Here is a 55175-nt window from a genome sequence, read left to right on the forward strand (position 1 = left end):
CGCGCCACCATAATACCCTGATCGGAGAGCATGGTGGTGAGCTTGCTGTCGCTCAACGGCTTCGCGGGGTTCTCCGCGGCGATTAACTTCTTCACCAGCGCACGAATGGCGGTAGACGAGGCTTCGCCGCCGCCTTCGGTATTGACGTGGCTGGAGAAGAAATACTTCAACTCAAAAATACCGCGTGGACTGTGCAGATATTTTTGCGTGGTAACGCGTGAAATGGTTGATTCATGCATCTCGACGGCCTGGGCGATATCCGCCAGCACCATCGGTTTCATAAATTCTTCACCCTGCTCAAAGAAGGCCTGCTGCTGTTCGACGATGCAGCGGCTGACGCGCAGCAGGGTATCGTTACGGCTCTCAAGGCTCTTAATCAGCCAGCGGGCTTCTTGCAGGTTGCTGCGGATAAACTGGCTGTCGGCGTCGTTGCGCGCATTATTGCCCATCGCCGCGTATTGCTGATTAATCTTCAGCCGCGGAATGCTGTCGGAATTGAGCTCGACGACCCAGCGGCCGTTAACCTTGCGCACCAGTACATCCGGGATCACGTATTCCGGCTCGCTGGTTTGAATGGACTGACCCGGGCGCGGATCCAGCGACTGGATCAGGCAAACCGCCTCTTTCAGAACGTCTTCTTTCAAGCGAGTGACGCGCATCAGGCTACGGAAATCGTGGTTGGCCAGGAGATCAAGATGCTCGCTGATAATCAACCGGGCTTCTTCCAGCCACGGCGTCTCTTTGGCAAATTGTGAAAGCTGGATCAGCAGGCAGTCACGGAGATCCCTGGCGGCGACGCCGACCGGATCGAAACGCTGTACGCGCTTGAGTACCGCTTCAACTTCCTCAAGACCAATTTCATCATCTTCGATACTGTCGACAATGTCCTGAATGGAAATAGTGAGGTAGCCGGTCTCGTCAACGGCATCGACGATGGAGGTGGCTATCGCGCGGTCGGTATCGGTGAATGGCGTGAGCTCGACCTGCCACATCATATAATCCTGCAGGCTTTGGGTGGTCTCACCCTGATAGATCGGCAGTTCATCGTCCTGGTAGTCGACGCCATTACCCGACGGCGTGCCGGCGGTGTAGATTTCATCCCAGCTGGCGTCCAGCGGGAGCTCGTCCGGCATCTCTTTTTGTTCGAGCGCGTCGACGGTATCCAGAGACTCGCGGTCCTCGGCTTCTGTGGTTTCAACCTCTTCGTGAAGATCGGTTTGCTCAAGCAACGGGTTACTCTCCAGCGCCTGCTGGAGTTCTTGCTGGAGTTCTAACGTGGACAGCTGCAACAAGCGGATGGCCTGCTGCAGTTGGGGCGTCATGGCAAGCTGTTGGCTTAGCCTTAATTGCAAACCTTGCTTCATGTTCAGGGTCAATATCTCCGGCTAAAACGTCTATAACCTCTACCCTATCAGAGTCTGAAGTCTTCCCCAAGGTACACGCGTTTAACCTGCTCGTCTTCAAGGATTTGCTGCGGGGTGCCGTGGGCGATGAGATGGCCCTGGCTCACGATATAAGCTCGTTCACAGACCGCCAGCGTCTCCCTGACGTTATGGTCAGTAATGAGTACGCCCAGCCCGCTGTCGCGCAGGTGTTCGATGATGCGTTTAATATCGATAACAGAGATAGGGTCAACCCCGGCGAACGGTTCATCCAGCAGGATGAATTTCGGGTTCGCCGCCAGCGCGCGGGCGATTTCGACGCGGCGGCGTTCACCGCCGGAGAGCGCCTGGCCCAGGCTATCGCGCAGGTGTTCAATGTGGAACTCTTCCATCAGCTCTTTAGCGCGATCTTCACGCTGCTCGCTGCTGAGATCGTCGCGGATCTGTAGCACCGCCATCAGATTATCGTAGACGCTCAGGCGGCGGAAAATAGAGGCTTCCTGCGGCAGGTAACCGATGCCGCGCCGCGCGCGGGCATGTAGCGGCAGCAGGCTGATATCTTCATCGTCAATGATGATGTTGCCGGCGTCGCGCGGCACGATGCCCACCACCATATAAAAGGTGGTGGTCTTACCGGCGCCGTTCGGGCCCAGCAGGCCGACGATTTCACCGGAGTTGACGGTCAGGCTGACGTCTTCCACCACGCGGCGGCCTTTGTAGGCTTTGGCGAGATTTTTTGCAGTTAATGTTGCCATAACGGATTACTTACCTTTCTTCTGCTGATCGCCGCTTTTGTCCTGCAACTGCGAAGGTACCAGCACCGTAGTCACGCGACCGCCTTTGTTGCTGAAGGCCTGCATTTTCTGCTCTTTCACCAGATAGGTGATTTTGTCGCCCTGAATATTGCTATCCAGCTGTTCCAGATGCGCGTTGCCGGTCAGCACCACGAAATCGTTCTGCAGTTCATAATGCATTTTCGACGCGCGGCCTTTCACCGGCTTGCCGTTGTCCTGCATCTGATAGAAGGTGGCCGGATTGCCGAAACCGTCGATCACCTCTTTGCCTTTTTCACCGCCAGGGCGGGTAACCACGACTTTGTCGGCATTGATTTTAATGGTCCCCTGGGTGACGACCACGTTGCCGGTGAAGGTCACGACGTTGCCCTGCATATCCAACGACTGCTGATCGGACTCGATGTGAATCGGCTGATCGGTATCGCCGGTTTTTGCCAGAGCCGGCAGGCTGGCGGCCAGAAGCGCGCTTGCGAGCGCAATGTTAAGGCTGAGTTTGTTTGTTCTGAATTTCATAAGAGGTTCTAACCTTTTCAATCAGCTCGGCATTTTTGCTGCGTAGGTTCCCGCGCATTTTCAGGCCGCTGGAATTAAATGTTGTTCCGTACAACGTCACCATATCGTCAGAGGTTACATCCTGGGTCACCAGGTTTACCTGCGCGTTATCGGTGGTAATTTTGCGCAGTTGAGAGTCGGGGCTCAACGCGTCGACCTCAACATGGCCGTAAAGATACAGCATACGGTCGTTGGTTAACTTGGCTTTATCCGCTCTGATTGACCAGGTCGGAACCTTATTGGTATCAAAGGTGGTCATCACCGGATTGGTGAACCACGATACTTCTTGTTCGGAAAAGTATTCGACATGCTCGGCTATCAGACGATAGCTCAGCGCGCCTTCCGGGCTGTACACCACGGTATCGGTATGCTCGCTTTTATACGTCGGATCGTTAGGATTGACCGCGACGGTCGCGGTGTCGTCCGTACTTGCCAGGTTCAGGCCGATCAGGATCAACGCGACCAGCGATAGTAAGATGATAACCCAACGTCTGGTTTTACTCATATTGATTGCCCTTTGGCCTCATCAAGCTTGCCCTGCGCCAATAGTAACAAATCGCAGACTTCGCGTACCGCGCCGCGTCCGCCGTTAATTCGCGTGACGTAATTCGCCCGCGGGAGCAGCAGCGGATGCGCATCGGCGACGGCGACGCTTAAACCGACTTCCGCCATTACCGGCCAGTCGATCAGATCGTCGCCAATATAAGCGACTTCATCCGGGCGAACCGCCAGTTTGCTTAATAATTCACGAAACGCCAACAGCTTATCGGACTGACCTTGATACAGATGCGTAATGCCCAACGTCTGGCAGCGATCTTCTACCAGTTTAGCTTTTCGCCCGGTAATAATCGCGACTTCAATACCGGAAGTCAGCGCGCAGCGGATCCCGTAGCCATCGCGGACGTTAAACGCTTTCAGCTCTTCGCCGTTGTTGCCCATATAGATAAGACCGTCGGAAAGCACGCCGTCGACGTCGAGGATCAGTAAACGGATCTTCGCCGCCCGGTCGATAAATTCCTGGCTTACCGGCCCGTAGCAGGTGTCGACCTGGGCATCAGCATTATTCATTATTTTATCCTTACTTACACTACGCCAGCGCGCAGCAGATCGTGCATATGTACCACACCTAGCAGCCGGTCGCCATCGGCAACCAGCACGCAGGTGATATGGCGGGACTGCATCAGGTTGAGCGCATCTACCGCCAGCATGCCTGGACGAATGCGGATCCCGCCTGGGGTCATGACTTCAGCGATGCTGGCGTTGCGCATATCGACGCCGGTATCGAAGACGCGGCGCAGGTCGCCATCGGTGAAGATGCCGATGATATTCATCTCGTCATCGCAGATGGCCGTCATGCCCAGATTTTTGCGGGTGATTTCCAGCAGCGCGTCGCGCAGGGTAGCCTGCAGGCCGACGTGGGGGATCTCGTCGCCAGTATGCATAATATCATTGACCCGCAGCAGCAGCTTACGACCGAGTGCGCCGCCGGGGTGCGACAGGGCGAAATCTTCGGCGGTAAAGCCGCGCGCTTCGAGCAGCGCCACGGCGAGGGCGTCACCCATCACCAGCGCGGCGGTGGTGCTGGAGGTCGGCGCCAGACCTAGTGGACAGGCCTCTTTCGGCACTTTCACACACAGATGAATATCGGCGGCGCGCGCCATGCTGCTATCCGGACGGCTGGTGACGCAGATAAGCGGCACCTGCTGGCGTTTAAGCACCGGAATCAACGCCAGGATTTCATTAGATTCACCGGAATTAGATAACGCGATGACCACATCCTGCGGCGTCACCATCCCCAAATCGCCGTGAGCGGCTTCACCGGGATGGACAAAAAAAGCCGAGGTGCCGGTACTGGCGAAGGTCGCCGCCATTTTGCGCCCGATATGCCCGGATTTGCCCATACCCATCACTACGACCTTACCGCCGCAGCGGAAAATCGTCTCACAGGCGCGGGTGAAATCTTCATTAATATACTGATCGAGCTGGGCCAGACCTTCACGTTCAATTTCCAGAACCTGACGTCCTGCCTGTTGAAAGTCAAAATCCGTTGGCAAATCTATTTGCGACATGATGTTACCCCAATTCATTCAACGAAGTACGGCGCTGAACAGAACAGCACCGCCAACCAAACCATAAAGCCGCCGACCAGCAAGGCGCCCGCTACGCGCCCCGGCTGCCGTTTACGCCGCCAGCACAGCAGCGCGAAGATCGCGCTGACCAGCAGCATCACGCTGTAGTCGCGCGTAAAAGCTTCAGCAGGGAAGGCGCCAGGGGCGATTAACGCCGGCAGCCCGAGCACCAGCACGAGATTAAGGATATTGGCGCCAATGATATTCCCGATGGCGATATCGTCTTCCCCTTTTCGTGCGCCGGCGATAGCGGTGGCCAGTTCCGGCAGGCTGGTGCCGATAGCAATGACCGTTAAGCCCACCGTCAGTTCGCTAATGGCGAAATAGTTCGCCAACACCGTGGCATTATCCACCACCATACGGGTGGCCATCGGCATGACGATCATCGCCACCCCAAGCCACAGCAGGGCGACGGGTAGCGAACCGCCGCGCGGTAGCTCCGCCAGCTGTTCCCGGGTCAGGCTATCGCTACCCTGACGTTCCGCCAGGCGCGCTATTTTTAGGGTAAACACCAGCCACAGTATGGCCAGCGCCAGTAAAAACAGCCCGTCCAGACGCGAGAGCTGGCCATCGTAGAGCACAAATCCCGCCAGTAAACTGACCAGCAACATTAGCGGCAATTCGCGGCGCAGGATATCAGAATGCACGGTAAATGGATGGAGCAGGGCGGCAAGACCGAGAATTAATAGAATATTCGTAATATTGGATCCCAACGCCGTACCGATCGCCAGATCGGTTTGCCCGTGAAGGGAGGCGGCGGTGGAAACGATGATCTCCGGCAGGCTGGTACCGATGCTCACGACCGTCATGCCGATGATGAGCGGCGGGATCCCCATCATGCGACACAGTATTGAAGCGGCGTATACCAGACGATCGGCGCTGTAAACTACCAGCAGTAAACCAATTATTAACAGAGCCGTTGCTAAGAGCATCTAAAGTCCTTTCTTCAGGTATAATCGTCGCCTCGCTGGCCGTCCGTACGCAGCGTAACGAATTCTTAATTTTGACTTTATGTGTGGCAAAAGTAAAACAAATGCCAGCTTTCGCTAACCCGGGCAGGTAAGATTCTGTAAAAATGTTGGGTTTGTGGTGAAAGAAAGCGCCATGCTTAGCCCGAAGGTTTAGTAAGGATGATTTTATGAGCCAAACTCTGGCGAATTTAGTCGAGGTTCGCGGTATTCGTTTCTCTCGGGGCGACCGCGTCATCTTCGATGATATCTCGCTATCGGTGCCTCGCGGCAAGATTACCGCCATTATGGGGCCATCGGGGATCGGCAAGACGACCCTGCTGCGTTTGATCGGCGGCCAGATCCCGCCCGACAGCGGCGAGATCCTGTTTGACGGCGAAAACGTGCCGCAAATGACGCGCTCGCGGCTGTATACCGTGCGTAAACGCATGAGCATGCTGTTTCAGTCCGGCGCGCTATTCACCGATATGAACGTGTTTGATAACGTAGCTTACCCGCTGCGCGAACATACTCAGTTGCCGGATGCGCTACTGCACACCACCGTCATGATGAAGCTGGAGGCGGTTGGGCTACGCGGCGCGGCGAAACTGATGCCTTCGGAACTCTCCGGCGGGATGGCGCGGCGCGCGGCGTTGGCGCGGGCGATTGCCCTTGAGCCGGATCTGATCATGTTTGATGAACCTTTCGTCGGACAGGATCCCATCACCATGGGCGTATTGGTTAAACTTATCTCAGAGCTGAATAGTACCCTGGGAGTGACCTGCATTGTGGTATCGCACGACGTACCGGAAGTGCTGAGCATTGCGGATTACGCCTACATCGTGGCGGATAAGAAAATCGTTGCCCACGGCAGCGCGCAATCGCTGCGTGAAAATAGCGATCCGCGCGTGCGCCAGTTCATTGATGGCATCGCTGACGGCCCGGTGCCGTTCCGCTATCCTGCGGGCGATTACCACCATGATTTATTAGGCAAAGGGAGCTAAACGACTCATGCTATTCAATGCGTTGGCAGCGCTCGGACACCGCGGCATCAAAACCACCGCGACCTTCGGGCGCGCCGGATTAATGCTGTTTAATGCCGTGGTGGGCAAGCCGGAATTTCGCAAACATGCTCCGCTGCTGGTGCGCCAGCTGTATAACGTCGGCGTGTTATCGATGCTGATTATTATCGTCTCGGGGCTGTTCATCGGTATGGTACTGGGGCTGCAGGGCTATCTGGTATTAACGACCTATAGCGCAGAGACCAGCCTGGGTATGCTGGTGGCGCTGTCGCTGCTGCGCGAGCTGGGGCCGGTGGTAGCCGCGCTGCTTTTCGCCGGGCGAGCCGGTTCGGCGTTAACCGCCGAGATTGGCCTGATGCGGGCGACCGAGCAGCTCTCCAGCATGGAAATGATGGCGGTGGATCCGCTGCGCCGGGTGATTTCGCCGCGCTTCTGGGCCGGGGTTATCTCGCTTCCGCTGTTGACGATCATATTCGTCGCCGTGGGCGTCTGGGGCGGTTCGCTGGTTGGCGTCAGCTGGAAAGGCATCGACGCGGGGTTCTTCTGGACCGCGATGCAAAATGCCGTCGACTGGCGAATGGATCTGGTTAACTGCCTGATTAAAAGTCTGGTTTTTGCCGTTACGGTAACCTGGATTGCGTTATTCAATGGTTATGACGCTATCCCCACTTCCGCTGGAATTAGCCGGGCAACGACGCGCACCGTGGTGCATTCGTCGCTGGCGGTTCTGGGGCTGGATTTTGTGCTGACTGCGCTGATGTTTGGGAATTAAGTTCATGCAAACGAAAAAAAATGAGATCTGGGTAGGTGTGTTCTTACTGGCGGCGCTGCTGGCGGCGCTGTTTGTCTGTCTGAAGGCGGCGAACGTCACCTCGTTGCGTACCGAACCGACTTACCGTCTTTATGCGACCTTCGATAACATCGGCGGCCTGAAAGCGCGTTCACCGGTGCGCATCGGCGGTGTGGTGGTTGGTCGCGTCGCGGATATCACCCTCGATCCAAAAACCTATCTGCCGCGCGTTGCCATCGATATCGACGAAAGCTACAACCACATTCCGGATACCAGCTCGCTGGCGATTCGTACTTCTGGTTTGCTCGGGGAGCAGTACCTGGCGCTGAACGTCGGTTTTGAAGACCCGGAACTGGGCACCGCGATTCTTAAAGACGGCGGTACGATTCAGGACACCAAGTCCGCCATGGTGTTGGAAGATCTGATAGGCCAGTTCCTCTATAACAGCAAGGGCAGCGATAATCAGAATTCTGACAATGATAAGGCGGCGGCTGAGGGTCATACTGACGCTACGCCGCAGGCCGGCATGACGCATTAATTTCAGGAGAGACAAGATATGTTTAAACGCTTACTCATGGTCGCCATGCTGGTGATTGCTCCACTAACAGCCGCGCATGCCGCGGATCAAACTAACCCGTATAAGTTGATGGACGAAGCGGCGCAGAAGACCTTCGATCGTCTGAAGAACGAACAGCCGAAGATCAAAGCCAACCCGAACTATCTGCGTGATATCGTCGATCAGGAACTGCTGCCTTACGTGCAGGTGAAATATGCCGGCGCGCTGGTGCTGGGCCGTTACTACAAAGAGGCGACGCCTGCACAGCGTGAAGCCTATTTCGCCGCCTTCCGCGAGTATCTGAAACAGGCTTACGGTCAGGCGCTGGCGATGTACCACGGCCAGACTTACCAAATTGCGCCTGAGCAGCCGCTGGGCAGCGCAACCATCGTGCCGATTCGCGTCACCATCCTCGACCCGAATGGCCGTCCTCCGGTACGTCTGGACTTCCAATGGCGTAAAAATACCCAGACCGGCAACTGGCAGGCTTATGACATGATCGCCGAAGGCGTCAGCATGATCACCACCAAACAAAACGAGTGGAGCGACCTGCTGCGCACGAAAGGTGTTGATGGTCTGACCGCGCAGCTGAAAGCTATTTCTGCCCAGCCTATCACTCTGGATCAGAAGAAATAATGAGCGAACAACTGAGCTGGAACCGCGACGGTGAACGCCTGGCGTTGCGCGGCGAACTGGATCAGGAATTTATACTGCCGCTGTGGAATGCACGCGCGCAGGCGACCGACGGCGTATCCACTATCGACCTCAGCGACGTTTCACGGGTCGATAGCGCCGGGGTAGCGTTGCTGGTTCATTTTGTCGCGCTGGTACGTCGGCAGGGCAAAACGGCGCAAGTGGTAGGGAAAAGCGAAAACCTGCAAACGCTGGTTAGTCTTTACAACCTTCCGGCGGACATGATCCCGTAAATTTTTCAGTAGGTTAATGCTGAAGCTATTCTGAAAGCCCCATCAATCTGTTCGATGGGGCTTTTTGCTTGTTTAAGACAGCGCCACTTTCCTCTAAGATGTTGGGCTGTTTTCACACTCAGAAAAATGTGATCCCATGGAAAATCATGAAATTCAGACCGTGCTGATGAACGCACTCTCCCTTCAGGAAGTCCACGTCTCTGGCGATGGCAGCCACTTTCAGGTTATCGCTGTGGGTGAGATGTTTGACGGCATGAGCCGGGTAAAAAAACAGCAGGCTATCTATGCGCCGCTGATGGAATATATTGCCGACAATCGCATTCATGCGCTGTCGATCAAAGCGTTTACCCCGCAAGAATGGGCACGCGATCGCAAACTTAATGGCTTTTAAGCTGTAGGGATGTTCCCTACAGCGTTGATGAATTTTTAACCGAGAACAGAATCAATGGATAAATTCCGTGTTCAGGGGCCGACTCGCCTGCAGGGCGAGGTCACCATTTCCGGCGCTAAAAACGCTGCCCTGCCAATCCTCTTTGCCGCGCTGTTAGCCGAAGAGCCGATTGAAATCCAGAACGTACCGAAGCTGAAAGATATCGATACCACCATGAAGCTGCTGAGCCAGCTGGGCGCGAAGGTCGAGCGTAACGGTTCCGTATGGATCGATGCTGGCCCGGTAAATGTTTTCTGTGCTCCGTACGATTTAGTGAAAACCATGCGCGCTTCCATCTGGGCGCTGGGGCCGCTGGTGGCGCGTTTCGGCCAGGGCCAGGTTTCTCTGCCGGGCGGCTGCGCTATCGGCGCGCGTCCGGTCGACCTGCACATTACCGGCCTGGAACAGCTGGGCGCGGAAATCAAACTGGAAGAAGGCTATGTGAAGGCGTCGGTTAACGGGCGTCTGAAAGGCGCGCATATCGTGATGGATAAGGTCAGCGTAGGCGCGACCGTGACTATCATGAGCGCGGCGACGCTGGCTGAAGGCACGACCGTGATTGAAAACGCCGCGCGCGAGCCGGAAATCGTCGATACCGCTAACTTCCTTAACGCGCTGGGCGCGAAGATTACGGGTCAGGGTTCCGACCGTATCACCATTGAGGGCGTTGCGCGTCTGGGCGGCGGCGTTTATCGCGTGCTGCCGGACCGTATCGAAACCGGTACCTTCCTGGTCGCTGCGGCGATCTCCGGCGGTAAAATTATGTGCCGTCATGCGCAGCCTGATACCCTGGATGCGGTACTGGCTAAGCTGCGTGAGGCTGGCGCGGACATTGAAGTCGGTGAAGACTGGATTAGCCTCGATATGCATGGCAACCGTCCGAAAGCGGTCAACGTGCGTACCGCGCCGCACCCGGGTTTCCCAACCGACATGCAGGCGCAGTTCACCTTGCTGAACCTGGTGGCTGAAGGAACGGGCGTTATCACTGAAACCATCTTCGAGAACCGCTTCATGCACATTCCGGAACTGATCCGTATGGGCGCGCACGCGGAAATCGAAAGTAATACCGCGATTTGCCATGGTGTCGCGAAGCTGTCCGGCGCACAGGTCATGGCGACCGACCTGCGTGCATCTGCAAGCCTGGTGCTGGCGGGTTGTATTGCGGAAGGGACGACCATCGTCGACCGTATCTATCATATCGATCGCGGCTATGAGCGCATCGAAGATAAACTGCAGGCTCTGGGCGCGAATATCGAACGCGTCAAAGGCGAGTAATTCTGCTGCGGTAGCAGCCCTCTGACGTCCGTCCGGGGGCTGCTATCGATCTCTCCCTCACGTTAGGTCTTATGTCTCTTCTGACGCATCATCTGCGTTCTGTCGATGAACTGATGGGTAATGGGGTCGTGGTAACGCGATGGCCAGATAACCCACGGATCGGTTCCCAGCGCGTTTGCGATAATCAATTCGCCTTTAGGCCACGGACGGGTTAGCGCGTTGGCAAGCGTAGAAGAGCTTAATCCGTGACGTCGTGACTCAGCTGCGAGGGACGTCCCCTTTTTGCGAAGGCCGGCAATAATATCCGCTGAATGCCAGTCGATGAACTTATCCATAAATTCTCCCGGTGATAACTGTCTGCGCGTCAATACGGACGGCCGAAATACTATACCCTGGTTCTTATATGGTTTTAACAAGTTCCAGTATTGTTCTTGTACATTCAGAATATATTAAGGTTTCTGGCATTATTTGAAGAATATTGGATTTTATTGGAACTCTCCCGCGCGGTGAGCACGGGAGAGAAGGAGAGGATTAGTGGTCGCGCTGAACGGCGATATGCGCAAGGCCGATGAGGGCATCGCGCCATGGCGTATTCGGCAGAACCTGCAGTGCGGCGATAGCTTTATCAGCTTCTTCTTCCGCACGTTTCTGCGTCCACTCCAGCGAACCGCAGGCCGCCATGGTTTCAAGTACCGCGTCAAGCAGATGACGCCCGTTACCCTGCTCGATAGCGCCGCGAATCATTGCCGCCTGATCCGGGGTACCGTGATGCATAGCGTGTAGCAGAGGCAGCGTTGGTTTGCCTTCGTTCAGGTCATCACCGACGTTTTTGCCAAGGCGTTCGCCATCGGAACTGTAATCCAGCAGATCGTCAATCAGCTGGAACGCGGTGCCGAGGTAACGGCCGTAATCCTGCAGCGCCTGTTCTTCTTCGGCGCTGCAACCAGCCAGGATACCGGAACACTGCGAAGCGGCTTCAAACAGACGGGCGGTCTTACTGTAGATGACCCGCATATAATTCTCTTCCGTGATATCCGGGTCGTTGACGTTCATCAACTGCAGGACTTCGCCTTCGGCAATGACGTTTACGGCTTCCGACATCACCTCCAGCACCTTCAGCGAACCGAGACGAGTCATCATCTGGAAGGCGCGGGTGTAGATAAAGTCGCCCACCAGTACGCTGGCGGCGTTACCGAACGCGGCGTTGGCCGTCGCTTTGCCGCGGCGCATATCGGACTCGTCGACGACGTCGTCATGCAGTAGGGTCGCGGTATGAATAAATTCGATCAGTGCGGCAATGTTGACGTGCGCATTCCCCTGATAGCCGACCGCGCGAGCTGCAAGCACGGCGATCATCGGACGAATACGTTTACCGCCTCCGCTGACGATGTAGTAGCCTAACTGATTGATAAGCTGTACATCTGAGTTGAGCTGCTCGAGGATTGCCGCATTGACACCCGCCATATCCTGCGCGGTTAACTCATTGATTTTTTCTAAATTCATCGCAAAAGCCGGGCCAAATGTCCTGTTACCGCGAATCCAGGTGGGATCACAGAAGGATTAAGATAGAATTAAAAGAAGATATGATTGTACTGAAAAATCAGCGCAGATAAACGTTAGCGTGAAAGTTGTGTTTTTTTTCTGCGTTGATCGATGATCGCTCTTGTCAAAGGGTCGCGTTTTGCGTAATATTCGCGCCCTATTGTGAATATTTATAGCGCACTCTGAATCACACGAAGAGGTGCGCGGAAGCGGAGTTTTATATGTACGCGGTTTTCCAAAGTGGTGGTAAACAACACCGAGTAAGCGAAGGTCAGACCGTTCGCCTGGAAAAGCTGGACATCGCAACTGGCGAAGCTGTTGAGTTCGCTGAAGTTCTGATGATCGCAAACGGTGAAGAAATCAAGATCGGCGTTCCTTTCGTTGAGGGCGGCGTAATCAAAGCTGAAGTTGTTGCTCACGGTCGTGGCGAGAAAGTTAAAATCGTTAAGTTTCGTCGTCGTAAACACTATCGTAAGCAAGCAGGCCACCGTCAGTGGTTCACTGATGTGAAAATCACTGGCATCAGCGCCTAAGACTTGAGGGAGTAGATTTAAATGGCACATAAAAAGGCTGGCGGCTCGACTCGTAACGGTCGCGATTCAGAAGCTAAACGTCTGGGCGTAAAACGTTTCGGCGGTGAAGCAGTTCTGGCAGGTAGCATCATCGTTCGTCAACGTGGTACTAAATTCCACGCTGGCACCAACGTTGGTTGCGGCCGTGACCACACTCTGTTCGCTTTGACTGACGGTAAAGTCAAGTTCGAAGTTAAAGGCCCGAAAAACCGTAAATTCATCAGCATCGTTGCTGAATAAGTTTTTCGCGTCCTGGTGACGGATGAAAGCCCCGCAACACGTTGCGGGGCTTTTTACATTAGAATCCCGGAAAAAATTTCTGCAGGGAAAACGGGCATCATGAAGCAGCAGGCCGGCATTGGCATTCTTTTGGCGCTAACCACCGCGATGTGTTGGGGAGCACTGCCAATTGCAATGAAGCAGGTTCTTGAAGTGATGGAGCCGCCAACGGTGGTCTTTTATCGCTTTTTGATGGCCAGTATTGGTCTTGGCGCGATCCTCGCCATCAAAGGCAAACTGCCGCCGCTGCGAATTTTTCGCAAGCCGCGCTGGTTGGTTTTATTAGCGATTGCTACCGGCGGTCTGTTCGGTAACTTCATTCTGTTCAGCTCTTCCCTGCAATATCTCAGTCCAACGGCCTCCCAGGTCATCGGCCAGCTATCGCCGGTCGGCATGATGGTGGCAAGCGTTGTGATTCTGAAAGAGCGCATGCGCGGTACCCAGGTTGTAGGGGCGCTGATGTTGCTCAGCGGGCTGGTGATGTTTTTCAACACCAGCCTGATTGAAATCTTTACCCGTCTCACGGACTACACGTGGGGGGTAATTTTTGGTGTCGCAGCGGCAACGGTGTGGGTAAGCTACGGGGTCGCGCAAAAGGTGTTATTGCGGCGCCTGGCATCACAGCAGATACTATTTTTGCTGTACACTTTATGTACTATCGCATTACTGCCACTCGCTAAACCGGGGGTAATATCCCAACTGAGCGACTGGCAACTGGCTTGCCTGATTTTTTGCGGGCTGAATACCCTGGTCGGCTACGGGGCGCTGGCGGAAGCCATGGCGCGCTGGCAGGCGGCGCAGGTCAGCGCGTTAATTACCTTAACGCCACTGTTTACGCTACTGTTTTCTGATTTATTATCAATGGCCTGGCCCGATGTTTTCGCCAGACCGATGTTAAACCTGATTGGTTATCTCGGTGCGTTTGTCGTGGTTGCGGGCGCGATGTATTCCGCCATTGGCCATCGTCTTTGGGGACGCTGGCGCAAGCGAGAAGCGGTTGTACCGCTGCCCCGCTCAGGCGAATGATTTACGGAGAGTAAAATGAAGTTTGTAGATGAAGCAACGATCCTGGTCGTAGCAGGTGACGGCGGCAATGGTTGCGTTAGCTTCCGCCGCGAAAAATATATTCCGCGAGGCGGCCCGGACGGCGGCGATGGCGGTGACGGCGGTGACGTTTGGCTGGAAGCTGACGAGAACCTCAACACCCTGATCGACTATCGATTCGAAAAATCTTTCCGCGCAGAACGCGGACAGAACGGTCAGAGCCGCGACTGCACCGGTAAACGCGGTAAAGATGTCACGGTGAAAGTGCCTGTAGGGACCCGCGTCATCGACCAGGGAACCGGCGAGACCATGGGCGATATGACCAAGCACGGTCAGCGTTTAATGGTCGCGAAAGGCGGATGGCACGGTCTTGGCAACACGCGCTTCAAATCATCCGTTAACCGTACCCCGCGTCAGAAAACTATGGGGACGCCGGGCGATAAGCGCGATCTGCAGCTCGAACTGATGCTGCTGGCCGACGTGGGGATGCTGGGGATGCCGAATGCCGGTAAATCCACCTTCATTCGCGCGGTCTCCGCGGCGAAGCCGAAAGTGGCCGACTATCCATTTACCACTCTGGTGCCGAGCCTGGGCGTGGTGCGTATGGATAACGAGAAGAGCTTTGTGGTCGCCGATATTCCGGGGCTGATTGAAGGCGCGGCCGAAGGCGCTGGCCTTGGTATTCGCTTCCTTAAGCACCTCGAGCGCTGCCGCGTGCTGCTGCACCTCATCGACATCGAGCCTATCGACGGTTCCGATCCGGTTGAGAATGCGCGCATTATCATCGGCGAACTGGAGAAATACAGCGAGAAGCTGGCCTCTAAACCGCGCTGGTTGGTCTTCAACAAGATTGACCTGATGGACAAAGCGGAGGCTGAAGCCAAAGCGAAGGCCATCGCCGAAGCGCTGGGTTGGGAAGATAAGTTCTATCTGATCTCCGCGGCCAGCCAGCAGGGCGTTAAAGAGCTGTGCTGGGACGTGATGACCTTTATCATCGAAAATCCAATCGTGCAGGCGGAAGAAGAGCAGAAGCCGGAGAAAGTCGAGTTCATGTGGGACGACTATCACCGTCAGCAGCTTGAAGAAGCCGAACTGGAAGAAGATGACGAAGACTGGGATGACGACTGGGACGAAGACGACGAAGAAGGCGTCGAATTCATCTACAAACGTTAATCCTGAGTAAAAAGGGCCGCATCATCTGATGCGGCCCTTTTGTTTTAGTTGTTCTGGTACAAATCTTTATACAGTCGACTTTCGAAGCGCACCAATGGTATGCGGCGGTTGCGCTGGTCGCCCGGCGGCACCGCATAGCCGGAGAGGTACTGTACGAAGGCCATCTTTTGGCCGCTGGCGGTGGTAATGAAACCTGCCAGGTTATATACCCCCTGCAGCGAACCGGTCTTCGCCGAAACCTTACCGTCAACGCCCGCCTGATGAAGACCGGCACGATACTGCAGCGAACCATCGTGCCCGGCAAGCGGCAACATCGAGATAAAGTTGAGTTCATTGTCGTGCTGAGCGATGTACTGCAATACCTGCATCATCGTTGCCGGCGCGATCAGGTTGTGCCGGGACAGGCCTGAGCCATCGGCGATAATCGTGTTACCGAGGTCAATACCCGCCTGCTGGCGCAGGATTTGCCGTACCGCGTCGGAGCCGGCGCGCCAGGTTCCCGGTACGCCCATTCGCGCGTGGCCGATAGTACGGAACACCGTATCAGCAATCATGTTGTCGGATTTCTTCAACATGATGCGCAGAAGATCGTGCAACGGCGCCGATTGAGTCGTCGCCAGCACGGTACCCGGATCGTTGGCCAGCGTCTGGCGCAGAAGAGTACCGCTGTAGGTGATCCCCGCATCGGCGAGCTCGGCTTTCAGGATCGCGCCTGCATAGCCTGCGCCATCCTGAATGGCGAACGCCAGCGGCAGCGGCTCGCTGCGCTGCGGCAGGCAGCCGGTGAGGGTATAGCGGTTGAGATCGCCCGGCACAACGTCCAGCTCGCAGTACTGCGCTTCTGCGGAGCCGCGCGCCAGCGTCCGCACCTGGCTGAACATGGTGACCGGATAGTAAGACGCCACGCGGATGAAGGCCAAATCGCCCGCTTTCTGTGCGCTATAGAGCGAGACGGAGAAACAGTTGCGATCAACGATCGCCGCCGCTGGCGGGGCGCTGAAGCACTGCGTCATATCGTTCCACGGCCAGCCGGGAGCCTTATCGTGGCTGGCGAAAACCGAGGTATCGATAAGCACATTGCCTTCAATACGCTGCACGCCGGCTTTTTTCAGCGACGCCACCATGTTGCGGATATCCTGACGCTTTAGCGTCGGATCGCCGCCGAAGCGGGCAATCAGGTCGCCTTTCAGCACACCGCCGTCAAGGGAGCCTTTGGTTTCCAGCGTCGTGGTGAAGCGGAAATCCGGCCCCAACTGCAGCAACGCGGCCAGCGCGGTGATCACCTTCTGGGTACTGGCAGGCAGCGCCATCTGCTGGCTGTGAAAGTCTATCTCCGGCGTCGGGGAGCCAACCTTCTGTGCCATAAAGGCAAGGTTCGCGCCGGCAGGAAGCTGGCTGATGTACTCGTCAATATTCGCGGCCTGAGCGCTAAGCGCTATACCGGCAGTCAATCCGATGATAAATCTGGGAAATCGCATAATCTCGCGCTAACAACCTGAAACCAAGCCGTCATACTACGGTGCATCACCCTGTAAAGTAAACGATGACCCATAGTGAACTTCAGGGTAAAATGCGTATCAAATTGAAAATTGCTGCTGACCTGGGGAGTGTTTCCCGGGTCGGTTTTCTTTTTGCTTCGGCCATGGCTAAGACGTGACCGATGGCGGAACGACTCCGTCCGTTCCATGAAGGAATGATAAAGAGGTATAACAAATGCAAGCTATTCCGATGACCTTACGTGGCGCAGAAAAACTGCGCGAAGAACTGGATTTCCTGAAGTCCGTACGTCGTCCAGAAATTATTGCTGCTATCGCTGAAGCGCGTGAGCACGGCGATCTGAAAGAGAACGCGGAATACCACGCGGCCCGCGAACAGCAGGGCTTCTGCGAAGGTCGTATCAAGGATATCGAAGCAAAACTGTCGAACGCGCAGGTTATCGATATCACTAAGATGCCGAATAATGGCCGCGTGATTTTTGGTGCCACGGTCAGCGTTCTGAACCTGGATAACGACGAAGAGCAGACTTACCGCATCGTGGGCGATGATGAAGCTGATTTTAAACAGAATCTCATCTCTGTGAATTCACCGATCGCCCGCGGCCTGATCGGCAAAGAGCAGGATGACGTCGTCACTATCCGTACCCCGGGTGGTGAAGTGGAATACGAAATTATCAAGGTTGAATACCTGTAAGGCGTATTTCCCGCTACGATGTTTATAGATTGTAAAGAAAGGAAAAAGGCCGCATAGCGGCCTTTTATCAACGTCAGGAGCATGGCATTTTGCTCGCCTGGCCACAGAAATCCCTCGTTTTACACAATGTTGTGTCGGGATTCAGGATATTCTTAGCGTGGCAGCGAGATTTTACGCTCTGGCGTTGGGCGGTACAGAACCAGCGTTTTACCGATGACCTGTACGTTACAGGCGCCGGTTTCACGCACGATGGCTTCCACGATCAAGGCTTTAGTTTCGCGATCTTCTGAGGCGATCTTCACCTTGATGAGCTCATGGTGCCCTAACGCTTGTTCGATCTCGGCCAGTACCCCTTCGGTCAAACCATTATTGCCAAGCATAACTACCGGCTTGAGCGGATGTGCCAGACCTTTCAGGTGCTGTTTTTGTTTAGTACTCAGATTCATCGTATTTTTTTGCTTACGTTGGGATTGAAAACGGGTCATTCTACCGCCATCTCCCATATATCGCCAAACTACCGCGTCGATTTTTACGCAGTAAAGTACGATGAACCCGAATGGGAATGTTAAATGACAGGTAAAAAGCGTTCTGCCAGCTCAAGCCGCTGGCTTCAGGAACACTTTAGCGATAAATATGTTCAACAGGCACAGAAAAAGGGGTTACGTTCCCGTGCCTGGTTTAAACTTGATGAAATACAGCAAAGTGACAAGATTTTTAAGCCGGGAATGACGATAGTCGATCTCGGCGCTGCTCCCGGTGGCTGGTCGCAGTACGCGGTTACGCAGATCGGAAACAGCGGCCGCATCATCGCTTGCGATCTTTTACCAATGGATCCAATCGTCGGTGTGGACTTCCTTCAGGGCGATTTTCGTGATGAATTAGTCCTGAAAGCGTTACTTGAGCGAGTAGGCGACAGTAAAGTACAAGTTGTCATGTCCGATATGGCGCCGAATATGTGCGGAACACCGGCGGTGGATATTCCCCGGGCCATGTATCTGGTAGAACTGGCGCTTGAAATGTCTCGTGATGTATTAGCGCCAGGTGGTAGTTTTGTAGTGAAGGTGTTCCAGGGCGAAGGCTTCGATGAGTATCTTAGAGAAATTCGCTCCCTGTTTACGAAGGTCAAAGTTCGTAAGCCGGACTCTTCCCGCGCTCGTTCGCGTGAAGTGTATATTGTAGCGACCGGGCGTAAACCATAACCGGTAGATTTCAAACGAAAGTTTGAAAGACGCTGGATATAGAGTATCCTGACGCTGTTTTTAACACAGTTGTAATAAGAGGTTAATCCCTTGAGTGACATGGCGAAAAACCTAATACTCTGGCTGGTCATTGCCGTTGTGCTGATGTCAGTATTCCAGAGCTTTGGGCCCAGCGAGTCGAATGGCCGCAAGGTGGATTATTCTACCTTCCTGCAAGAGGTCAATCAGGACCAGGTTCGCGAAGCGCGTATCAACGGACGTGAGATCAACGTTACCAAGAAAGATAGTAACCGTTACACGACTTACATTCCGGTTAACGATCCGAAGCTGCTCGACAACCTGTTGACTAAAAACGTCAAAGTGGTTGGCGAACCGCCGGAAGAACCGAGCCTGCTGGCTTCCATCTTCATTTCCTGGTTCCCGATGCTTCTACTGATCGGCGTCTGGATATTCTTTATGCGTCAGATGCAGGGCGGCGGCGGAAAGGGCGCGATGTCCTTCGGCAAGAGCAAGGCCCGAATGCTGACCGAAGACCAGATCAAAACCACCTTTGCTGACGTTGCCGGTTGCGACGAAGCGAAAGAGGAAGTGGGCGAGCTGGTTGAATATCTGCGCGAACCGAGCCGTTTCCAGAAGCTGGGCGGTAAAATCCCGAAAGGCGTCCTGATGGTCGGCCCTCCGGGTACCGGTAAAACGCTGCTGGCGAAAGCTATCGCCGGCGAAGCAAAAGTGCCGTTCTTTACTATTTCCGGTTCTGACTTCGTAGAAATGTTCGTCGGTGTCGGCGCGTCTCGTGTACGCGACATGTTCGAACAAGCTAAGAAAGCAGCGCCTTGCATCATCTTCATCGATGAAATCGACGCCGTCGGTCGTCAGCGTGGTGCCGGTCTTGGCGGTGGTCACGATGAGCGTGAGCAGACCCTGAACCAGATGCTGGTTGAGATGGATGGTTTCGAAGGTAACGAAGGTATCATCGTTATCGCCGCGACTAACCGTCCGGACGTTCTGGACCCGGCATTGCTGCGTCCAGGCCGCTTCGACCGTCAGGTTGTCGTTGGTCTGCCGGATGTTCGTGGTCGTGAGCAGATCCTGAAAGTTCATATGCGTCGCGTACCGCTGGCGCCGGATATTGATGCGGCAATCATTGCCCGTGGTACTCCTGGCTTCTCCGGTGCTGACCTCGCGAACCTGGTGAACGAAGCTGCCCTGTTTGCTGCCCGTGGTAACAAACGCGTCGTTTCGATGGTTGAGTTCGAAAAAGCGAAAGACAAAATCATGATGGGTGCGGAACGTCGCTCCATGGTGATGACGGAAGCGCAGAAAGAATCGACCGCGTACCACGAAGCGGGCCACGCGATTATCGGTCGTCTGGTTCCAGAACACGATCCGGTACACAAAGTGACGATTATCCCGCGCGGCCGTGCGCTGGGTGTGACCTTCTTCCTGCCGGAAGGCGATGCTATCAGCGCCAGCCGTCAGAAACTGGAAAGTCAGATCTCCACTCTGTACGGCGGTCGTCTAGCGGAAGAGATTATCTACGGTGCTGAACATGTTTCTACCGGCGCGTCCAACGATATTAAAGTTGCGACTAACCTGGCGCGTAACATGGTCACCCAGTGGGGCTTCTCCGACAAACTCGGCCCGCTGCTGTATGCCGAAGAAGAGGGCGAAGTGTTCCTCGGACGTAGCGTCGCGAAAGCGAAGCATATGTCTGATGAAACCGCGCGTATTATCGACCAGGAAGTGAAATCGCTGATTGAGCGTAACTACGGTCGTGCTCGCCAACTGCTGAACGACAACATGGATATTCTGCACGCGATGAAAGATGCGCTCATGAAATATGAGACCATCGATGCGCCGCAGATTGACGACCTGATGGCTCGTCGTGATGTTCGTCCGCCGGCGGGTTGGGAAGAACCAGGTTCTTCTAACAACTCAGGCAACAATGGCACCCCGACGGCGCCGCGTCCGGTTGATGAGCCGCGTACGCCTAACCCGGGCAATACCATGTCGGAACAGCTGGGCGACAAATAAGTCTCCACGCTTTGCTAAAGCGCTCTGACTAATAAGGGCCGCAGCCTAATCCGCTGCGGCCCTTTTGTTTTTATGCGTCCGTTTGCAGCGGTTGGCTATGAGATCCTCTTTCGGAACATAGCTATGACGATGGCGTGCTATCGTCCATCGCGTAAAATGTTTTCGGGATGGTGGCGGCTTCAACACGCGCGGATGCGCCGTCTGTCTGATAATATTCATTTTTTGAATATTTAAACGCCGGGGCTTCATTATCCTGTTGAGGAATTGAATGATGTCACCGCCAGAATCTCTAAGATGGTGCGGGCCGAGCCCTGTCCGTACTACAACTGTACAAAACCATAGCGGAAAGAAAACATGCAATTACACGCCCAGGGGTCAACGCTCGATCTCTCCCATCCGCATGTGATGGGGATCCTTAACGTCACGCCAGATTCCTTCTCCGATGGCGGCAGTCATAATTCGTTGATAGAGGCGGTTAAGCACGCCAATCTGATGATTAACGCCGGGGCGACTATTATTGATATCGGTGGTGAATCAACCCGTCCTGGGGCGGGGGATGTCAGCGTCGAGGAAGAGCTGGCGCGGGTGATCCCGGTGGTAGAAGCGATTGCACAGCGTTTTGAAGTCTGGATCTCGGTTGATACCTCGAAAGCCGAAGTCATCCGCGAGTCCGCGCGCGCTGGCGCGCATATCATTAACGATATTCGCTCATTAACCGAGCCCGGCGCCCTGCAGGCCGCCGCGCAAACCGGGCTACCGGTGTGCCTGATGCATATGCAGGGGCAGCCGAAAACAATGCAGGAAGCGCCGAAGTACGACGATGTTTTTGCCGAGGTTGACCGTTTTTTTGCTGAACACATTGTGCGCTGCGAACAGGCGGGGATCGCAAAAGAAAAATTGTTGCTCGACCCGGGATTCGGATTCGGTAAAAATCTTTCCCATAACTATGAACTGCTTGCCCGACTTGGGGGGTTCCATCATTTTGGCCTCCCGCTGCTGGTGGGGATGTCGCGTAAGTCGATGGTGGGTCAGCTGTTGAACGTGGGGCCGTCGGAACGGCTGAGCGGCAGCTTGTCCTGCGCAGTCATTGCTGCAATGCAGGGCGCGCAGATAATTCGCGTCCATGATGTCAAAGAAACGGTAGAAGCGCTGCGCGTGGTGGAAGCCACCCTGGCCGCTAAGGAAAATAAACGTTATGAGTAACCGCAAATATTTTGGCACCGATGGTATTCGTGGCCGCGTTGGCGACGCGCCTATTACGCCTGAGTTCGTGCTGAAGCTGGGTTGGGCGGCAGGTAAAGTGCTGGCGCGCCATGGTTCACGTAAAATCATTATCGGCAAAGACACGCGAATTTCTGGCTATATGCTGGAATCCGCGCTGGAAGCTGGCCTGGCGGCTGCGGGGTTGTCCGCCTCGTTTACCGGCCCTATGCCGACGCCGGCAATCGCCTATCTGACCCGCGCCTTCCGCGCTGAAGCGGGAATCGTCATCTCTGCCTCTCATAACCCTTTCTATGACAACGGTATTAAATTCTTCTCTATCGAAGGCACTAAGCTTCCGGATGACGTCGAAGAAGCGATTGAAGCAGAGATGGAAAAAGAGCTGACCTGCGTTGATTCCGCTGAGCTTGGGAAAGCCAGCCGTATCGTCGATGCCGCCGGCCGTTATATTGAGTTTTGCAAAGGCACCTTCCCGAATGAGCTGAGCCTCGGCTCGCTGAAGGTGGTGGTGGATTGCGCCCACGGCGCGACTTACCACATTGCGCCAAATGTATTCCGCGAATTGGGCGCGCAGGTTATCGCGATGGGCTGTGAACCTGATGGGCTGAACATTAACGAAGAGGTCGGCGCAACCGACGTACGCGCGCTGCAGGCTCGCGTGCTGGCGGAAAAAGCCGATCTGGGTATTGCCTATGACGGTGATGGCGATCGCGTCATTATGGTTGACCATGAAGGCAACAAAGTCGATGGCGATCAGATCCTCTATATTATCGCCCGTGAAGGCCTGCGCCAGGGCCAGCTGCGCGGCGGCGCAGTCGGCACGCTGATGAGCAACATGGGGCTTGAGCTGGCGCTGAAGCAGCTTGGCATTCCGTTTACCCGCGCGAAAGTGGGTGACCGTTACGTGCTGGAAAAACTGCAGGAAAAAGGCTGGCGCATTGGCGCGGAAAACTCCGGCCATGTGATTCTGCTGGACAAAACCACCACCGGCGATGGCATTGTCGCCAGCCTGCAGGTCGTGGCGGCGATGGTGCGCAATCATATGAGCCTGCACGATCTGTGCAGCGGAATGAAAATGTTCCCGCAGATTCTGGTCAACGTGCGCTTTACCGAAGGCAGCGGCAATCCGCTGGAGCATGAAAGTGTGAAAGCGGTGACTGCCGAAGTAGAAGCTGCGCTGGGGAATCGTGGACGCGTGTTGCTGCGTAAATCCGGTACTGAACCGCTGATCCGCGTGATGGTTGAAGGCGAGCATGAAGCGCAGGTGAAGGAATTTGCCCACCGTATCGCCGATGCGGTTAAAAGCGTATAACTATCGCAGCTAAGTGATTAAAAAGGCGGCTCTTGCTGCCTTTTTAAGCATATAAAAACGCTTTTTGCTGTTTTTTTCCGCAGTTGATACAATACGCCAAAATTGCCCTTGCGAAGGTTATTCGCTTTGGTTAGTATTCACACCCGCTTCAGTGGGAAATATTAAAACGTCCCGCTTTATTGGTGAAGCACTTGGTATGCGGCGAATCCGCAAGGAACAGGTTGATTATGTACGAAGCTCTTTTAGTAATTTTCCTTATTGTAGCGATTGCCCTTGTTGGCCTGATCATGCTGCAGCAAGGTAAAGGCGCTGACATGGGAGCCTCCTTCGGAGCAGGCGCTTCTGGCACGTTGTTTGGTTCTAGCGGTTCTGGTAACTTCATGACCCGTATGACCGGCATTCTGGCCGCGCTGTTCTTCATCATCAGTCTGGCGCTGGGTAATATCAACAGTAACAAGACCAATAAAGGAAGCGAGTGGGATAATCTGAGTGCGCCGAAGTCTGAGCAGACTCAGCCAACCGCACCGGCTCAGCCGGCCAGCGATATCCCGCACTAAGTATTCTGTACCGAGGTGGTGGAATTGGTAGACACGCTACCTTGAGGTGGTAGTGCCCTAACGGGCTTGTGGGTTCGAGTCCCATCCTCGGTACCAATTTTCCAGAGAAAAGACGCTGAAAAGCGTCTTTTTTTGTTTTTGTTCCCTCTATGCGTTGTTTATTTATAAACAACACTCCGCTGGTTTTGATCCCCGAGAAATCGCTAAAGTCGCCCTCATCAATTTTGACGAGGTTCAGTGACGCCATGCGTACTTTAAAAGTAGTTATCATTGCCGGTATATTGGGCCTGGCCGGATGCAGCAGTCATTCGTCGCCAGAAACAGTAGACACATTGAATACCCTGCAGGTGCCGGTTATAAATAATTCCGCGGCCGCGCCGGAATCATCAACGGTCGTTAACTATTTTCAGGATAACAGCCTGCTTATCAGCAAGTTAAGCCAGTCACTCAAAAGCAACTATTTACAGGATGTAGATAAACGGGATGTCTTTGATAAAGATAGCGAGGCGTATCAGGTTTACGGGGCGTTAACCAAACTTGAGCAAATGGCTTCGATGAACGACGTCTACCGTAAAGAGAACAATATTGCGGGCTTGCAGGAAATTAATAAACTGCTGAAAACCATACCATCTCTTGCATAAAAAGAGGGATTGCCGGCAGGCAATCCCGTTTGCCGCGCTTAGAAACGGAAATTGAAACCTGCATAGGCGCCATCCGCCAGGACGTTATCGCGGTGGTCATGTTTCCCCGCCATATCAATGTAGCGATAGCCCGCTTCGATGCTCATGGATTTGATGATATTGACGCGTAAGCCGGCATTGGCTTCGAGGTATTCATCAACGCCGCTGGACATGGAATCCGGGGAATAATAAGCCTCACCGAACAAGGTAAAGAAATCGCCAAGCGGTAGTTGAGCGCCGCCGCCGAGGGCAATCGCATAGCCTTCATCGCCATCGTTCGGATTCAGATATACCGCTTTACCGCCGGCCGTCAGCAGGAACGGACCGAGATCAAAGTTATAACCCATGCCCAATCCCACTGTATCGCCATCGTTATCGCTATGCGCCCAGTTACCGTTAAAGGTCATTCCGGGAGCCTGCGGGTTAAAGCTGGCTGATAAATTGGTGAATTCTGAACCGGCTTCACCGTGAAGATTAACGGAAGCGAAGGCGGCGCTGCTGGCGCTCAGGGTCGCGATAAGCAGGATGGATTTCAATCTGAACATGCTCATTATTCATATTCCTTCGGGTAAAAAAATGCCCGATACGAGCGCTCGGGCAAAATTAACGGGTTTCTGGTTTAATAGTTATGTGCAGAATAGAAGCATTTATCGCCCGCCGTTACCGTTTATATGTTTAATTTTAAACAATGGCCAAGGGCGATAAGTTGCTGGTCAAGCGGGGACTAAAACTTCTCAGGCAGGGAGGTGATACTCTGTAAATAACCACCGCGGGCAAACTCGATATAGCCGCCCTTTTTCAACGCTGATAACACATTCAGAATACTGCTGCGCGACAAATGTGTGCGGTCCTGAATATATTCCAGCATGGATACCCGCGAGCGGGTCTCTTCAGGAAGCAGTAACATTTCCATTAAATGATTACGAATGACCGAATAAGTCCGCTGTTGTAATACTAAATCGTCGCGATACACCAAATAAGAGGTGTGGTAAGCCAGCAGCCGGGTGACCTCTTCCCACATGTTATGCTCACTGAAGAGTTGCATGGCTTTATCGCTGTCAATCCGCAGGATCTCCGTATCGACTTCCGCACGAAGGCCGTGGCTACGGCTGGGCTGCAGCATTTCGGCTACGCCAAACAGGTGCGGCTCATAGACGGTGACCATGAGTAATCTGTCCGATGAGCGAAAAATGGATAGCTCACCTTTCTTAAACAGATAGAGCTGGATTTTGCCTTTATATTCCCAGCTAAGCCTTTTCCTTGCGACCATATTTATTGGCGTGGCATGCGGTTCCAGCAACGACATCAGACGATTGATCGCGTCTTGCGGCCGAACGGGAGGTTTAATATTCATTGCGATCCTCTCGGTATAAGAGTACAGGTATTCGATAAATTATAGATGGTGATTATTAAAAATAGTGATGTCATAAACTATAACGATAAAGCAGAGTTGTTATTTAGGATTTATTGCGGAAATAAAAAAGCCGGCGGGTTAGCGCCGGCTGGAGAGTTTGGCTTCGCGGTTTATTTATCGCGATTTTCCAGGTTTTCAACCTGTGGCAGACCGGTGGCGGAAGACGCGCTGAGTAGCCCGGATTGGGCATAGCCGAATAGCTTCTCACGGGTATCGGTAATGTCCAGGTTGCGCATGGTCAGCTGGCCGATACGATCTTCAGCGGTAAACATGGAATCGCCTTTTTCCATGGTCAGACGCTCTGCTTTATAGGTCAGGTTGTCTGACACGGTATTCAGGATTGAGTAGTCGTTGCCGCGACGCAGTTCCAGAGTCACTTCGCCGGTGATCTGACTGGCGACCCAACGCTGCAGCGAATCGCGCAGCATCAGCGCCTGGGAATCGAACCAGCGACCCTGATAGAGCAGGCGACCCAACTGACGGCCATGAGCATGATATTGCTCAATGGTATCTTCGTTGTGGATACCAGTCAGCAGGCGCTCGTAGGCGATATGCAGCAGTGCCATCCCCGGAGCTTCATAGATGCCACGGCTTTTCGCTTCGATGATGCGGTTTTCAATCTGATCGCTCATGCCCAGACCGTGGCGACCGCCGATGCGGTTAGCTTCCAGCATCAGTTCGACGTCATCGCTGAACGTTTTGCCATTCAGCGCAACCGGATGACCCTGTTCAAAACGCACGGTCACTTCTTCAGCGGCGATTTTTACGCTTTCATCCCAGAACTTCACACCCATAATCGGGTTGACGATTTTCACGCTGGAATTAAGGAATTCGAGATCTTTTGCTTCGTGCGTCGCGCCCAGCATGTTGGAATCGGTGGAATAGGCTTTCTCGACAGACATTTTGTAGTCGAATCCGCAGGCTATCATAAACTCGGACATTTCATGACGGCCGCCCAGTTCATCAATGAAATCGCTATCCAGCCACGGCTTGTAGATCTGAAGTTCCGCATTGGTCAGCAGGCCGTAGCGATAAAAACGCTCGATATCGTTGCCTTTATAGGTGCTACCGTCGCCCCAGATGTTGACGCCATCTTCTTTCATTGCGGCAACCAGCATGGTGCCGGTCACGGCTCGGCCCAGCGGCGTGGTGTTGAAATAGGTTAAGCCGCCGGTGGTGTTATGGAATGCGCCGCACTGAATCGCTGCGATGCCTTCCGCCACCAGTTGTTTACGGCAATCAATCAGACGAGCGCCTTCTGCGCCATACTCTTTCGCACGACGCGGAATGGCCTCGTAGTCGTCTTCGTCAGGCTGGCCCAGGTTCGCGGTATATGCATAAGGAACCGCGCCTTTTTTACGCATCCACAGCAGGGCGGCGCTGGTATCCAGCCCACCGGAGAAAGCAATACCAATACGTTGACCAACCGGGAGATGCTTAAGAATCGTCGTCATAAAATAAAACCCTGCTAGATAGACTGTGGTGAGTTCGACTCAACAACAAATTTGCATTTTTATGCACTAATTGTGAGTTTTCATTTAATCATCTTTTGCTGGCGACAGGAAGAGCCTGATGGTGATTTTGCTAAAAAAGCCTGAAATGCCAGCATAAACGGCAAGCGGGTGGTGTAAAATGGATGTTGACAAAATATATGATTTATCGATACAATTCACCACGATTTTATGTCCCGTCCTCGGTACCAAATCCCAGCAGTATTTGCGTCTTTTACTCAGAAAGAGTAAAATATGCCACGTTTCAGGCGCGGGGTGGAGCAGCCTGGTAGCTCGTCGGGCTCATAACCCGAAGGTCGTCGGTTCAAATCCGGCCCCCGCAACCACTTTCCCATTAAGTACTTTTTCAAATATACTGTGAGGACTAGGTCCTTCGTAGCCGGATTTGAAAGAATTCTTCTGGAAGGTGTTCCAGATCGCAATTGCGGTCTCAGGGTTCAGTTATCTAAAGCCCCGATTTATCGGGGTTTTTTGTTATCTGACTTCAGAATAACTGGGCTATACGCCCTTTTTTTATGTCTTGGGGGTGGGTTTGTCCACATTAGAGCAAAAATTAACAGAGATGCTCACTGCGCCAGTTGAAGCGCTTGGCTTTGAGCTGGTCGGCATCGAATTTATTCGCGGTCGCACATCCACACTGCGCATCTATATTGATAGTGAAGATGGCATCAATGTTGATGATTGTGCTGATGTGAGCCACCAGGTCAGTGCTGTCATGGATGTCGAAGATCCAATCACCGTCGCTTACAACCTGGAAGTCTCTTCGCCTGGTCTCGACCGTCCGATGTTTACTGCTGAACACTATCAACGTTTCACCGGTGAAGAAGTTTCGCTGGTGCTGCGTATGGCGGTACAGAACCGTCGTAAATGGCAGGGCATTATCAAAGCGGTAGACGGTGAGATGATCACGGTAACCGTCGAAGGCAAAGATGAAGTGTTCGCGCTGAGTAACATCCAGAAGGCGAACCTGGTTCCCCACTTTTAACAGTCTGGATTGAGGTGAAAGGCCCCGATGAACAAAGAAATTTTGGCTGTTGTTGAAGCCGTTTCCAACGAAAAAGCGCTGCCGCGCGAGAAGATTTTCGAAGCGTTGGAAAGCGCTCTGGCAACGGCGACCAAGAAAAAATACGAACAAGAGATCGACGTTCGCGTAGAAATCGACCGTAAAAGCGGTGATTTCGACACCTTCCGTCGCTGGCTGGTGGTTGAAGAGGTCACTCAACCGACTCGCGAGATCACGCTGGAAGCCGCGCGTTACGAAGATGAAAGCATGAACGTCGGCGACTACGTTGAAGATCAGATTGAATCTGTCACCTTCGACCGTATCACCACGCAGACCGCTAAACAGGTTATCGTACAGAAAGTACGTGAAGCTGAGCGCGCGATGGTTGTCGATCAGTTCCGCGAGCACGAAGGCGAGATCATCACCGGCGTGGTGAAAAAAGTAAACCGTGACAACATCACTCTGGATCTGGGCAGCAACGCTGAAGCCGTGATCCTGCGTGAAGATATGCTGCCGCGTGAAAACTTCCGTCCGGGCGACCGTATTCGCGGCGTACTGTACGCCGTTCGTCCGGAAGCGCGCGGCGCGCAACTGTTCGTGACTCGCTCCAAACCGGAGATGCTGGTCGAACTGTTCCGCATTGAAGTGCCGGAAATTGGCGAAGAAGTGCTGGAAATCAAAGCCGCGGCCCGCGATCCGGGTTCTCGTGCGAAAATCGCCGTGAAAACCAATGACAAGCGTATCGACCCGGTTGGCGCTTGCGTAGGTATGCGCGGTGCGCGCGTTCAGGCGGTTTCTACCGAGCTTGGCGGCGAGCGCATCGATATCGTCTTGTGGGATGATAACCCGGCGCAGTTCGTGATTAACGCCATGGCGCCGGCTGACGTCGCGTCCATCGTGGTGGATGAAGATAAACACACCATGGACATCGCGGTAGAAGCGGGCAACCTGGCGCAGGCGATCGGCCGTAACGGCCAGAACGTCCGCCTGGCATCACAGCTCAGCGGCTGGGAACTCAACGTCATGACCGTTGATGACCTGCAGGCTAAGCACCAGGCTGAAGCCCATGCCGCTATCGATACCTTCACCAAATATCTCGATATTGATGAAGATTTCGCAACCGTACTGGTTGAAGAGGGCTTCTCCTCGCTGGAAGAACTGGCCTATGTGCCGATGAAAGAACTGCTGGAAATCGACGGCCTTGACGAAGCGACCGTTGAAGCACTTCGTGAGCGTGCGAAAAACGCACTGACTACACTGGCGCTGGCTCAGGAAGAAAGCCTGGGAGACAACAAACCTGCCGACGATTTACTGAATCTGGAAGGTTTGGACCGTGCTCTGGCGTTTAAGCTGGCTGCCCGTGGTGTTTGTACGCTGGAAGATCTCGCCGAACAGGGCGTTGATGACCTGGCTGATATCGAAGGTATGACCGACGAGAAAGCTGGTGAACTCATCATGGCTGCTCGCAACATTTGTTGGTTCGGCGACGAAGCGTAATAAACTGTAGCAGGAAGGAACAGCATGACAGATGTGACTATTAAAGCGCTGGCCTCAGAAATTCAGACCTCTGTGGATCGCCTGATACAGCAATTTGCTGATGCAGGTATTCGCAAATCGGCTGATGATTCTGTGACCGCGCAAGAGAAGCAAACCTTGTTAACGCACCTGAACCGTGAACACGGCTCGGCGCCTGACAAGCTGACGTTGCAGCGTAAAACGCGCAGCACGTTGAATATTCCAGGTACCGGTGGAAAGAGTAAATCGGTACAAATCGAAGTCCGCAAGAAACGCACCTTTGTGAAACGCGATCCGCAAGAGGCTGAACGCCTGGCCGCGGAAGAGCAGGCGCAGCGTGAAGCGGAAGAGCAAGCCCGTCGTGAAGCTGAAGAAGCAGCTAAGCGCGAGGCGCAATTAAAAGCTGAACGTGAGGCCGCAGAACAAGCTAAACGTGAAGTCGCTGAAAAAGCGAAACGTGAAGCCGCGGAAAAAGACAAAGTGAGCAATCAACATACCGACGAAATGACCAAGACCGCCCAGGCTGAAAAGACCCGCCGTGAGAACGAAGCAGCGGAGCTGAAGCGCAAATCGGAAGAAGAAGCACGCCGCAAACTTGAAGAAGAAGCGCGCCGTGTAGCGGAAGAAGCACGCCGTATGGCTGAAGAAAATGAAAAAAACTGGAGTGAAACTCCGGAAACCCCAGAAGAAACGACCGACTATCACGTAACCACGTCTCAGCATGCGCGTCAGGCTGAAGATGATAACGATCGTGAAGTTGAAGGCGGTCGCGGCCGTGGCCGTAACAGCAAAGCTGCTCGCCCGGCGAAGAAAGGCAACAAACACGCTGAATCGAAAGCTGACCGTGAAGAAGCCCGTGCGGCCGTTCGCGGCGGTAAAGGCGGCAAACATCGCAAAGGTTCTTCTCTGCAGCAGGGCTTCCAGAAGCCGGCTCAGGCCGTTAACCGCGATGTTGTGATCGGCGAAACCATCACCGTTGGCGAGCTGGCCAACAAAATGGCGGTCAAAGGTTCTCAGGTCATCAAAGCGATGATGAAACTGGGCGCGATGGCGACCATCAACCAGGTCATCGACCAGGAAACCGCTCAGCTGGTTGCCGAAGAGATGGGCCACAAAGTTATCCTGCGTCGTGAAAACGAGCTGGAAGAAGCAGTAATGAGCGACCGTGACACCGGCGCTGCGGCAGAACCGCGCGCACCGGTAGTGACCATCATGGGTCACGTTGACCACGGTAAAACCTCTCTGCTGGACTACATTCGTTCTACTAAGGTCGCCTCCGGCGAAGCGGGTGGTATTACCCAGCACATCGGCGCATACCACGTAGAAACTGACAACGGCATGATCACCTTCCTGGACACCCCGGGCCACGCCGCGTTTACCTCCATGCGTGCTCGTGGTGCGCAGGCGACGGATATCGTGGTTCTGGTGGTGGCGGCAGACGACGGCGTGATGCCGCAGACTGTGGAAGCTATCCAGCACGCCAAAGCGGCGCAGGTGCCGGTAGTGGTTGCAGTGAACAAGATCGATAAGCCGGAAGCGGATATGGATCGCGTGAAGAACGAACTCTCCCAGTACGGCGTGATGCCGGAAGAGTGGGGCGGCGAAGCGCAGTTCATCCCAGTATCGGCGAAAGTTGGTACCGGTATCGACGACCTGCTGAACGCTATCCTGCTGCAGGCTGAAGTTCTCGAACTGAAAGCGGTACGTAACGGTATGGCGAGCGGTGCGGTTATCGAATCCTTCCTGGATAAAGGTCGTGGTCCGGTAGCTACCGTTCTGGTTCGCGAAGGTACTCTGCACAAGGGCGATATCGTACTGTGTGGCTTTGAATATGGCCGCGTACGTGCGATGCGTGACGAACTGGGTCGCGAAGTGCTGGAAGCGGGTCCGTCCATTCCGGTGGAAATCCTCGGTCTGTCCGGCGTTCCGGCTGCGGGTGATGAAGTTACCGTCGTTCGTGACGAGAAAAAAGCGCGTGAGGTTGCGCTGTATCGTCAGGGCAAATTCCGTGAAGTTAAACTGGCTCGCCAGCAGAAATCTAAACTGGAAAACATGTTCGCTAACATGACCGAAGGCGAAGTTCACGAAGTGAACATCGTGCTGAAAGCGGACGTGCAGGGTTCTGTCGAAGCGATTTCCGATTCCTTGCTGAAACTGTCTACCGACGAAGTGAAAGTGAAGATCATCGGTTCCGGCGTAGGTGGTATCACCGAAACCGACGCGACCCTGGCTGCCGCTTCCAACGCGATTCTGGTTGGCTTCAACGTTCGTGCCGATGCTTCCGCACGTAAAGTTATCGAGTCAGAAAGCCTGGATCTGCGTTACTACTCCGTCATCTATAACCTGATCGACGAAGTGAAAGCGGCGATGAGCGGTATGCTGTCTCCGGAACTGAAACAGCAGATCATTGGTCTGGCTGAAGTGCGTGATGTCTTCAAATCGCCGAAATTCGGCGCCATCGCGGGCTGTATGGTTACCGAAGGTACGATTAAACGTCACAACCCAATTCGCGTACTGCGCGACAACGTGGTTATCTATGAAGGCGAGCTGGAATCCCTGCGCCGCTTCAAAGATGACGTTAACGAAGTTCGTAACGGTATGGAATGTGGTATCGGCGTGAAGAACTACAACGACGTTCGCGTTGGCGATATGATCGAAGTGTTCGAAATCATCGAAATCCAGCGTAGCATCGATTAATCGTCAGATAGCTAAGCGTAGGCCGGGTAAGCGAAGCGCCACCCGGCAATAATTTTAAAAAGGGGCTTTTGGCCCCTTTTTTGTCTTTATTCTGGAGAATTTATTATGGCGAAAGAATTCGGTCGCCCGCAGCGCGTGGCCCAGGAGATGCAAAAAGAAATTGCCATCATCCTGCAGCGTGAAATCAAAGACCCGCGTCTGGGCATGATGACCACCGTTTCCGGCGTAGAAATGTCCCGTGACCTGGCCTATGCCAAAGTGTATGTCACTTTCCTTAACGACAAAGATGAAGCCGCGGTGAAAGCGGGCATCAAAGCGTTGCAGGAAGCGTCTGGTTTTATCCGCTCTCTGCTGGGCAAAGCGATGCGCCTGCGCATCGTGCCGGAACTGACTTTCTTCTACGACAACTCGCTGGTCGAAGGGATGCGCATGTCCAATCTGGTTACCAGCGTGGTGAAACACGACGATGAGCGTCGTGTGAACCCGGACGACAGCAAGGAGGACTAATGAGTCGTCCTCGTCGTCGCGGCCGCGACGTGCACGGCGTATTGCTGCTGGATAAGCCTCAGGGCGCCTCCAGCAACGATGTGCTGCAGAAAGTAAAACGTATTTATAATGCCAACCGCGCTGGCCATACCGGCGCGCTGGATCCGCTGGCGACCGGTATGCTGCCGGTCTGCCTTGGCGAAGCGACTAAGTTTTCCCAGTATCTGCTGGATTCTGATAAGCGTTATCGCGTGATCGCCAAACTTGGTCAGCGTACGGATACCTCCGACGCCGATGGCCAGGTGGTGGAGGAACGCCCGCTAACCTTTAACGAAGAACAGCTGGCGGCGGCGCTGGATAGCTTCCGCGGCGAGACTCAGCAGGTGCCGTCGATGTACTCGGCGCTGAAATATCAGGGTAAAAAGCTGTACGAATACGCTCGTCAGGGCATTGAGGTTCCGCGTGAAGCCCGGCCGATTACGGTCTATGAGCTGCTGTTTATTCGCCATGAAGGCGATGAACTGGAGCTTGAGATCCACTGTTCGAAAGGTACCTACATCCGTACGATTATCGATGATTTGGGCGAGAAGCTTGGCTGCGGGGCGCACGTGATTTTCCTGCGTCGCCTGGCGGTGAGCAAATACCCGGTCGAGCGGATGGTGACCCTGGAGCAACTGCAGGCGCTGGTCGAACAGGCGGCGGCAGAGGATATTCCCGCCGCTCAACTGCTTGACCAGCTGCTGATGCCGATGGATAGCCCAGCGTCGGATTACCCGCTGGTTCATATTCCGGAAACTTCCGCGGTCTACTTTAAAAACGGTAACCCGGTTCGTCAGTCAGGCGCGCCGCTGAACGGGCTGGTGCGAGTGATGGAAAGCGAGTCCGGCAAGTTCCTCGGTATGGGCGAAATCGACGATGAAGGCCGCGTCGCGCCTCGTCGTCTGGTGGTGGAATACCCACAGTAAGCGCTTTTGTTGCGATAAAAGCCTGCTACGAGTAGAATATCGCCGCTTAACGTCCGCTAAAGTGTTTTAACATTTTCGGGCGTTGCATCAGGGGTTGCTGAATTAGAGATCGGCACCCTTTCTTTACTTATAATTTTGGAGTTTGAAAATGTCTCTAAGCGTTGAAGCTAAAGCACAAATCGTTTCTGAGTTCGGTCGTGGCGCAAACGACAGCGGTTCTACTGAAGTTCAGGTTGCACTGCTGACTGCACAGATCAACCACCTGCAGGGTCACTTTGCAGAGCACAAAAAAGATCACCACAGCCGTCGTGGTCTGCTGCGCATGGTTTCTCAGCGTCGTAAACTGCTCGACTACCTGAAACGTAAAGATGTTGCACGTTACTCTTCGCTGATCGAGCGTCTGGGTCTGCGTCGCTAATTCTGCGAGTTTCAGAAAAAGGGGCCTCACGGCCCCTTTTTTCGACCAGGCGGCAGCAATTCATTAAAAACTCATGTATTGTTGCTATTAATGATCTTCATGCAGAGGTTCGCGCGGCTAATGAGAGGCTTCATCCGCAGGGGCGGGTAAAGGTTGTCATTAGTCGCGAGGATGCAGAGGATCGGGTCATCAGGCGCGATATCGTAGATATGGCGTCATTTTTAGATAAAAGGATAGAATTTTGCTTAATCCGATCGTTCGTAAATTCCAGTACGGCCAGCACACCGTAACCCTGGAAACCGGCATGATGGCGCGCCAGGCAACGGCCGCTGTGATGGTTAGCATGGATGACACCGCGGTATTCGTTACCGTTGTGGGTCAGAAAAAAGCGAAGCCGGGCCAGGACTTCTTCCCGCTGACTGTTAACTACCAGGAGCGTACCTACGCTGCCGGTAAAATCCCAGGTGGCTTCTTCCGTCGTGAAGGCCGTCCAAGCGAAGGCGAAACCCTGATCGCGCGTCTGATTGACCGCCCGGTTCGTCCGCTGTTCCCGGAAGGCTTCGTTAATGAAGTCCAGGTTATCGCTACCGTTGTTTCCGTTAACCCGCAGGTTAACCCGGATATCGTCGCGATGATCGGCGCTTCCGCAGCGCTGTCGCTGTCCGGTATTCCGTTCAATGGCCCAATCGGCGCCGCTCGCGTGGGTTACATCAACGACCAGTACGTACTGAACCCAACCCAGGAAGAGCTGAAGTCCAGCAAACTGGATCTGGTGGTTGCCGGTACCGAAGCGGCCGTACTGATGGTTGAATCCGAAGCTGAACTGCTGAGCGAAGACCAGATGCTGGGCGCGGTGGTCTTTGGCCACGAGCAGCAGCAGGTTGTTATTCAGAACATCAACGACCTGGTGAAAGAAGCCGGTAAACCGCGTTGGGACTGGCAGCCGGAAGTGGTTGACGCCGCCCTGAACGCGCGCGTTGCTGCGCTGGCTGAATCCCGCCTGAGCGATGCTTACCGTATCACCGACAAACAAGAGCGTTACGCTCAGGTTGACGTCATCAAATCTGAAACCATCGCGACGCTGGTTGCCGAAGATGAAACCCTGGACGCCAACGAACTGGGTGAAATCCTGCACGCTATCGAGAAAAACGTCGTTCGTAGCCGCGTACTGGCAGGCGAGCCGCGTATCGATGGCCGCGAAAAAGACATGATCCGTGGTCTGGACGTTCGTACCGGCGTACTGCCGCGTACTCACGGTTCCGCACTGTTTACCCGTGGCGAAACTCAGGCGCTGGTTACCGCGACTCTGGGTACCGCACGCGACGCGCAGAACATCGACGAACTGATGGGCGAGCGCACGGACTCCTTCCTGTTCCACTACAACTTCCCTCCGTACTCCGTAGGTGAAACTGGCATGGTTGGTTCTCCGAAGCGTCGTGAAATCGGTCACGGTCGTCTGGCTAAGCGCGGCGTTCTGGCCGTAATGCCGACAATCGACGAATTCCCGTACACCGTTCGCGTGGTATCTGAAATCACCGAATCCAACGGTTCTTCTTCCATGGCTTCCGTCTGTGGCGCATCTCTGGCGCTGATGGACGCTGGCGTGCCGGTGAAAGCCGCCGTTGCGGGTATCGCAATGGGTCTGGTGAAAGAAGGCGATAACTTCGTCGTACTGTCCGACATTCTGGGTGACGAAGACCACCTTGGCGATATGGACTTCAAAGTTGCGGGTTCTCGCGACGGTATCTCTGCGCTGCAGATGGATATTAAAATTGAAGGTATCACCAAAGAAATCATGCAGGTTGCTCTGAACCAGGCTAAAGGTGCGCGTCTGCACATCCTGGGCGTGATGGAACAGGCGATTAACGCGCCGCGCGGCGATATCTCCGAATTCGCACCGCGTATCCACACCATCAAGATCAACCCGGACAAGATCAAAGACGTTATCGGTAAAGGCGGTTCTGTTATCCGTGCCCTGACCGAAGAAACCGGCACCACCATCGAAATCGAAGATGACGGTACCGTGAAGATCGCAGCGACCGACGGTGACAAAGCGCAGCACGCTATCCGCCGTATCGAAGAGATCACCGCTGAGATCGAAGTTGGCCGTATCTACAATGGTAAAGTGACCCGTATCGTTGACTTTGGCGCATTCGTTGCCATCGGCGGCGGTAAAGAAGGTCTGGTTCACATCTCTCAGATCGCTGACAAGCGCGTTGAGAAAGTGACTGATTACCTGCAGATGGGTCAGGAAGTACCGGTTAAGGTTCTGGAAGTTGACCGTCAGGGCCGCGTACGTCTGAGCATTAAAGAAGCAACTGAGCAGGCTCAGCCAGCTAACGCGCCGGAAGCTCCGGCCGCAGAGCAGGGCGAGTAAGGTTGCCGATTGCCCTCCGCTTCGGCGGAGGGTCTATTCCGGGCAGGATGCCTTTTTGCAGCCGGGGAACTGGACGTTCATCCAATCGTTGTCTTCGGGAGTGGGAAATGAAGCCTTTTCTGCGCTGGTGTTTCGTGGCGACAGCTCTCACGCTGGCAGGATGCAGCAACTCTGCCTGGCGTAAGGACGCCGTCCTCGCGGTACCATTGCAACCGACTTTGCAGCAAGAAGTGATTCTGGCGCGCATGGAACAAATTCTTGCCAGTCGGGCTTTAACCGATGACGAACGCGCACAGCTTTTATATGAGCGCGGAGTGTTGTATGATAGTCTCGGTCTGAGGGCATTAGCGCGAAATGATTTTTCACAAGCGCTGGCAATCCGACCCGATATGCCTGAAGTATTCAATTACTTAGGCATTTATTTAACGCAGGCAGGCAATTTTGATGCTGCCTATGAAGCGTTTGATTCTGTACTTGAGCTTGATCCAACTTACAACTACGCGCACTTAAATCGCGGCATCGCTCTGTATTACGGTGGCCGTGCTAAGTTAGCGCAAGATGATCTGCTGGCGTTTTATCAAGACGATCCCAATGATCCTTTCCGCAGTCTGTGGTTATACCTCGCCGAGCGTAAGCTTGATGAGAAGCAGGCGCTTGAAGCACTGAAACAGCGCTTCAACAAGTCGGACAAAGAGCAATGGGGATGGAACATTGTCGAGTTCTACCTTGGCGACATTAGCGAAAAAGAGCTGATGACCCGTCTGAAGGCAGACGCAACGGATAACACCTCGCTCGCTGAGCATCTCAGTGAAACCAACTTCTATTTAGGTAAGTACTACCTAAGTCTGGGGGACAAGGACAGCGCTACGGCACTGTTCAAACTGGCGGTCGCTAACAACGTTCATAACTACGTTGAGCACCGATACGCATTGTTGGAATTATCGCTCTTGGGCCAGGAGCAAGATGACCTGGCAGAATCGGACCAGCAATAGCTGACGAACACTCATCAGCCCTTTTTTTGATTGCCATCACCTTCGCGGGTGAGGGCGTTGTTGTTCGTTAATACACCTACTTTGAGCCGGTTCACACTTTTCAATGAAAATTACTCTAAATTTTCACGATGAGTTATGTAGACTGGCCGCCATTAATTTTGAGGCACACGTACTACATGGCTGAATTCGAAACCACTTTTGCAGATCTGGGCCTGAAGGCTCCTATCCTTGAAGCGCTTAACGATCTGGGTTACGAAAAACCATCTCCGATCCAGGCTGAGTGCATTCCGCATCTGCTGGACGGCCGCGACGTTCTGGGTATGGCCCAGACCGGTAGTGGTAAGACCGCAGCGTTCTCTTTACCGCTGCTGAACAACATCGATCCTGAGCTGAGAGCACCGCAGATTCTGGTGCTGGCGCCGACCCGCGAACTGGCGGTACAGGTTGCTGAAGCAATGACGGAATTCTCTAAACATATGCGCGGCGTAAACGTGGTTGCCCTGTACGGCGGCCAGCGTTATGACGTGCAGCTGCGCGCCCTGCGTCAGGGGCCGCAGATCGTTGTCGGTACCCCGGGTCGTCTGCTGGACCACCTGAAGCGCGGTACGCTGGATCTCTCTAAACTGAGCGGTCTGGTACTGGACGAAGCAGATGAAATGCTGCGCATGGGCTTTATCGAAGACGTAGAAACTATCATGGCGCAGATCCCGGAAGGTCATCAGACCGCTCTGTTCTCCGCCACGATGCCGGAAGCGATTCGTCGCATTACCCGCCGCTTCATGAAAGAGCCGCAGGAAGTGCGCATTCAGTCCAGCGTCACCACGCGCCCGGACATCAGCCAGAGCTACTGGACTGCTTACGGCATGCGTAAAAACGAAGCGCTGGTGCGTTTCCTGGAAGCGGAAGACTTTGATGCGGCGATTATCTTCGTGCGTACCAAAAACGCGACCCTGGAAGTGGCAGAAGCGCTGGAGCGTAGCGGCTATAACAGCGCCGCGCTGAACGGCGATATGAACCAGGCGCTGCGTGAGCAGACTCTGGAGCGCCTGAAAGACGGTCGTCTGGATATCTTGATCGCCACCGACGTTGCGGCCCGTGGCCTGGACGTTGAGCGTATCAGCCTGGTTGTTAACTATGACATCCCGATGGATTCCGAATCTTACGTTCACCGTATCGGCCGTACCGGTCGTGCGGGTCGTGCGGGTCGCGCGCTGCTGTTCGTTGAGAACCGTGAGCGTCGCCTGCTGCGTAACATCGAACGTACGATGAAGTTGACGATCCCTGAAGTAGAACTGCCGAACGCAGAACTGCTGGGCAAACGTCGTCTGGAGAAATTCGCCGCTAAAGTTCAGCAGCAGCTGGAAAGCAGCGATCTGGACCAGTACCGTGCGCTGCTGGCTAAAATCCAGCCGACCGCGGAAGGCGAAGAGCTGGACGTGGAAACGCTGGCCGCTGCGCTGCTGAAAATGGCCCAGGGCGAACGTTCTCTGATCGTTCCGCCGGATGCGCCGATGCGTCCGCGTCGTGAATTCCGCGATCGTGATGACCGTTTCGAACGTCGTGGCGACCGTAATGACCGCGGCCCGCGCGGCGATCGTGAAGATCGTCCGAAGCGTGAGCGTCGTGACGTGGGTGAAATGGAACTGTACCGCATTGAAGTGGGCCGTGATGACGGCGTTGAAGTTCGTCATATCGTTGGCGCGATCGCTAACGAAGGCGACATCAGCAGCCGCTACATCGGCAACATCAAGCTGTTCGGTTCTCACTCTACCATCGAACTGCCGAAAGGTATGCCGGGCGAAGTGCTGCAGCACTTTACTCGTACCCGCATCCTGAACAAGCCGATGAACATGCAGCTGCTGGGCGATGCGCAGCCGCGCACCGAACGTCGTGGCGGCGGCGAGCGTCGTGAAGGCGGTCGTGGCTTCGGCGGCGAGCGTCGTGAAGGCGGTCGTAGCTTCGGTGGCGAACGTCGTGAAGGCGGTCGTGGTGAAGGTCGTCGTTTCAGCGGCGAACGTCGTGAAGGCGGCCGCGCGCCGCGTCGTGACGATGCTTCCGCGCCGCGCCGTGATGATTCCGCGGGTCGTCGTCGTTTCGGTGGCGATGCGTAATAAGCGCAATCCGTTAGCGTAAAGTAAATAATACAGCCCCGATCGTCATGATTGGGGCTTTTTTTATTTCTTTTGTACTCGTGTACTGGTACAGTGCGTCATGCTTAACGTGAGCGAAGTATTTTCGACTGGAGATTTCGGCAAATGGCGACACTAACCACTACGGCCACCCGACCGTCTTTATTTGGCGGCGTGGTGATTATCGGCGGCACAATTATTGGCGCGGGCATGTTCTCGCTGCCGGTGGTCATGTCCGGCGCGTGGTTTTTCTGGTCGCTGGCGGCGCTGGTTTTTACCTGGTTCTGCATGCTGCACTCCGGTTTGATGATTCTGGAAGCCAACCTTAACTACCGGATTGGCTCCAGCTTCGACACCATTACCAAAGACCTGCTCGGCAAAGGCTGGAATCTGGTGAACGGCGTGTCGATCGCCTTTGTGCTGTATATCCTGACCTACGCCTATATTTCGGCGAGCGGTTCGATCCTGCACCACACCTTCAGTGAAATGTCGCTGAACGTACCGGCGCGCGCTGCGGGCTTCGGCTTTGCGCTGCTGGTGGCCTTTATCGTCTGGATGAGCACGAAAGCGGTGAGCCGCATGACGGCTATCGTACTGGGCGCTAAGGTGATTACCTTCTTCCTGACCTTCGGCAGCCTGTTGGGGCACGTTGAGCCGACGACGCTGTTTAACGTCGTGGAGAAGAATGCCTCCTATGCGCCATACCTGCTGATGACGCTGCCGTTCTGCCTGGCCTCGTTTGGCTATCACGGTAACGTGCCGAGCCTGATGAAATATTATGGTAAGGATCCGCGCACCATTACCCGCTGTCTGATTTACGGTACGCTACTGGCGCTGGGTCTGTATGTGGTCTGGCTGCTGGTGACGATGGGGAATATCCCTCGTCCGCAGTTTATCGGTATCGCCCAGAAGGGCGGTAACATTGATGTGCTGGTGCAGGCGCTGAGCGGCGTGCTGAATAGCCGCGGTCTGGATCTGCTGCTGGTGGTGTTCTCCAACTTTGCCGTCGCCAGTTCCTTCCTCGGCGTAACGCTGGGGCTGTTCGATTATCTCGCTGATCTGTTTGGCTTTGACGATAGCGCGATGGGACGCTTTAAAACCGCGCTGTTGACCTTTATCCCGCCGATGATCGGTGGGCTGGTGAAACCAGATGGTTTCCTTTACGCCATCGGCTATGCCGGCCTGGCGGCGACGGTATGGGCGGCGATTGTGCCGGCGCTGCTGGCTCGCGCTTCGCGTAAACGCTTCGGCAGCCCACAGTTCCGTGTTTGGGGCGGAAAACCGATGATTGCGCTGATCCTGCTGTTCGGGCTCGGCAACGCGGTGGTGCATTTCCTGTCGAGCTTTAATCTGTTGCCGGTTTATCAATAACCGCATTGCCCGGTGGCGTGACGCGCACCGGGCTTACCACGTCGCTAACCTAACAATTCCTCTTTCACCTGCATCGCTAAATCAAACGAATGCAGGCGTGCCTGGTGGTCGAAGATCTGGCCGTTGACCATGATTTCGTCCGCTTCCGTTTCGCGAAGAATCGACGCTAACCCATGGCGAACTTTGGTCTTATCGCCAACCAGCGACATGCTCAATGCCTGCTGTACACCATACTGCTCGGACGCTGACCACAGTTGATGCATATTTTCCACCGGCGGCGGCAACTGCCCGGTTTCACCGCGGCGCAGTTTAACGAAGGCCTGCTGCATCGAGGTAAAGAGGAACTCCGCATCGCGATTACTATCGGCGGCGATAATATTGATACATACCATCGCGTACGGTTTTTCCAGCCGCGCCGAAGGTTTGAAGTTGCTGCGGTACAGATGCAGCGCCTGGAATAGCATGTCCGGCGCGAAGTGAGAGGCGAAGGCAAACGGCAGACCAAGCTGCGCCGCCAGCTGCGCGCTGTACAGGCTTGAGCCCAGCAGCCACACCGGAATTCGTTCGCCATAGCCGGGAACCGGGCGCACCTGCGGATTAGCCTCTCGGGCATCAAACCAGTCCACCAACTCCGCCACATCGCGCGGGAAATTATCGACATCGCCGCTCATATGGCGACGCAGCGCGCGCATGGTCGGCTGATCGCTGCCCGGCGCGCGGCCAAGGCCGAGATCGATACGTCCGGGATACAGCGTATTCAGGGTGCCGAACTGTTCGGCGATCACCAGCGGCGAATGGTTTGGCAACATTACGCCACCGGATCCCAGATGCAGGGTGGTGGTATTGGCGGCAAGATAGCCAATCAACACCGAGGTCGCCGCGCTGGCAATACCCACCATATTATGGTGCTCAGCCAGCCAATAACGGTGGTAGCCGCGGGATTCCGCCAGTTGGGCGAGAGCGAGAGAATGGGAAAAGGCTTCTTTAGCAGAAGAACCCTGCGGGATCGGCGCCAGATCGAGCACCGAGAACGGAATGGTTTTATCAGTCATAACAGCTCACTTTGTCGACGGTGAATCTTTTAATAGTGCATTAAAAATTAATAACCGTTGTTAACAAAGTGAGCTTTTACACTTCACCTTACGCCTGCAGCTCCAGCCCGGCCAGCCGTTTCCAGTAGCCATTGCAATCGCTGTTAGCGGTGAGATCCAGCGGCGCAGCGCCATTTTCATTGGCGCGGAAGGCGTCGAGCATGGCGAAGGTCTCGCTACCCATCGGCGACAGGCGCACCATATCCACCAGACCGTGCATCGAGGTTAACTCGTTGCCAAGGTTATAGACGTAGCCGCTCATCGTCTGAATGCCGTTAAGCACAAACACCTGCTGGTTCTCCTGCGACAGCATGCTGCGCCCGGTTGGGTACTTGATGCAGCAGGTTTCGCATTCGTCTTTTGGCCGGTCTTCCGAGCGGGCGGTAAAGCAGCGCGCGGAATAGGCCAGCGGCAGATGGCCGTAGCTCAGCACTTCGACTTCAAACTGGTTGCGAATACCCAGCTCTTCGCACTGGGTCAGCAAATTAGCCAGCCAGTCGCGGGAGAGTTCAACCGGCATACACCAGCGCACCATGCCCTGTTTCAGCAGCAGGCGCAGGGTGACGGCGTTGTAGCAGTTCAGCGCATGACCCGCGACGAAGGGCAACTTGCGTTCGGCACAGAGATTGACCACGCCGAGGTCGCTGGCTTCAATCAGGAATTCGCCGTTCTCGACATAGCGCTTCAGCTCGCCCAGTTCGGATGAGGCCTGCACCAGCGCGAGGGTGGAGAGCACCACCTGCTTGCCGCTGCCGGCCAGCGCTTTCGCCATTTCGATCCAATCGCCGACTTTAGTGGCACGGCGTTTGCTGCATACCGCTTCGCCCAGATAAATGGTGTCAGCGCTACAATTTGCCGCCTGCTGGTAAAAATCTGCCAGCGTCTCTTTTGGCCAGTAGTACAGCACCGGCCCTAATGAATATTTCATGTTTCTCACTGCCATTTACGGTGATAGGCGCCAAGGGTGGTTTGCGTTCCTTCGGACATCGAACCAAGGGCTTCCATCCATGCAGATTGCGGCACGAAGTTCTGCGGATCGGCTTTACAGCGATCGATCGCCTGACGCCAGACTTTCGCTACCTGGGTGACGTATGCCGGGCTGCGCTGGCGGCCTTCAATTTTTACCGAAGCGATATTGGCGGCCATCAGTTCTGGCAACAGTTCCAGGGTGTTGAGGCTGGTGGGTTCTTCCAGCGCGTGGTAGCGCTCGCCGTCGACCAGGTAGCGGCCTTTGCACAGCGTCGGATAACCGGCATTCTCGCCATCCTGATAGCGATCGATCAGCACTTCGTTAAGGCGTGACTCCAGCCCCTGCGGCGTTTGCTGCCAGCGGACGAAGCGCGCGGGCGAACAGGCGCCGACGGTATTTGGCGATTCGCCGGTGAGATACGACGAGAGATAGCAGCGGCCTTCCGCCATGATGCATAAGCTACCGAAGGCGAAGACTTCAAGTGGAACCGGCGTGGCGCGCGCTAACTGTTTCACCTGGTGAATGGATAACACCCGCGGTAGTACGACGCGGGCGACGTCAAAGTTACGGTGATAAAAACGTATCGCCTCTTCGTTAGTGGCGGACGCCTGCACTGAAACGTGACGTTCAATGTGCGGATAGCGTTCCGCAGCGTACTCCAGCATGGCGATATCGGCGAGGATCAGCGCGTCGGCGCCCAATTGCGCGGCCATATCCACAGCACGCTGCCAACGGGCATAACCGTCGGGATGGGCGAAGGTGTTAATCGCGATATGTAGCTTGCGGCGATGCTGGTGCACAAAGCTGACGGCTTCCTGTAATTTCTTTTCGGTGAAATTAAGGCCGGCAAAGTGGCGGGCATTGGTGTCATCTTTCAGCCCGATATAGACGGCATCGGCGCCGTTTTCGATGGCCGCCTTAAGTGCCGGGAGGTTACCGGCGGGGCAGAGCAGCTCCATAATTTTTCCTGAAAAACGCGGCCGGTCAGGGACGCAAAATGGTTAACGAGCTGGGATTTTAGTTAACCTTCTGGTGACAATTTTTGATTTGAGGCAGTTAAAAGCGTATTGGTGGGCTCAATAGCTGGCGGCCATCATCGCGATTTTGTTGATTTACGCCGCTATGTCGTTTATTTGATATGGCACAATAGCGAAACTATTGCATGCATGGAGTGAAGCTTGTGTTGGATGAACTGCGTTCCCGGCTGGTCCGTTTTGGCCCGTCTTTAATGAGCGTGCCGGTTAAGCTGGCGCCTTTTGCCCTCAAGCGCCAGGTGCTGGAACAAGTATTGAGCTGGCAATTTCGCCAGGCGCTGGCGGATGGAGAACTGGAGTTTCTCGAAGGTCGCTGGTTAAGTATTAATGTGCGCGATATTGGCCTGCTGTGGTATACCTCGGTAGTCGACGGTCGCCTGGTGGTCAGCCAGCAGGCTGACGCCGACGTCAGCTTTAGCGCCGATGCCAGCGATCTGTTGATGATTGCCGCGCGTAAACAGGATCCGGATACGCTATTCTTCCAGCGTCGTCTGGTGATTGAAGGTGATACCGAGCTGGGTCTATACGTGAAGAACCTGATGGATGCCATCGAGCTGGAGCAGATGCCGAAAGCACTGCGCGTCATGCTGCTGCAGATGGCGGATTTTGTCGAAGCAGGCCTGAAGAGCCCGCAGAAACCTGAACAGACATCGGTAGGTGAGGCATGCTGATTCGAGTGGAAATTGGGATTGATGCACCGGGTATCGACGCGCTGCTGCGCCGTACGTTCGGCAGCGACGCGGAAGCGAAGCTGGTGCACGATCTGCGTGAAGATGGTTTGATCACGCTGGGCTTAGTCGCCACTGACGATGAAGGCCAGGTGGTGGGCTACGTTGCCTTTAGCCCGGTCACCGTCGAAGGCGAAGAGCTGCAGTGGGTCGGTCTGGCGCCATTGGCGGTAGATGAAAGCTATCGCGGCCAGGGTATTGGCCGACAGCTGGTCTACGAAGGGCTGGATTCATTAAATGAATTTGGCTACGCCGCGGTGGTTACGCTGGGCGAACCGGCGCTGTATGGCCGTTTGGGCTTTGAACCCGCCGCCGCGTTCGATTTACGCTGCCGTTGGCCGGACACCGCTGAAGCCTTCCAGGTGCACCGTCTGGCGGATGACGCGCTGCAGGGCGTACACGGTCTGGTCGAGTACAGCGATCATTTCAATCGCTTCTGAGCCCCTCCAGCAGGGTCTCGAACGAACCATCCCCGGCAACGAGGCGCTCTTTCTGGCGCTTCGTTAGCTGCTTGATGCGATACTCCAGCCGCAGAGCGAGTGAGTGGTCACCAACTTTCTGACTAAACGCCAGCGCCAGTTCGCCTTTGCCGCGCAGCGCTTTCGCTCCTTTGCCTTCCTGATGCTGAAGAAAGCGGCGCGGAACATCGGTGGTAATGCCGGTATACAGGCGGTTATCAGCGGTTCGAATAAGATAGAGAAACCAGCACACGGTAATAACGTCAGTCTGTTAGGGTGTGTGCACCATAGCATAATGGAGAATAAAGATGGATACGCTTGCCGCGATTAGCCGCTGGCTGGGTAAACAGCACGTCATCACCTGGTGCGTCGCGCGTGATGACGAGCTGTGGTGCGCCAATGCGTTTTACGTTTACGACCCGGATAACGTCGCCTTTTATCTGCTGAGCGACGAAAAAACCCGCCACGGCCAGATGACCGGCGAACACGCGAAGGTCGCCGGGACGGTTAACGGCCAGCCAAAGACCGTTGCCTTGATCCGCGGCGTGCAGTTTAAGGGTGAGATCCGCCGCCTTCACGGTGACGAAGAGGCTGAGATGCGCAAGCGCTACGTCAAGCGCTTCCCGGTCGCCCGCATGCTGTCGGCGCCGGTGTGGGAGATCCGTCCCGACGAACTTAAATTTACCGACAACACGCTAGGTTTTGGCAAAAAGCTATATTGGCTGCGCGACTCAAGCCCCGAGCAGGCGTAGCGCCTCGCGATTGAACGCCGGCAGATCGTCTGGGGTTCGGCTGGTGACTAACTGATCGTTATCCAGCACCACTTCCTGATCGTAAAACTCACCGCCGGCGTTTTTCACGTCGACCACGATAGGTTTAACCGCCGTGAGTTTACGCCCGCGAATGACATCTGCGCTGATGAGTAGCTGCGGGCCGTGGCAGATGGCAAAGACCGGCTTACCGCTATTCACGAAGTCGCGAGTAAAAGTGACGAAGCGCTCATCACCCCGCAACTGGTCCGGTGAATAGCCACCAGGCAGCAACAGGGCGTCAAACTGCGCCGGCGTCACGTCATCAATCGCTTTATCGATCGCCACTTCAGCCTCGCCTTGTTTCCCTCTTACCGTTTTTCCAGCCTGCTTCTCAATCGTCACGACCTGATGCCCGGCAAGTTTAAAGGCCTCGGCAGGTGAGGTGAATTCAGAATCTTCGAAGTCGTCGGTGATTAGTACGGCAATCTTTTTACTCATTCTTCCTCCGATCTTTTGGCAGTGAATGAGGCATTTCCATGATGATGGTGGATACTTACCTCGTAAGCTATTAAGCCTGGAATATGTGGGGCAAAGTGCAAGGCAGACAATTCTGCAAAGGAGATTCGATGAGTCAGGTATTACTAACCGGCGCGACTGGTTTGGTTGGTGGGCACTTACTTCGCCTGCTACAGAATGAGCCGGGCATTAGCGCGATTACTGCGCCAACGCGCCGTCCCCTTGCTGTGGCGGAGGGGGTATTCAATCCACACGATCCGCAGTTGACCGATGCACTGGCGCAGGTGGTTGATCCTGTCGATATCGTTTTCTGCTGCCTGGGCACCACGCGCCGGGAAGCGGGGAGTAAAGAAGCGTTTGTGCATGCTGACTATACGCTGGTGGTAGATACGGCGCTGGTCGGGAAGCGTCTCGGAGCGCAACATATGCTGGTGGTCAGCGCGATGGGCGCTAATGCGCATTCGCCCTTCTTCTATAACCGCGTGAAAGGAGAAATGGAAGAGGCGCTGATGGCGCAGGACTGGCCGCGGCTGACCATTGCCCGTCCTTCGATGTTGCTGGGGGATCGGGAGCATAAACGCGCCAATGAAACGCTCTTTGCACCGCTATTTCGTTTTCTGCCTGGAGACTGGAAAGCTATTCAGGCCCGCGATGTAGCGACTGCCCTGCTCGCGGAGGCGCTGGCGCCGAGCCATGAAGGCGTCCAAATCCTGACCTCGTCTCAGCTACGGGAGCGCGCTGCCCGGCAGGCGGATTAACCATTTTCAAATTTGGACGGCAGGCGTAGTATTCACCTCCTTATTTGTTATCACTTCTCCCTGGGGAATGCTATGGCTGGTCAGTCTTCATCTCAGGCGGCATCACCATTTCAATGGTGGAAACCCGCGCTGTTCTTTCTCGTCGTTATCGTTGGTCTGTGGTACGTCAAATGGCAGCCGTATTACGGTAAAGCCTTTACGGCCGCCGAAACCCACAGTATCGGTAAATCTATTCTCGCGCAGGCTGATGTAAACCCGTTGCAGGCGGCATGGGATTACGCGATGGTTTATTTCCTCGCGGTCTGGAAAGCGGCGGTGCTCGGCGTGCTGCTTGGTTCGCTTATTCAGGTGTTGATCCCACGCGACTGGCTGCAGAGGACGCTTGGGCAATCTCGTTTTCAGGGCACGTTGCTGGGAGCGATTTTTTCGCTGCCGGGGATGATGTGTACCTGCTGCGCCGCGCCGGTCGCCGCCGGTATGCGTAAACAGCAGGTGTCGATGGGCGGAGCGCTGGCGTTCTGGATGGGCAACCCGCTGCTGAACCCGGCAACGCTGGTCTTTATGGGTTTCGTGCTCGGCTGGCAGTTTGCTCTGATCCGGCTGGTGGCCGGGCTGGCGACGGTGCTGGTGGTGGCGACGCTGGTGCAAAAATGGGTAAAAGAGGCGGCGACGCAGCCGGTAGCGGGAGAAGACGTTAGCCAACTGCAGCGCGATGAGGGCAGTTTTATCAGCCGCTGGCTACGCGCGCTGTGGTCGCTGTTCTGGAGTACGATCCCGGTTTACATCCTCGCGGTGCTGGTACTGGGCGCGGCGCGGGTCTGGCTGTTCCCGCACGCCGAGGGCGCGGTCGATAACACGCTGTTCTGGGTGATCGCAATGGCGATAGCCGGTTGCCTGTTCGTTATCCCGACGGCGGCGGAAATCCCGATTGTGCAGACGATGATGCTGGCTGGGATGGGCACCGCGCCGGCGCTGGCGCTGCTGATTACGTTGCCGGCGGTGAGCGTGCCGTCGCTGGTTATGTTGCGTAAGGCGTTTCCGGCTAAAGCGCTGTGGCTAACCGGCGGGCTGGTGGCGTTGTGCGGGGCGATCGTCGGCGCGCTGGCGCTGGTGTAATTTATCCGGAGCGGGGCTGTGGCCCCGGCGCCGGATTTTGTGCCGGGTGGCGGCTACGCCTTACCCGGCCTACGGTCCGTGCGGACTGTCGTTAATTTATACTGCCGGTGTTGGTGGCCTCAAAATCCCCCCGGTGGCGCTGTCGCTTACCGGGGCTACAGCGCTTTGCGATTTGGTAGCCCGGAGAAGGCGCAACGCGCCGCGTCCGGGAAAACCCCTTAAAAAAGTTGCCAACCGATAACAGTATCTACAACGGATACAGGGCGTTTATTTAATATAGGTAAACGCGGTGGTGACGCGGCTCACGCCGCTAACCCGGCTGGCGATATCCGCCGCCGCGCGGCCTTCGCGGTCGGTGACAAGGCCCATCAGGAACACTTCGCTATTTTCGGTCGTCACTTTCACATTGGAAGACTTCACCTGATCGCTGCCCAGCAGTTGGGAACGAACTTTGGTGGTGATCCAGGTATCCGACGACGCGGTGCCTAAGCCAATCGGCTGGCCTTGACGCACTTCATTGAAGACTTCGGTAGTCCCTTCAACCCCCATCGCGATTTGTTTGGCGCGTGAGGAGAGATCGGCGGTCGGCGACTGGCCGGTCAGCAGGACCTTGCCCTGATAAGCGGTGACGTTAATACGCGCTTCTTTCTTAATCTGTTCATCTTTCCCTAAGGCGCTGTTAACGCGTAGCTCCAGGGTGCTGTCATCAACCTGCGTACCGACCGTACGTGGGTCCGTTGCCGCTTTGGTGCCGACGGCTGCCGTACCGACTACCGCTGCGGCGACGCAGCCCTGTAGCAGTAGCGCAGAAAGCAGGATGGCGAGGGGCGAGAGAGCCTTCATGTGTTCTCCTTATTCGTCCTGGTGTGGAAAAAGCGTGTTATCAATCAAATCGCACAGACAATTGACGGTGAGCATGTGCATTTCCTGGATCCGCGCGCTGCGGTGTGAAGGAATGCGGATTTCAACGTCCTGCTGACCTAACAGGCCAGCCAGCTCGCCGCCGTCGTAACCGGTTAACGCCACGATAGTCATATCGCGGGTGACCGCCGCTTCCACGGCTTTCACGATATCCCGGCTATTGCCGCGCGTAGAAATCGCCAGCAGTACGTCGCCGGCGTGTCCCAGCGCGCGCACCTGTTTAGCATAGATTTCATCATGCAGGCGATCGTTGGCGATTGCGGTTAAGACCACATTATCGGTATTTAGTGCAATGGCGGGTAAACCAGGGCGCTCTGTTTCGAAACGATTGATCATGCTGGCAGCAAAATGCTGTGCGTTGGCGGCGGAGGTGCCATTACCACAACAGAGGATTTTGTTGCCGTTAAGCAGCGACTGAACGAGCGTCATAGCCGCGCGCGAGATGGCGTCCGGGAGCGCTTCCGCGGCGGCGATTTGGGTTTGAATGCTTTCGGTAAAGCAGGCTTTAATTCTGTCGAGCACGGGATCCCTTAAATCTGATAATACGCTATTCGCCAAAGGCGTTTTTCAGCCATTGGATGTCGTTGCCGGTGAAGGCTACCACATCGAAACGGCAATCCACAGTATCAAAACTCCCATTCTGTCGGGAGAGCCACAGGCGAGCGGCCTTGAGAAGGCGTTGTTGCTTTTGCGGCGTGACGCTGGCGGCGGCATCGCCGTAGCTGGCGTTGCGCCGGTAGCGCACTTCGACGAACACGATAACCGCGCCGTCGCGCATAATAAGGTCGATCTCGCCGCCGCGCTCGCGGGCGTTGGCGGCGATAAAACGCAGTCCATGCCGTTCTAACCACCGACGCGCCTGGCTTTCCCAGGCGTCGCCGGTCTGTTTACTTAGTTGGCTGCGACGATTTGTCCCTGTTGGTACTTGAGCCATGATAACTTCCTGTTAATCACGCAGTCCGGCGTAGCCGTCAGATCGCCCGTATTGCCGTTCAGCTCGTAACCTGGGCTCTGGCGCATTTGCGCGAAATGATTCGCCAGCGACCAGGCGTCGGCGCCCATTGCGTACAGCCGCGCCAGCGAGTAGTCGTTACGCACCGCGGAGAGCGCCTGCTGCATCAGCGCCGGGTTACTGCCGGCCAGCATCGGGATTTCGCTATATTGCAGGCCTTCCATCTCCAGACGGAAATCCGGGCCGGAGGTGCCCTGGGCGCTACGGGAACTGGCGTACAGGGTGACGTTGCTCTGGCTGCCGTTGCGCATCGCGATCAGCGGCTTGATATAACCAATTTGTTCCGGGGTGGCGACGATATAGGCGGCATCGATGCTGCCGCCGCTGCTGACCGGAACGTCGCTTGGGCTGCCGAGCGAGCTATCTACAGATGAGGGCAGCGTCGATACCGGGCTGCCGGTCAGCGAGATGCCGCCGCCGTTGACGCCGGATTTCAGCTCCGCCGTCGATCCCAGACGTTGCTGCAGCACCGTACCGCCGCCCAGTTTCAGCCACTCGTCGGCGAAAGCGCTGACCACGCGGTCGCCAAGCGCGCCGCGCGGCACCAGTAGTAACGGCGTTTGCTTGCCCTGATCGTGAATATGACGCGCTGCGTCGCGGGCTTCATCTTCCGGGGAGAGCGCGAAGTAGCACAGGTTCGGACGGTTCTCGACTTTGCCCGGCTGGTTAAGGGCGAGCACGTTCAGCGAGGTGTTGCTTTTCATCACCTCTTCGACGTTTTCTTTCAACAGCGGGCCAACCACGATGGTGGCGCCGTCCTGCTGTACCTGCGCCAGAAGCTGGCTCATCGGCTGGCTGGTGGTATCGTAAATTTTCAGCTCAGCAGCAGGATTGGTGGTCGCTACCTCGGGCTGCGGCTGCACGGCTGGCGCGTTCACCGGTTGTGCTGCCGGTTGTGCTGCCGGCGTTGCGGCAACCGGGGCGGGTAGCGGAGCGGCTGCTGGTTTTGCGGCAGGCGCGGCCTGCGTTTCCGCTGGCGCCTGCACCGGATCGGCCTGGCTGCCGGTGGCGGCGAGATCGCCGACTTCCGCCTGCGAAGGGCTCACCACATCATTATTGCCGGCAACATTCGCCGCCTGGGCGACCTGCGCCGGCACTGCGCTGCCCTGGACCGCTGGGGCGCCATTCTTCGCCGCTTCAAAACCCTGCTGGATAGTGCGGCCGAAAATCGCCGCCTGGCCGTTCAGAGGCAGCAGCAGGGCGATTTTATTGGTCGAGGCCGGTTTATAGTTTTGCATATTCACCAGCGCAGTGGGCAGCATCTGCGCCCCCGGGTTCTGCGGATAACGGATTTGCCAGTCTTTGACGCCCGCTTTCAGCATTGCCGGATCGTTACGGTTGTCGAACCACATCCGCTGCAGATCCAACCAGCCCTGCAGCACGTTTTCGTCGGCATTAATCACCAGTGCGTTGGCCTGCTGCGGAGTCATCGCCGTCAGCGCTTTCCACGTGGCGTCGATATTTTGTTGTTTTTGCTTCGCCTGGCTTAGTAGGGGCTGCTGGGCAATCAGCGCGCGCAGCAGGGACAGAGAGGGCTGCCCCTGGCTGGCGTCAATTTGCGCCTGCCAGTAGCGCGGCTGCTGATTTTTTTCAAAACTGAGAGGATCGAGTTTGCTCAGCAATGCCTTCGCGCCCTGGTAATCGCCTTGCGCCAGTTTGACTTCCACCGCCAGCAGCGACTGTTCGCGGGCCTGCGTGCTGTTCAGGTTCGACGGCAGTTGGTTGTACAGGTCGATAGCCTGCTGCTTCTTACCTTCCTGCAGCAGTGCACGAATGGCGAGTAATTGCCAGTTGGTCTTGCTATCATTCGTGCTTTGCTGCATCTGCTGTAGGTAGAAACTGGAGTTGGCCTGCGACGTACCCTGCATAAACGCCGTGCTTTGATCCTGCGTGTGGGTGCCGCAGCCAGCAAAAAGAAGAGTCGCCAGCAATACGGGCAGACAGCGCGCGGGCTTAGAACGAAGAAATGTTGACGGTACCATATGTATCCAGTGATATTTTTTTGGCTCAATGCTCAATATTAAATCGGCAATACGGACGAGACAATGAAACAACACGAATCAGCGGATAATTCTCAGGGGCAACTGTATATTGTGCCCACTCCGATAGGGAATCTGTCTGATATCACGCAGCGCGCACTGGAAGTGTTGCAAGCTGTTGATTTAATTGCTGCTGAGGATACCCGTCATACCGGTTTGCTGCTGCAGCATTTTGCGATTAACGCCCGTTTATTTGCCCTTCACGACCATAACGAGCAGCAAAAGGCCGAAACACTTTTAGCGAAATTAAAAGAGGGGCAGAACATCGCGCTGGTGTCCGATGCCGGCACGCCGCTGATTAACGATCCCGGCTACCATCTGGTGCGCACCTGCCGTGAAGCCAATATCCGCGTCGTGCCGCTGCCGGGTCCTTGTGCAGCGATTGCCGCTCTGAGCGCCGCCGGTTTGCCGTCCGATCGTTTCTGCTATGAAGGTTTCCTGCCGGCGAAATCGAAAGGCCGCCGCGATACCCTGAAGGCGCTGGAAGAAGAACCGCGCACTCTCATCTTCTATGAGTCAACGCACCGCCTGGTGGAGAGCCTGGAAGATATCTGCGCGGTTCTGGGCGAATCCCGCTACGTGGTGTTGGCGCGCGAGCTGACCAAAACCTGGGAGTCTATCCACGGCGCGCCGATTAGCGAGTTGGTGGCATGGGTGAAGGAAGACGAAAATCGCCGCAAAGGCGAGATGGTGCTGATCGTCGAAGGTTTTAAGGCCCAGGAAGAGGCGCTGCCGGCAGCCGCGCTGCGGACTCTGGCGCTGCTGCAGGCGGAACTGCCGCTGAAGAAAGCCGCCGCGCTGGCCGCGGAAATCCACGGCGTGAAAAAGAATGCGCTGTATAAATACGCGCTGGAGCAGCAGGGATAATCACTGCGCCCGGGGGTAACCGGGCGCGGCTGGCTATTTTACCGGCGTCGCTTCGAAAACCAGCGTTTGTAAGGGTTGTAGCGTAACAATAGCCGCTTGCTGATAGTCAGCAGGGAATGTCGCGTTACTGCCGTAAACGCTTTTTAACGTAAAGCGAGACGTCTCTCCCTGCGGTATCTCGAAGGCTTTAGCGAGATCGAGATAAAATTGCTGTGGTTTATCTGATGGGTTACGCAGGCCTAATATCGCCTTATCTTTATTCCATGAGGCCCAGCCGTAAACTTCCAGTGCGGTAGGATCGCCGCCGACCCAATGGGTATCCACCAGCACGTCGGCATTTGCTCTCGACCATTTTGCCGCCTGCGCCAGGGTGTCCCACTTCACTTTGTTAAGTAGCGACGGCGTGATGTACAGCTCCTGTAATTGCGTACCTGTCGCGAAATAGCTCCAGACCTGATCGGCAAAATCGCTATCGGTTTGCGGTTTTTCCAGCCCGTAATAGGCATTTTCAGCACTGACAATACCATGATACATCAGTGAGTTAAGCGGGAAGAGCGGCCCTTTACGCACAATCGAACGATAAGTCTCGGCATCCCGATAGGTCATCCATTGCTGCACCGGCGTCCCCGGCCCGTAAAGATTGATATCGTCGCCCTGGCGCCATATCGCGTCGGCATAAAAAAGCCAGGAAGGACTGGCATTGGTCCCGGTGGTTAAATTAATAAATTGGTCGGGATTGGCGCTGCGCATGTTATGCAGTAAGGCAATCGATGCATCAAAATCGGAAGCAAACTGGCTACCCGGAATATGTGAATTCGCGTTGCCCATACCATCAAGCTTAAAAGAGGTAATATGTTCGTCTTTAATCAGCTTAATAATCTGTTGATTGAAGTTATTGAAATAGTGTCGCCCGGATAGGGCGAATTTGCCATCAACCGTTTCAAAACCATACTCTTTGGCGTGAGAGACGCGGATATCTCTGGGCTTATTATAACCACCCCATGGTGAAAGCCACAGCCCCACTGAACTTTGCATGCTGGCTGCTTTTTCCCGAACCTTACTGAACCCCTGGCTGAAAGCGGGGCCGAAGAGCCATCTGCCAGTACGATCGTCCCAACCATCATCCAGAAGAAAGGCATCTAATGTGACGCCGCGTCCGGTGATAAATTCCTTATTCCACTCATCCATCCGGCGTAGAACATCCTGCTCGCTATAGGTGGTGAAGAAGCCGATATCCATCCAGCTGTTATAGTGCAGATAGGGTTTATAGGGGCGGGGACGCACGGCATTAATAAAGAGGTTTACGCTGCGACGAAGCTGATTGGTTTCTGGAAAGGTGCCGAAGTAGGCCGTATAGCTGAGCGGTGTGGCAGGGTCGATAGCGGTTTTTAATTCTACATTCAGATTCGTGGTTGCCTCATAAGCCCAG

59 protein-coding genes and 2 tRNA genes (2 of these 61 cut by a window edge) are annotated in these 55175 nt (G+C 55.1%); 37 read left to right on the plus strand and 24 right to left on the minus strand.

What is annotated here, in order from left to right:
• The 7 genes in view from rpoN to ABLV07_RS02450 are tightly spaced (at most 47 nt apart) and all read right to left on the minus strand, a layout consistent with a single transcriptional unit that may run on beyond the window.
• Positions 1-1364, minus strand: the 5' portion of a protein-coding gene (gene rpoN / locus ABLV07_RS02420; protein ID WP_086630562.1) for an RNA polymerase factor sigma-54. It extends 70 nt beyond the left edge of the window; 1364 of the gene's 1434 nt are visible here — the first part of the coding sequence; its start codon is at positions 1362-1364; the stop codon falls past the left edge of the window.
• Between the two features lie 47 nt (positions 1365-1411).
• A complete protein-coding gene (gene lptB, locus ABLV07_RS02425; RefSeq protein WP_004206203.1) occupies positions 1412-2137 on the minus strand; it encodes an LPS export ABC transporter ATP-binding protein in 726 nt (241 codons plus the stop codon).
• Positions 2138-2143: 6 nt separating this feature from the next.
• Positions 2144-2689, minus strand: coding sequence for a lipopolysaccharide ABC transporter substrate-binding protein LptA (gene lptA, locus ABLV07_RS02430; RefSeq protein ID WP_015369494.1), 546 nt, complete (start codon positions 2687-2689; stop codon positions 2144-2146).
• A complete protein-coding gene (lptC, locus tag ABLV07_RS02435; RefSeq protein WP_015369495.1) occupies positions 2658-3233 on the minus strand; it encodes an LPS export ABC transporter periplasmic protein LptC in 576 nt (191 codons plus the stop codon). Before lptC ends, lptA begins: the two co-directional genes overlap by 32 nt.
• Positions 3230-3796 (minus strand): 3-deoxy-manno-octulosonate-8-phosphatase KdsC, encoded by a 567-nt coding sequence (gene kdsC, locus ABLV07_RS02440; protein WP_015369496.1) that lies wholly within the window; start codon positions 3794-3796, stop codon positions 3230-3232. The genes lptC and kdsC overlap by 4 nt, the downstream gene beginning before the upstream one ends.
• Before the next feature lie 14 nt (positions 3797-3810).
• On the minus strand, positions 3811-4797 hold the full coding sequence (gene kdsD, locus ABLV07_RS02445; RefSeq protein WP_015369497.1) for an arabinose-5-phosphate isomerase KdsD: 987 nt from the start codon (positions 4795-4797) through the stop codon (positions 3811-3813).
• 14 nt (positions 4798-4811) lie between these two features.
• Positions 4812-5789, minus strand: a complete 978-nt coding sequence (locus tag ABLV07_RS02450) for a calcium/sodium antiporter (RefSeq protein WP_015369498.1) — start codon at positions 5787-5789, stop codon at positions 4812-4814.
• Between the two features lie 206 nt (positions 5790-5995).
• Here ABLV07_RS02450 and mlaF point away from each other — a divergent pair, with 206 nt between their 5' ends.
• The 7 genes from mlaF (at position 5996) to murA (ending at position 10803) form a co-directional block, all read left to right on the plus strand.
• Positions 5996-6808 (plus strand): phospholipid ABC transporter ATP-binding protein MlaF, encoded by an 813-nt coding sequence (gene mlaF / locus ABLV07_RS02455; RefSeq protein ID WP_015369499.1) that lies wholly within the window; start codon positions 5996-5998, stop codon positions 6806-6808.
• A 7-nt stretch (positions 6809-6815) separates the two neighbouring features.
• Positions 6816-7598: a lipid asymmetry maintenance ABC transporter permease subunit MlaE gene (gene mlaE, locus ABLV07_RS02460; protein ID WP_015369500.1), complete on the plus strand. Its 783-nt coding sequence runs from the start codon at positions 6816-6818 to the stop codon at positions 7596-7598.
• A 4-nt stretch (positions 7599-7602) separates the two neighbouring features.
• The gene (gene mlaD / locus ABLV07_RS02465; RefSeq protein WP_015369501.1) at positions 7603-8154 is read left to right on the plus strand and encodes an outer membrane lipid asymmetry maintenance protein MlaD; all 552 of its coding nucleotides are present in this window, start codon (positions 7603-7605) and stop codon (positions 8152-8154) included.
• Positions 8155-8172: 18 nt separating this feature from the next.
• Positions 8173-8808: a phospholipid-binding protein MlaC gene (gene mlaC / locus ABLV07_RS02470; RefSeq protein WP_015369502.1), complete on the plus strand. Its 636-nt coding sequence runs from the start codon at positions 8173-8175 to the stop codon at positions 8806-8808.
• Entirely contained in the window at positions 8808-9098 is a 291-nt protein-coding gene (mlaB, locus tag ABLV07_RS02475) for a lipid asymmetry maintenance protein MlaB (protein ID WP_015369503.1), read from the plus strand. Before mlaC ends, mlaB begins: the two co-directional genes overlap by 1 nt.
• A gap of 136 nt (positions 9099-9234) precedes the next feature.
• Positions 9235-9489 carry a BolA family iron metabolism protein IbaG gene (gene ibaG / locus ABLV07_RS02480; RefSeq protein ID WP_015369504.1) on the plus strand — a complete coding sequence of 85 codons (255 nt, stop codon included), beginning with the start codon at positions 9235-9237 and terminating at the stop codon, positions 9487-9489.
• 54 nt (positions 9490-9543) lie between these two features.
• Complete coding sequence (murA, locus tag ABLV07_RS02485) at positions 9544-10803, plus strand: UDP-N-acetylglucosamine 1-carboxyvinyltransferase (protein WP_015369505.1); 1260 nt, start codon at positions 9544-9546, stop codon at positions 10801-10803.
• A 62-nt stretch (positions 10804-10865) separates the two neighbouring features.
• Here the strand turns inward: murA and sfsB are convergent, their stop codons facing one another.
• Together sfsB and ispB are read right to left on the minus strand one after the other, a co-directional pair.
• A complete protein-coding gene (gene sfsB, locus ABLV07_RS02490) occupies positions 10866-11138 on the minus strand; it encodes a DNA-binding transcriptional regulator SfsB (protein WP_015703605.1) in 273 nt (90 codons plus the stop codon).
• Positions 11139-11334: 196 nt separating this feature from the next.
• On the minus strand, positions 11335-12306 hold the full coding sequence (gene ispB / locus ABLV07_RS02495) for an octaprenyl diphosphate synthase (RefSeq protein ID WP_047076504.1): 972 nt from the start codon (positions 12304-12306) through the stop codon (positions 11335-11337).
• Positions 12307-12566: 260 nt separating this feature from the next.
• Between ispB and rplU the strand changes: the two genes are divergently transcribed.
• The 4 genes from rplU to cgtA all read left to right on the plus strand — a co-directional run bounded on the left by rplU (position 12567) and on the right by cgtA (position 15413).
• Complete coding sequence (gene rplU, locus ABLV07_RS02500) at positions 12567-12878, plus strand: 50S ribosomal protein L21 (RefSeq protein ID WP_015703604.1); 312 nt, start codon at positions 12567-12569, stop codon at positions 12876-12878.
• A gap of 21 nt (positions 12879-12899) precedes the next feature.
• Complete coding sequence (gene rpmA / locus ABLV07_RS02505) at positions 12900-13157, plus strand: 50S ribosomal protein L27 (RefSeq protein WP_002434222.1); 258 nt, start codon at positions 12900-12902, stop codon at positions 13155-13157.
• 99 nt (positions 13158-13256) lie between these two features.
• A complete protein-coding gene (locus ABLV07_RS02510) occupies positions 13257-14222 on the plus strand; it encodes a DMT family transporter (protein ID WP_015369509.1) in 966 nt (321 codons plus the stop codon).
• A gap of 15 nt (positions 14223-14237) precedes the next feature.
• Complete coding sequence (cgtA, locus tag ABLV07_RS02515) at positions 14238-15413, plus strand: Obg family GTPase CgtA (protein WP_015369510.1); 1176 nt, start codon at positions 14238-14240, stop codon at positions 15411-15413.
• Between the two features lie 44 nt (positions 15414-15457).
• On the opposite strand, the gene dacB is transcribed toward cgtA, so the two are convergent.
• On the minus strand, positions 15458-16891 hold the full coding sequence (gene dacB, locus ABLV07_RS02520) for a serine-type D-Ala-D-Ala carboxypeptidase (RefSeq protein ID WP_015369511.1): 1434 nt from the start codon (positions 16889-16891) through the stop codon (positions 15458-15460).
• Between the two features lie 235 nt (positions 16892-17126).
• Here dacB and greA point away from each other — a divergent pair, with 235 nt between their 5' ends.
• Positions 17127-17603, plus strand: coding sequence for a transcription elongation factor GreA (gene greA, locus ABLV07_RS02525; protein WP_015369513.1), 477 nt, complete (start codon positions 17127-17129; stop codon positions 17601-17603).
• Positions 17604-17755: 152 nt separating this feature from the next.
• Here greA and yhbY read toward each other — a convergent pair whose 3' ends face one another.
• A complete protein-coding gene (gene yhbY, locus ABLV07_RS02530; protein ID WP_002918374.1) occupies positions 17756-18049 on the minus strand; it encodes a ribosome assembly RNA-binding protein YhbY in 294 nt (97 codons plus the stop codon).
• Positions 18050-18172: 123 nt separating this feature from the next.
• Between yhbY and rlmE the strand changes: the two genes are divergently transcribed.
• The 7 genes from rlmE (at position 18173) to ABLV07_RS02565 (ending at position 24567) form a co-directional block, all read left to right on the plus strand.
• A complete protein-coding gene (gene rlmE / locus ABLV07_RS02535) occupies positions 18173-18802 on the plus strand; it encodes a 23S rRNA (uridine(2552)-2'-O)-methyltransferase RlmE (RefSeq protein WP_008806638.1) in 630 nt (209 codons plus the stop codon).
• A 99-nt stretch (positions 18803-18901) separates the two neighbouring features.
• Positions 18902-20836: an ATP-dependent zinc metalloprotease FtsH gene (gene ftsH, locus ABLV07_RS02540; protein WP_015369514.1), complete on the plus strand. Its 1935-nt coding sequence runs from the start codon at positions 18902-18904 to the stop codon at positions 20834-20836.
• A gap of 354 nt (positions 20837-21190) precedes the next feature.
• Positions 21191-22039 carry a dihydropteroate synthase gene (gene folP, locus ABLV07_RS02545; RefSeq protein ID WP_151085452.1) on the plus strand — a complete coding sequence of 283 codons (849 nt, stop codon included), beginning with the start codon at positions 21191-21193 and terminating at the stop codon, positions 22037-22039.
• On the plus strand, positions 22032-23369 hold the full coding sequence (gene glmM, locus ABLV07_RS02550; RefSeq protein ID WP_032712585.1) for a phosphoglucosamine mutase: 1338 nt from the start codon (positions 22032-22034) through the stop codon (positions 23367-23369). The genes folP and glmM overlap by 8 nt, the downstream gene beginning before the upstream one ends.
• Before the next feature lie 227 nt (positions 23370-23596).
• Positions 23597-23926 (plus strand): preprotein translocase subunit SecG, encoded by a 330-nt coding sequence (gene secG / locus ABLV07_RS02555; RefSeq protein ID WP_015369517.1) that lies wholly within the window; start codon positions 23597-23599, stop codon positions 23924-23926.
• 9 nt (positions 23927-23935) lie between these two features.
• Positions 23936-24022 (plus strand) — tRNA-Leu (locus ABLV07_RS02560).
• 149 nt (positions 24023-24171) lie between these two features.
• Positions 24172-24567 (plus strand): hypothetical protein, encoded by a 396-nt coding sequence (locus ABLV07_RS02565; RefSeq protein ID WP_139340788.1) that lies wholly within the window; start codon positions 24172-24174, stop codon positions 24565-24567.
• Between the two features lie 38 nt (positions 24568-24605).
• Here the strand turns inward: ABLV07_RS02565 and ABLV07_RS02570 are convergent, their stop codons facing one another.
• The 3 genes from ABLV07_RS02570 to argG all read right to left on the minus strand — a co-directional run bounded on the left by ABLV07_RS02570 (position 24606) and on the right by argG (position 27474).
• Complete coding sequence (locus ABLV07_RS02570) at positions 24606-25157, minus strand: YfaZ family outer membrane protein (RefSeq protein WP_045389119.1); 552 nt, start codon at positions 25155-25157, stop codon at positions 24606-24608.
• 173 nt (positions 25158-25330) lie between these two features.
• The gene (locus ABLV07_RS02575; protein WP_015369520.1) at positions 25331-25960 is read right to left on the minus strand and encodes a winged helix-turn-helix transcriptional regulator; all 630 of its coding nucleotides are present in this window, start codon (positions 25958-25960) and stop codon (positions 25331-25333) included.
• A 170-nt stretch (positions 25961-26130) separates the two neighbouring features.
• The gene (gene argG, locus ABLV07_RS02580) at positions 26131-27474 is read right to left on the minus strand and encodes an argininosuccinate synthase (RefSeq protein WP_015369521.1); all 1344 of its coding nucleotides are present in this window, start codon (positions 27472-27474) and stop codon (positions 26131-26133) included.
• A gap of 306 nt (positions 27475-27780) precedes the next feature.
• On the opposite strand from argG, the gene ABLV07_RS02585 reads away from it, so the two are divergent.
• The 12 genes from ABLV07_RS02585 to mtr all read left to right on the plus strand — a co-directional run bounded on the left by ABLV07_RS02585 (position 27781) and on the right by mtr (position 41484).
• A tRNA-Met gene (locus ABLV07_RS02585) sits at positions 27781-27857 on the plus strand.
• Between the two features lie 206 nt (positions 27858-28063).
• Entirely contained in the window at positions 28064-28516 is a 453-nt protein-coding gene (gene rimP, locus ABLV07_RS02590) for a ribosome maturation factor RimP (protein WP_015703598.1), read from the plus strand.
• Between the two features lie 27 nt (positions 28517-28543).
• Entirely contained in the window at positions 28544-30031 is a 1488-nt protein-coding gene (gene nusA / locus ABLV07_RS02595) for a transcription termination factor NusA (protein ID WP_015369524.1), read from the plus strand.
• Positions 30032-30055: 24 nt separating this feature from the next.
• Positions 30056-32746, plus strand: coding sequence for a translation initiation factor IF-2 (gene infB, locus ABLV07_RS02600; RefSeq protein ID WP_015369525.1), 2691 nt, complete (start codon positions 30056-30058; stop codon positions 32744-32746).
• A 105-nt stretch (positions 32747-32851) separates the two neighbouring features.
• Positions 32852-33253, plus strand: coding sequence for a 30S ribosome-binding factor RbfA (gene rbfA / locus ABLV07_RS02605; RefSeq protein ID WP_002918248.1), 402 nt, complete (start codon positions 32852-32854; stop codon positions 33251-33253).
• Positions 33253-34197, plus strand: coding sequence for a tRNA pseudouridine(55) synthase TruB (gene truB / locus ABLV07_RS02610; protein WP_348853300.1), 945 nt, complete (start codon positions 33253-33255; stop codon positions 34195-34197). The genes rbfA and truB overlap by 1 nt, the downstream gene beginning before the upstream one ends.
• A gap of 148 nt (positions 34198-34345) precedes the next feature.
• Positions 34346-34615, plus strand: coding sequence for a 30S ribosomal protein S15 (rpsO, locus tag ABLV07_RS02615; RefSeq protein WP_015369527.1), 270 nt, complete (start codon positions 34346-34348; stop codon positions 34613-34615).
• A 241-nt stretch (positions 34616-34856) separates the two neighbouring features.
• Complete coding sequence (pnp, locus tag ABLV07_RS02620; RefSeq protein WP_015369529.1) at positions 34857-36992, plus strand: polyribonucleotide nucleotidyltransferase; 2136 nt, start codon at positions 34857-34859, stop codon at positions 36990-36992.
• Positions 36993-37099: 107 nt separating this feature from the next.
• Complete coding sequence (nlpI, locus tag ABLV07_RS02625; RefSeq protein ID WP_020077841.1) at positions 37100-37984, plus strand: lipoprotein NlpI; 885 nt, start codon at positions 37100-37102, stop codon at positions 37982-37984.
• A gap of 103 nt (positions 37985-38087) precedes the next feature.
• Positions 38088-38168: a protein YrbN gene (gene yrbN, locus ABLV07_RS02630; RefSeq protein ID WP_086538083.1), complete on the plus strand. Its 81-nt coding sequence runs from the start codon at positions 38088-38090 to the stop codon at positions 38166-38168.
• Complete coding sequence (locus tag ABLV07_RS02635; RefSeq protein WP_015369531.1) at positions 38161-40095, plus strand: DEAD/DEAH family ATP-dependent RNA helicase; 1935 nt, start codon at positions 38161-38163, stop codon at positions 40093-40095. Before yrbN ends, ABLV07_RS02635 begins: the two co-directional genes overlap by 8 nt.
• Positions 40096-40239: 144 nt before the next feature.
• Positions 40240-41484 carry a tryptophan permease gene (gene mtr, locus ABLV07_RS02640; protein ID WP_015369532.1) on the plus strand — a complete coding sequence of 415 codons (1245 nt, stop codon included), beginning with the start codon at positions 40240-40242 and terminating at the stop codon, positions 41482-41484.
• A gap of 44 nt (positions 41485-41528) precedes the next feature.
• Here mtr and ABLV07_RS02645 read toward each other — a convergent pair whose 3' ends face one another.
• From ABLV07_RS02645 to ABLV07_RS02655, 3 genes are all read right to left on the minus strand, one after another.
• Positions 41529-42536, minus strand: a complete 1008-nt coding sequence (locus tag ABLV07_RS02645) for an LLM class flavin-dependent oxidoreductase (RefSeq protein WP_015369533.1) — start codon at positions 42534-42536, stop codon at positions 41529-41531.
• 88 nt (positions 42537-42624) lie between these two features.
• Positions 42625-43503 (minus strand): U32 family peptidase, encoded by an 879-nt coding sequence (locus tag ABLV07_RS02650; protein WP_015369534.1) that lies wholly within the window; start codon positions 43501-43503, stop codon positions 42625-42627.
• A gap of 5 nt (positions 43504-43508) precedes the next feature.
• Positions 43509-44504, minus strand: coding sequence for a peptidase U32 family protein (locus ABLV07_RS02655; RefSeq protein ID WP_015369535.1), 996 nt, complete (start codon positions 44502-44504; stop codon positions 43509-43511).
• A gap of 221 nt (positions 44505-44725) precedes the next feature.
• On the opposite strand from ABLV07_RS02655, the gene ABLV07_RS02660 reads away from it, so the two are divergent.
• Both ABLV07_RS02660 and ABLV07_RS02665 read left to right on the plus strand, forming a co-directional pair.
• A complete protein-coding gene (locus ABLV07_RS02660; protein ID WP_015369536.1) occupies positions 44726-45250 on the plus strand; it encodes an SCP2 domain-containing protein in 525 nt (174 codons plus the stop codon).
• Positions 45244-45747, plus strand: a complete 504-nt coding sequence (locus tag ABLV07_RS02665) for an N-acetyltransferase (RefSeq protein WP_015703593.1) — start codon at positions 45244-45246, stop codon at positions 45745-45747. The genes ABLV07_RS02660 and ABLV07_RS02665 overlap by 7 nt, the downstream gene beginning before the upstream one ends.
• Here ABLV07_RS02665 and ABLV07_RS02670 read toward each other — a convergent pair.
• Positions 45734-46024 (minus strand): GIY-YIG nuclease family protein, encoded by a 291-nt coding sequence (locus tag ABLV07_RS02670; protein ID WP_026612209.1) that lies wholly within the window; start codon positions 46022-46024, stop codon positions 45734-45736. The genes ABLV07_RS02665 and ABLV07_RS02670 overlap by 14 nt on opposite strands.
• Positions 46025-46073: 49 nt before the next feature.
• Here ABLV07_RS02670 and ABLV07_RS02675 point away from each other — a divergent pair, with 49 nt between their 5' ends.
• On the plus strand, positions 46074-46517 hold the full coding sequence (locus ABLV07_RS02675) for a YhbP family protein (RefSeq protein ID WP_015369539.1): 444 nt from the start codon (positions 46074-46076) through the stop codon (positions 46515-46517).
• On the opposite strand, the gene ABLV07_RS02680 is transcribed toward ABLV07_RS02675, so the two are convergent.
• Entirely contained in the window at positions 46497-47015 is a 519-nt protein-coding gene (locus ABLV07_RS02680) for a type 1 glutamine amidotransferase domain-containing protein (protein WP_049060830.1), read from the minus strand. The genes ABLV07_RS02675 and ABLV07_RS02680 overlap by 21 nt on opposite strands.
• Positions 47016-47143: 128 nt before the next feature.
• Between ABLV07_RS02680 and ABLV07_RS02685 the strand changes: the two genes are divergently transcribed.
• Together ABLV07_RS02685 and ABLV07_RS02690 are read left to right on the plus strand one after the other, a co-directional pair.
• Positions 47144-47791, plus strand: coding sequence for an NAD(P)H-binding protein (locus tag ABLV07_RS02685; protein WP_048229550.1), 648 nt, complete (start codon positions 47144-47146; stop codon positions 47789-47791).
• A 72-nt stretch (positions 47792-47863) separates the two neighbouring features.
• Positions 47864-48907 (plus strand): permease, encoded by a 1044-nt coding sequence (locus ABLV07_RS02690; RefSeq protein WP_348853301.1) that lies wholly within the window; start codon positions 47864-47866, stop codon positions 48905-48907.
• A 267-nt stretch (positions 48908-49174) separates the two neighbouring features.
• Here ABLV07_RS02690 and dolP read toward each other — a convergent pair whose 3' ends face one another.
• Genes dolP through ABLV07_RS02710 form a run of 4 tightly spaced genes read right to left on the minus strand, consistent with a single transcriptional unit; the run spans position 49175 to position 52822 of the window.
• Entirely contained in the window at positions 49175-49750 is a 576-nt protein-coding gene (dolP, locus tag ABLV07_RS02695; RefSeq protein ID WP_015369543.1) for a division/outer membrane stress-associated lipid-binding lipoprotein, read from the minus strand.
• Positions 49751-49759: 9 nt separating this feature from the next.
• Complete coding sequence (diaA, locus tag ABLV07_RS02700) at positions 49760-50350, minus strand: DnaA initiator-associating protein DiaA (RefSeq protein WP_015369544.1); 591 nt, start codon at positions 50348-50350, stop codon at positions 49760-49762.
• 25 nt (positions 50351-50375) lie between these two features.
• Positions 50376-50762 (minus strand): YraN family protein, encoded by a 387-nt coding sequence (locus ABLV07_RS02705; protein WP_015703589.1) that lies wholly within the window; start codon positions 50760-50762, stop codon positions 50376-50378.
• The gene (locus ABLV07_RS02710) at positions 50720-52822 is read right to left on the minus strand and encodes a penicillin-binding protein activator (protein WP_126027634.1); all 2103 of its coding nucleotides are present in this window, start codon (positions 52820-52822) and stop codon (positions 50720-50722) included. The genes ABLV07_RS02705 and ABLV07_RS02710 overlap by 43 nt, the downstream gene beginning before the upstream one ends.
• Positions 52823-52885: 63 nt before the next feature.
• Here ABLV07_RS02710 and rsmI point away from each other — a divergent pair, with 63 nt between their 5' ends.
• Positions 52886-53746, plus strand: coding sequence for a 16S rRNA (cytidine(1402)-2'-O)-methyltransferase (gene rsmI / locus ABLV07_RS02715; protein WP_042897916.1), 861 nt, complete (start codon positions 52886-52888; stop codon positions 53744-53746).
• 33 nt (positions 53747-53779) lie between these two features.
• On the opposite strand, the gene ABLV07_RS02720 is transcribed toward rsmI, so the two are convergent.
• Positions 53780-55175: the 3' portion of an enterotoxin gene (locus ABLV07_RS02720; protein WP_047053672.1), read on the minus strand. The gene runs 494 nt beyond the window's last position; the window shows 1396 of its 1890 coding nt (coding positions 495-1890); the start codon falls outside the window, past its right edge — the gene reads right to left on this strand; the stop codon is at positions 53780-53782.

Source organism: Klebsiella sp. CN_Kp097, assembly GCF_040064495.1.
Classification (GTDB): domain Bacteria; phylum Pseudomonadota; class Gammaproteobacteria; order Enterobacterales; family Enterobacteriaceae; genus Klebsiella; species Klebsiella aerogenes.

What these genes read in the sequence shown, in the direction of transcription:
- ispB (WP_047076504.1), bottom strand. Translation starts at nt 12,306, where the DNA reads ATGAATTTAGAAAAAATCAATGAGTTAACCGCGCAGGATATGGCGGGT.
- rlmE (WP_008806638.1), top strand. Translation starts at nt 18,173, where the DNA reads ATGACAGGTAAAAAGCGTTCTGCCAGCTCAAGCCGCTGGCTTCAGGAA.
- infB (WP_015369525.1), top strand. Translation starts at nt 30,056, where the DNA reads ATGACAGATGTGACTATTAAAGCGCTGGCCTCAGAAATTCAGACCTCT.
- ABLV07_RS02575 (WP_015369520.1), bottom strand. Translation starts at nt 25,960, where the DNA reads ATGAATATTAAACCTCCCGTTCGGCCGCAAGACGCGATCAATCGTCTG.
- ftsH (WP_015369514.1), top strand. Translation starts at nt 18,902, where the DNA reads ATGGCGAAAAACCTAATACTCTGGCTGGTCATTGCCGTTGTGCTGATG.
- ABLV07_RS02635 (WP_015369531.1), top strand. Translation starts at nt 38,161, where the DNA reads ATGGCTGAATTCGAAACCACTTTTGCAGATCTGGGCCTGAAGGCTCCT.
- ABLV07_RS02690 (WP_348853301.1), top strand. Translation starts at nt 47,864, where the DNA reads ATGGCTGGTCAGTCTTCATCTCAGGCGGCATCACCATTTCAATGGTGG.
- ABLV07_RS02450 (WP_015369498.1), bottom strand. Translation starts at nt 5,789, where the DNA reads ATGCTCTTAGCAACGGCTCTGTTAATAATTGGTTTACTGCTGGTAGTT.
- mlaB (WP_015369503.1), top strand. Translation starts at nt 8,808, where the DNA reads ATGAGCGAACAACTGAGCTGGAACCGCGACGGTGAACGCCTGGCGTTG.
- nusA (WP_015369524.1), top strand. Translation starts at nt 28,544, where the DNA reads ATGAACAAAGAAATTTTGGCTGTTGTTGAAGCCGTTTCCAACGAAAAA.
- cgtA (WP_015369510.1), top strand. Translation starts at nt 14,238, where the DNA reads ATGAAGTTTGTAGATGAAGCAACGATCCTGGTCGTAGCAGGTGACGGC.
- nlpI (WP_020077841.1), top strand. Translation starts at nt 37,100, where the DNA reads ATGAAGCCTTTTCTGCGCTGGTGTTTCGTGGCGACAGCTCTCACGCTG.
- yhbY (WP_002918374.1), bottom strand. Translation starts at nt 18,049, where the DNA reads ATGAATCTGAGTACTAAACAAAAACAGCACCTGAAAGGTCTGGCACAT.
- truB (WP_348853300.1), top strand. Translation starts at nt 33,253, where the DNA reads ATGAGTCGTCCTCGTCGTCGCGGCCGCGACGTGCACGGCGTATTGCTG.
- folP (WP_151085452.1), top strand. Translation starts at nt 21,191, where the DNA reads ATGCAATTACACGCCCAGGGGTCAACGCTCGATCTCTCCCATCCGCAT.
- lptC (WP_015369495.1), bottom strand. Translation starts at nt 3,233, where the DNA reads ATGAGTAAAACCAGACGTTGGGTTATCATCTTACTATCGCTGGTCGCG.
- sfsB (WP_015703605.1), bottom strand. Translation starts at nt 11,138, where the DNA reads ATGGATAAGTTCATCGACTGGCATTCAGCGGATATTATTGCCGGCCTT.
- rbfA (WP_002918248.1), top strand. Translation starts at nt 32,852, where the DNA reads ATGGCGAAAGAATTCGGTCGCCCGCAGCGCGTGGCCCAGGAGATGCAA.
- mlaF (WP_015369499.1), top strand. Translation starts at nt 5,996, where the DNA reads ATGAGCCAAACTCTGGCGAATTTAGTCGAGGTTCGCGGTATTCGTTTC.
- ABLV07_RS02705 (WP_015703589.1), bottom strand. Translation starts at nt 50,762, where the DNA reads ATGGCTCAAGTACCAACAGGGACAAATCGTCGCAGCCAACTAAGTAAA.
- ABLV07_RS02510 (WP_015369509.1), top strand. Translation starts at nt 13,257, where the DNA reads ATGAAGCAGCAGGCCGGCATTGGCATTCTTTTGGCGCTAACCACCGCG.
- murA (WP_015369505.1), top strand. Translation starts at nt 9,544, where the DNA reads ATGGATAAATTCCGTGTTCAGGGGCCGACTCGCCTGCAGGGCGAGGTC.
- rpmA (WP_002434222.1), top strand. Translation starts at nt 12,900, where the DNA reads ATGGCACATAAAAAGGCTGGCGGCTCGACTCGTAACGGTCGCGATTCA.
- ABLV07_RS02565 (WP_139340788.1), top strand. Translation starts at nt 24,172, where the DNA reads ATGCGTACTTTAAAAGTAGTTATCATTGCCGGTATATTGGGCCTGGCC.
- dolP (WP_015369543.1), bottom strand. Translation starts at nt 49,750, where the DNA reads ATGAAGGCTCTCTCGCCCCTCGCCATCCTGCTTTCTGCGCTACTGCTA.
- kdsD (WP_015369497.1), bottom strand. Translation starts at nt 4,797, where the DNA reads ATGTCGCAAATAGATTTGCCAACGGATTTTGACTTTCAACAGGCAGGA.
- ABLV07_RS02675 (WP_015369539.1), top strand. Translation starts at nt 46,074, where the DNA reads ATGGATACGCTTGCCGCGATTAGCCGCTGGCTGGGTAAACAGCACGTC.
- secG (WP_015369517.1), top strand. Translation starts at nt 23,597, where the DNA reads ATGTACGAAGCTCTTTTAGTAATTTTCCTTATTGTAGCGATTGCCCTT.
- mlaE (WP_015369500.1), top strand. Translation starts at nt 6,816, where the DNA reads ATGCTATTCAATGCGTTGGCAGCGCTCGGACACCGCGGCATCAAAACC.
- rplU (WP_015703604.1), top strand. Translation starts at nt 12,567, where the DNA reads ATGTACGCGGTTTTCCAAAGTGGTGGTAAACAACACCGAGTAAGCGAA.
- glmM (WP_032712585.1), top strand. Translation starts at nt 22,032, where the DNA reads ATGAGTAACCGCAAATATTTTGGCACCGATGGTATTCGTGGCCGCGTT.
- ABLV07_RS02710 (WP_126027634.1), bottom strand. Translation starts at nt 52,822, where the DNA reads ATGGTACCGTCAACATTTCTTCGTTCTAAGCCCGCGCGCTGTCTGCCC.
- ABLV07_RS02650 (WP_015369534.1), bottom strand. Translation starts at nt 43,503, where the DNA reads ATGAAATATTCATTAGGGCCGGTGCTGTACTACTGGCCAAAAGAGACG.
- rpsO (WP_015369527.1), top strand. Translation starts at nt 34,346, where the DNA reads ATGTCTCTAAGCGTTGAAGCTAAAGCACAAATCGTTTCTGAGTTCGGT.
- mlaC (WP_015369502.1), top strand. Translation starts at nt 8,173, where the DNA reads ATGTTTAAACGCTTACTCATGGTCGCCATGCTGGTGATTGCTCCACTA.
- ABLV07_RS02665 (WP_015703593.1), top strand. Translation starts at nt 45,244, where the DNA reads ATGCTGATTCGAGTGGAAATTGGGATTGATGCACCGGGTATCGACGCG.
- greA (WP_015369513.1), top strand. Translation starts at nt 17,127, where the DNA reads ATGCAAGCTATTCCGATGACCTTACGTGGCGCAGAAAAACTGCGCGAA.
- lptA (WP_015369494.1), bottom strand. Translation starts at nt 2,689, where the DNA reads ATGAAATTCAGAACAAACAAACTCAGCCTTAACATTGCGCTCGCAAGC.
- rsmI (WP_042897916.1), top strand. Translation starts at nt 52,886, where the DNA reads ATGAAACAACACGAATCAGCGGATAATTCTCAGGGGCAACTGTATATT.
- ABLV07_RS02655 (WP_015369535.1), bottom strand. Translation starts at nt 44,504, where the DNA reads ATGGAGCTGCTCTGCCCCGCCGGTAACCTCCCGGCACTTAAGGCGGCC.
- ABLV07_RS02685 (WP_048229550.1), top strand. Translation starts at nt 47,144, where the DNA reads ATGAGTCAGGTATTACTAACCGGCGCGACTGGTTTGGTTGGTGGGCAC.
- yrbN (WP_086538083.1), top strand. Translation starts at nt 38,088, where the DNA reads ATGAAAATTACTCTAAATTTTCACGATGAGTTATGTAGACTGGCCGCC.
- ABLV07_RS02570 (WP_045389119.1), bottom strand. Translation starts at nt 25,157, where the DNA reads ATGAGCATGTTCAGATTGAAATCCATCCTGCTTATCGCGACCCTGAGC.
- mlaD (WP_015369501.1), top strand. Translation starts at nt 7,603, where the DNA reads ATGCAAACGAAAAAAAATGAGATCTGGGTAGGTGTGTTCTTACTGGCG.
- dacB (WP_015369511.1), bottom strand. Translation starts at nt 16,891, where the DNA reads ATGCGATTTCCCAGATTTATCATCGGATTGACTGCCGGTATAGCGCTT.
- kdsC (WP_015369496.1), bottom strand. Translation starts at nt 3,796, where the DNA reads ATGAATAATGCTGATGCCCAGGTCGACACCTGCTACGGGCCGGTAAGC.
- ibaG (WP_015369504.1), top strand. Translation starts at nt 9,235, where the DNA reads ATGGAAAATCATGAAATTCAGACCGTGCTGATGAACGCACTCTCCCTT.
- argG (WP_015369521.1), bottom strand. Translation starts at nt 27,474, where the DNA reads ATGACGACGATTCTTAAGCATCTCCCGGTTGGTCAACGTATTGGTATT.
- ABLV07_RS02645 (WP_015369533.1), bottom strand. Translation starts at nt 42,536, where the DNA reads ATGACTGATAAAACCATTCCGTTCTCGGTGCTCGATCTGGCGCCGATC.
- lptB (WP_004206203.1), bottom strand. Translation starts at nt 2,137, where the DNA reads ATGGCAACATTAACTGCAAAAAATCTCGCCAAAGCCTACAAAGGCCGC.
- mtr (WP_015369532.1), top strand. Translation starts at nt 40,240, where the DNA reads ATGGCGACACTAACCACTACGGCCACCCGACCGTCTTTATTTGGCGGC.
- ABLV07_RS02680 (WP_049060830.1), bottom strand. Translation starts at nt 47,015, where the DNA reads ATGAGTAAAAAGATTGCCGTACTAATCACCGACGACTTCGAAGATTCT.